Origin of the sequence: Pseudomonas vranovensis DSM 16006 (assembly GCF_000425805.1) — a bacterium.
GTDB classification, from domain to species: domain Bacteria; phylum Pseudomonadota; class Gammaproteobacteria; order Pseudomonadales; family Pseudomonadaceae; genus Aquipseudomonas; species Aquipseudomonas vranovensis.
The window spans coordinates 1-57,671 of the sequence record NZ_KE384459.1; the positions used below are offsets into that span (position 1 = coordinate 1).

At 59.7% G+C, this 57,671-nt stretch carries 45 protein-coding genes and 6 pseudogenes (1 of these 51 running past the window's edge); 19 read left to right on the forward strand and 32 right to left on the reverse strand.

What is annotated here, in order from left to right:
- Positions 1–84 precede the first annotated feature (84 nt).
- From H621_RS0125935 to H621_RS27590, 5 genes and pseudogenes are all read left to right on the forward strand, one after another.
- Positions 85–1,068 (forward strand): IS5 family transposase, encoded by a 984-nt coding sequence (locus tag H621_RS0125935; protein WP_028946176.1) that lies wholly within the window; start codon positions 85–87, stop codon positions 1,066–1,068.
- Between the two features lie 311 nt (positions 1,069–1,379).
- Positions 1,380–1,643, forward strand: a complete 264-nt coding sequence (locus H621_RS29360) for a TetR/AcrR family transcriptional regulator C-terminal domain-containing protein (RefSeq protein ID WP_156905663.1) — start codon at positions 1,380–1,382, stop codon at positions 1,641–1,643.
- 603 nt (positions 1,644–2,246) lie between these two features.
- Positions 2,247–2,606 (forward strand): IS66 family insertion sequence element accessory protein TnpB, encoded by a 360-nt coding sequence (gene tnpB / locus H621_RS0125945; protein WP_028946177.1) that lies wholly within the window; start codon positions 2,247–2,249, stop codon positions 2,604–2,606.
- Between the two features lie 18 nt (positions 2,607–2,624).
- Entirely contained in the window at positions 2,625–4,169 is a 1,545-nt protein-coding gene (tnpC, locus tag H621_RS0125950; RefSeq protein ID WP_036990429.1) for an IS66 family transposase, read from the forward strand.
- Positions 4,170–5,112: 943 nt separating this feature from the next.
- Positions 5,113–5,277, forward strand: a pseudogene (locus tag H621_RS27590) (transposase); the annotation flags it as partial.
- Positions 5,278–7,257: 1,980 nt separating this feature from the next.
- On the opposite strand, the gene H621_RS0125960 reads toward H621_RS27590, so the two are convergent.
- The 3 genes from H621_RS0125960 to H621_RS0125970 all read right to left on the reverse strand — a co-directional run bounded on the left by H621_RS0125960 (position 7,258) and on the right by H621_RS0125970 (position 10,697).
- Positions 7,258–7,644, reverse strand: a complete 387-nt coding sequence (locus tag H621_RS0125960; protein ID WP_028946179.1) for a DUF1850 domain-containing protein — start codon at positions 7,642–7,644, stop codon at positions 7,258–7,260.
- Positions 7,641–9,665: a TRAP transporter permease gene (locus tag H621_RS0125965; protein ID WP_028946180.1), complete on the reverse strand. Its 2,025-nt coding sequence runs from the start codon at positions 9,663–9,665 to the stop codon at positions 7,641–7,643. Before H621_RS0125965 ends, H621_RS0125960 begins: the two co-directional genes overlap by 4 nt.
- Positions 9,666–9,743: 78 nt before the next feature.
- A complete protein-coding gene (locus tag H621_RS0125970; protein ID WP_028946181.1) occupies positions 9,744–10,697 on the reverse strand; it encodes a TAXI family TRAP transporter solute-binding subunit in 954 nt (317 codons plus the stop codon).
- A 147-nt stretch (positions 10,698–10,844) separates the two neighbouring features.
- On the opposite strand from H621_RS0125970, the pseudogene H621_RS28635 reads away from it, so the two are divergent.
- Both H621_RS28635 and H621_RS28340 read left to right on the forward strand, forming a co-directional pair.
- Positions 10,845–10,919, forward strand: a pseudogene (locus tag H621_RS28635) (protease); the annotation flags it as partial.
- Positions 10,919–11,515, forward strand: a pseudogene (locus H621_RS28340) (tetratricopeptide repeat protein); the annotation flags it as partial. The pseudogenes H621_RS28635 and H621_RS28340, both read left to right, overlap by 1 nt.
- Positions 11,516–11,774: 259 nt before the next feature.
- On the opposite strand, the gene H621_RS0125980 reads toward H621_RS28340, so the two are convergent.
- From H621_RS0125980 to H621_RS0126035, 12 genes are all read right to left on the reverse strand, one after another.
- Positions 11,775–13,232, reverse strand: a complete 1,458-nt coding sequence (locus H621_RS0125980; protein WP_028946183.1) for a mannose-1-phosphate guanylyltransferase/mannose-6-phosphate isomerase — start codon at positions 13,230–13,232, stop codon at positions 11,775–11,777.
- Positions 13,233–13,327: 95 nt separating this feature from the next.
- On the reverse strand, positions 13,328–14,434 hold the full coding sequence (locus tag H621_RS0125985) for a mannuronate-specific alginate lyase (protein ID WP_028946184.1): 1,107 nt from the start codon (positions 14,432–14,434) through the stop codon (positions 13,328–13,330).
- Positions 14,435–14,443: 9 nt separating this feature from the next.
- A complete protein-coding gene (locus H621_RS0125990) occupies positions 14,444–15,091 on the reverse strand; it encodes an alginate O-acetyltransferase AlgF (protein ID WP_028946185.1) in 648 nt (215 codons plus the stop codon).
- A 10-nt stretch (positions 15,092–15,101) separates the two neighbouring features.
- Positions 15,102–16,274 carry an alginate O-acetyltransferase gene (locus H621_RS0125995; RefSeq protein WP_028946186.1) on the reverse strand — a complete coding sequence of 391 codons (1,173 nt, stop codon included), beginning with the start codon at positions 16,272–16,274 and terminating at the stop codon, positions 15,102–15,104.
- Positions 16,275–16,286: 12 nt separating this feature from the next.
- Positions 16,287–17,774, reverse strand: coding sequence for an MBOAT family O-acyltransferase (locus H621_RS0126000; RefSeq protein WP_028946187.1), 1,488 nt, complete (start codon positions 17,772–17,774; stop codon positions 16,287–16,289).
- A gap of 82 nt (positions 17,775–17,856) precedes the next feature.
- On the reverse strand, positions 17,857–19,269 hold the full coding sequence (locus H621_RS0126005) for an alginate O-acetyltransferase (protein ID WP_028946188.1): 1,413 nt from the start codon (positions 19,267–19,269) through the stop codon (positions 17,857–17,859).
- A gap of 11 nt (positions 19,270–19,280) precedes the next feature.
- Positions 19,281–20,840, reverse strand: a complete 1,560-nt coding sequence (gene algG, locus H621_RS27600) for a mannuronan 5-epimerase AlgG (RefSeq protein ID WP_036990431.1) — start codon at positions 20,838–20,840, stop codon at positions 19,281–19,283.
- A gap of 36 nt (positions 20,841–20,876) precedes the next feature.
- On the reverse strand, positions 20,877–22,310 hold the full coding sequence (locus H621_RS0126015) for an alginate export family protein (protein ID WP_028946189.1): 1,434 nt from the start codon (positions 22,308–22,310) through the stop codon (positions 20,877–20,879).
- The gene (locus H621_RS27605; protein WP_051270741.1) at positions 22,307–23,692 is read right to left on the reverse strand and encodes a tetratricopeptide repeat protein; all 1,386 of its coding nucleotides are present in this window, start codon (positions 23,690–23,692) and stop codon (positions 22,307–22,309) included. Before H621_RS27605 ends, H621_RS0126015 begins: the two co-directional genes overlap by 4 nt.
- Positions 23,689–24,855, reverse strand: a complete 1,167-nt coding sequence (locus H621_RS0126025) for an alginate biosynthesis protein Alg44 (RefSeq protein WP_280643283.1) — start codon at positions 24,853–24,855, stop codon at positions 23,689–23,691. Before H621_RS0126025 ends, H621_RS27605 begins: the two co-directional genes overlap by 4 nt.
- A 64-nt stretch (positions 24,856–24,919) precedes the next feature.
- Positions 24,920–26,401 (reverse strand): glycosyltransferase family 2 protein, encoded by a 1,482-nt coding sequence (locus H621_RS0126030; protein ID WP_028946191.1) that lies wholly within the window; start codon positions 26,399–26,401, stop codon positions 24,920–24,922.
- An 89-nt stretch (positions 26,402–26,490) separates the two neighbouring features.
- Positions 26,491–27,801, reverse strand: a complete 1,311-nt coding sequence (locus H621_RS0126035; RefSeq protein WP_028946192.1) for a nucleotide sugar dehydrogenase — start codon at positions 27,799–27,801, stop codon at positions 26,491–26,493.
- Between the two features lie 707 nt (positions 27,802–28,508).
- On the opposite strand from H621_RS0126035, the pseudogene H621_RS29365 reads away from it, so the two are divergent.
- Both H621_RS29365 and H621_RS0126040 read left to right on the forward strand, forming a co-directional pair.
- Positions 28,509–28,667: pseudogene (locus tag H621_RS29365) on the forward strand (YdeI/OmpD-associated family protein); the annotation flags it as partial.
- An 83-nt stretch (positions 28,668–28,750) separates the two neighbouring features.
- Positions 28,751–29,287, forward strand: coding sequence for a type 1 glutamine amidotransferase domain-containing protein (locus H621_RS0126040; protein WP_028946193.1), 537 nt, complete (start codon positions 28,751–28,753; stop codon positions 29,285–29,287).
- A gap of 144 nt (positions 29,288–29,431) precedes the next feature.
- Here H621_RS0126040 and H621_RS28830 read toward each other — a convergent pair whose 3' ends face one another.
- Positions 29,432–30,175 (reverse strand): MauE/DoxX family redox-associated membrane protein, encoded by a 744-nt coding sequence (locus H621_RS28830; RefSeq protein WP_036990433.1) that lies wholly within the window; start codon positions 30,173–30,175, stop codon positions 29,432–29,434.
- 230 nt (positions 30,176–30,405) lie between these two features.
- On the opposite strand from H621_RS28830, the gene H621_RS0126050 reads away from it, so the two are divergent.
- Together H621_RS0126050 and H621_RS27610 are read left to right on the forward strand one after the other, a co-directional pair.
- The gene (locus tag H621_RS0126050; protein ID WP_028946195.1) at positions 30,406–31,530 is read left to right on the forward strand and encodes a mechanosensitive ion channel family protein; all 1,125 of its coding nucleotides are present in this window, start codon (positions 30,406–30,408) and stop codon (positions 31,528–31,530) included.
- Positions 31,531–31,630: 100 nt separating this feature from the next.
- A pseudogene (locus H621_RS27610) lies at positions 31,631–32,961 on the forward strand (SDR family oxidoreductase).
- Between the two features lie 380 nt (positions 32,962–33,341).
- Here H621_RS27610 and H621_RS0126060 read toward each other — a convergent pair.
- The 8 genes from H621_RS0126060 to H621_RS0126095 all read right to left on the reverse strand — a co-directional run bounded on the left by H621_RS0126060 (position 33,342) and on the right by H621_RS0126095 (position 40,713).
- Complete coding sequence (locus H621_RS0126060; RefSeq protein ID WP_028946196.1) at positions 33,342–33,716, reverse strand: NUDIX domain-containing protein; 375 nt, start codon at positions 33,714–33,716, stop codon at positions 33,342–33,344.
- Between the two features lie 27 nt (positions 33,717–33,743).
- Positions 33,744–34,025: a DUF1652 domain-containing protein gene (locus H621_RS27615; RefSeq protein WP_051270743.1), complete on the reverse strand. Its 282-nt coding sequence runs from the start codon at positions 34,023–34,025 to the stop codon at positions 33,744–33,746.
- A 189-nt stretch (positions 34,026–34,214) separates the two neighbouring features.
- A complete protein-coding gene (locus H621_RS0126070) occupies positions 34,215–35,033 on the reverse strand; it encodes a response regulator transcription factor (RefSeq protein WP_036990435.1) in 819 nt (272 codons plus the stop codon).
- A gap of 64 nt (positions 35,034–35,097) precedes the next feature.
- Positions 35,098–36,579, reverse strand: coding sequence for an aldehyde dehydrogenase family protein (locus H621_RS0126075; RefSeq protein WP_028946198.1), 1,482 nt, complete (start codon positions 36,577–36,579; stop codon positions 35,098–35,100).
- A gap of 55 nt (positions 36,580–36,634) precedes the next feature.
- The gene (locus tag H621_RS0126080; RefSeq protein ID WP_028946199.1) at positions 36,635–37,678 is read right to left on the reverse strand and encodes a zinc-dependent alcohol dehydrogenase; all 1,044 of its coding nucleotides are present in this window, start codon (positions 37,676–37,678) and stop codon (positions 36,635–36,637) included.
- Between the two features lie 91 nt (positions 37,679–37,769).
- Positions 37,770–38,357 (reverse strand): DUF3156 family protein, encoded by a 588-nt coding sequence (locus H621_RS0126085; RefSeq protein WP_028946200.1) that lies wholly within the window; start codon positions 38,355–38,357, stop codon positions 37,770–37,772.
- 18 nt (positions 38,358–38,375) lie between these two features.
- The gene (locus tag H621_RS0126090; protein ID WP_028946201.1) at positions 38,376–39,812 is read right to left on the reverse strand and encodes an APC family permease; all 1,437 of its coding nucleotides are present in this window, start codon (positions 39,810–39,812) and stop codon (positions 38,376–38,378) included.
- 394 nt (positions 39,813–40,206) lie between these two features.
- Complete coding sequence (locus tag H621_RS0126095; protein WP_028946202.1) at positions 40,207–40,713, reverse strand: DUF3015 domain-containing protein; 507 nt, start codon at positions 40,711–40,713, stop codon at positions 40,207–40,209.
- A gap of 357 nt (positions 40,714–41,070) precedes the next feature.
- On the opposite strand from H621_RS0126095, the gene H621_RS0126100 reads away from it, so the two are divergent.
- Entirely contained in the window at positions 41,071–41,250 is a 180-nt protein-coding gene (locus H621_RS0126100; RefSeq protein ID WP_036990438.1) for a hypothetical protein, read from the forward strand.
- Positions 41,251–41,315: 65 nt separating this feature from the next.
- Here the strand turns inward: H621_RS0126100 and H621_RS0126105 are convergent, their stop codons facing one another.
- Genes H621_RS0126105 through H621_RS0126115 form a run of 3 tightly spaced genes read right to left on the reverse strand, consistent with a single transcriptional unit; the run spans position 41,316 to position 44,788 of the window.
- The gene (locus tag H621_RS0126105) at positions 41,316–42,635 is read right to left on the reverse strand and encodes an aspartate aminotransferase family protein (RefSeq protein ID WP_028946204.1); all 1,320 of its coding nucleotides are present in this window, start codon (positions 42,633–42,635) and stop codon (positions 41,316–41,318) included.
- Positions 42,632–43,699 carry a phosphotransferase gene (locus H621_RS0126110; RefSeq protein WP_028946205.1) on the reverse strand — a complete coding sequence of 356 codons (1,068 nt, stop codon included), beginning with the start codon at positions 43,697–43,699 and terminating at the stop codon, positions 42,632–42,634. The genes H621_RS0126105 and H621_RS0126110 overlap by 4 nt, the downstream gene beginning before the upstream one ends.
- A gap of 57 nt (positions 43,700–43,756) precedes the next feature.
- Entirely contained in the window at positions 43,757–44,788 is a 1,032-nt protein-coding gene (locus H621_RS0126115; protein ID WP_028946206.1) for an ABC transporter substrate-binding protein, read from the reverse strand.
- Positions 44,789–44,972: 184 nt separating this feature from the next.
- Here H621_RS0126115 and H621_RS0126120 point away from each other — a divergent pair, with 184 nt between their 5' ends.
- The gene (locus H621_RS0126120) at positions 44,973–45,707 is read left to right on the forward strand and encodes an SDR family NAD(P)-dependent oxidoreductase (RefSeq protein WP_028946207.1); all 735 of its coding nucleotides are present in this window, start codon (positions 44,973–44,975) and stop codon (positions 45,705–45,707) included.
- A 67-nt stretch (positions 45,708–45,774) separates the two neighbouring features.
- Complete coding sequence (locus tag H621_RS0126125) at positions 45,775–46,449, forward strand: GntR family transcriptional regulator (RefSeq protein WP_028946208.1); 675 nt, start codon at positions 45,775–45,777, stop codon at positions 46,447–46,449.
- Positions 46,450–46,488: 39 nt separating this feature from the next.
- On the opposite strand, the gene H621_RS0126130 is transcribed toward H621_RS0126125, so the two are convergent.
- From H621_RS0126130 to H621_RS0126145, 4 genes are all read right to left on the reverse strand, one after another.
- Positions 46,489–46,683: a heavy-metal-associated domain-containing protein gene (locus tag H621_RS0126130; protein ID WP_028946209.1), complete on the reverse strand. Its 195-nt coding sequence runs from the start codon at positions 46,681–46,683 to the stop codon at positions 46,489–46,491.
- An 84-nt stretch (positions 46,684–46,767) separates the two neighbouring features.
- The gene (locus tag H621_RS0126135) at positions 46,768–47,016 is read right to left on the reverse strand and encodes a hypothetical protein (RefSeq protein ID WP_156905664.1); all 249 of its coding nucleotides are present in this window, start codon (positions 47,014–47,016) and stop codon (positions 46,768–46,770) included.
- Positions 47,017–47,040: 24 nt separating this feature from the next.
- Positions 47,041–48,066 carry a 2Fe-2S iron-sulfur cluster-binding protein gene (locus tag H621_RS0126140; RefSeq protein WP_028946211.1) on the reverse strand — a complete coding sequence of 342 codons (1,026 nt, stop codon included), beginning with the start codon at positions 48,064–48,066 and terminating at the stop codon, positions 47,041–47,043.
- 12 nt (positions 48,067–48,078) lie between these two features.
- The gene (locus H621_RS0126145) at positions 48,079–50,652 is read right to left on the reverse strand and encodes a heavy metal translocating P-type ATPase (RefSeq protein ID WP_028946212.1); all 2,574 of its coding nucleotides are present in this window, start codon (positions 50,650–50,652) and stop codon (positions 48,079–48,081) included.
- Positions 50,653–50,942: 290 nt separating this feature from the next.
- Here H621_RS0126145 and H621_RS0126150 point away from each other — a divergent pair, with 290 nt between their 5' ends.
- Positions 50,943–51,515, forward strand: a complete 573-nt coding sequence (locus H621_RS0126150; RefSeq protein WP_028946213.1) for a GNAT family N-acetyltransferase — start codon at positions 50,943–50,945, stop codon at positions 51,513–51,515.
- Between the two features lie 70 nt (positions 51,516–51,585).
- Here the strand turns inward: H621_RS0126150 and H621_RS27620 are convergent.
- Positions 51,586–52,056 (reverse strand): annotated as a pseudogene (locus tag H621_RS27620) (GNAT family N-acetyltransferase); the annotation flags it as partial.
- Between the two features lie 256 nt (positions 52,057–52,312).
- Between H621_RS27620 and H621_RS0126160 the strand changes: the two are divergent.
- The 4 genes from H621_RS0126160 to H621_RS0126175 all read left to right on the forward strand — a co-directional run.
- Positions 52,313–54,265 carry an alkyl/aryl-sulfatase gene (locus H621_RS0126160; RefSeq protein WP_028946214.1) on the forward strand — a complete coding sequence of 651 codons (1,953 nt, stop codon included), beginning with the start codon at positions 52,313–52,315 and terminating at the stop codon, positions 54,263–54,265.
- Positions 54,266–54,377: 112 nt separating this feature from the next.
- Entirely contained in the window at positions 54,378–55,052 is a 675-nt protein-coding gene (locus H621_RS0126165; protein WP_028946215.1) for a DUF3313 domain-containing protein, read from the forward strand.
- A 68-nt stretch (positions 55,053–55,120) separates the two neighbouring features.
- Positions 55,121–56,422, forward strand: coding sequence for an OmpP1/FadL family transporter (locus tag H621_RS0126170; protein ID WP_028946216.1), 1,302 nt, complete (start codon positions 55,121–55,123; stop codon positions 56,420–56,422).
- Between the two features lie 372 nt (positions 56,423–56,794).
- Positions 56,795–57,671: the 5' portion of an AI-2E family transporter gene (locus H621_RS0126175; RefSeq protein WP_028946217.1), read on the forward strand. 269 nt of this gene lie beyond the right edge of the window; only the first 877 of its 1,146 coding nucleotides appear in the window; its start codon is at positions 56,795–56,797; its stop codon lies off the right edge, out of view.

Genomic DNA, 57,671 nt, shown 5'->3' on the forward strand with positions numbered 1-57,671 from the left:
ATTCTCCGATCAAGTCAGCACAGGCCGTCTGACCTGTGCTGAAATAGCCCTCCGTCCAACTGCCCTCTACAAGCCCTCCATCCCATGAGTCAGATGAGCTTTTCCGATTTCGAGTACGCCGGTAAGCGCAAGCAAACCCGTCGCGAGCGTTTCCTGGCCGAGATGGAGCAGGTGGTACCGTGGAGCGGTTTGGTGGCATTGATCGAGCCGCACTACCCAAAGGCCGGCGGTGGTCGCAAGCCGTATCCACTGGAAACCATGCTGCGTATTCATCTGCTGCAGAACTGGTTCTCGTTGAGCGACCCAGCCATGGAAGAGGCGCTTTATGAGATCACTTCGATGCGCCAGTTTGCTCGCCTGACGCTCAGTGCTCCGATCCCCGAAGACACGACAATCATGAATTTCCGGCACCTGCTGGAGAAGCACGAACTGGCCTCGGGGATTCTGGAAACCATCAACAATTACCTGCGAGACAAGGGTCTGTCGTTGCGCCAGGGCACCATCGTCGATGCCACCATCATCAACGCTCCCTGTTCGACCAAGAATAAGGAAGGTAAACGCGATCCTGAAATGCACCAGACGAAGAAAGGTAATCAGTATTTCTTCGGCATGAAGGCGCATATCGGTGCCGATGCTGAGTCGGGCCTGGTGCACCACGTCCACGGCACAGCGGCGAATGTGGCTGATGTAACAGAGGTCGCCCACCTGTTGCATGGCGATGAAAACGTTGTCTGTGCCGATGCGGGTTATACCGGCGTCGAGAAACGGCCGGAGCATGAGGGGCGGCCGGTGATCTGGCAGATTGCGGCTCGTCGTAGCACCTACAAGCACTTGAGCAAACGCAGCGTGCTCTACAAAGCCAGACGCAAGATCGAGAAGGTCAAAGCGCAGGTGCGAGCAAAGGTCGAACATCCATTTCGTGTGATCAAGCGCCAGTTCGGTTATGTGAAGACCCGCTTCCGTGGCTTGGCCAGGAATACGGCGCAATTGACCACGCTGTTTGCCCTGTCGAATCTGTGGATGGCACGCCGCCAATTATTGTCTGGTGCGGGAGAGGTGCGCCCGTGAGGGCAGATAACCAAGGCGTTGCCTTGGTTATCCAATAATCAGCGTCTGAAAATCGGGCTTTTCGGCGTTCCCAAGCCGTCCATTTCCGGATGATGAGTAACTTGTTCGGAGTTTCCCTACAGGATTTTATGGCACCCTGCCGTAAATGCTTTTGCTTCTTCACATTGGTGCGATAAAACAACCTAGGAACAGATAAGCATGAAACCAGCCAGCAACGACCGGGATGAGCCTCTAATCGATGCTTCGCAAGTAGAGTCAATGGGGGACCTGGCGCTTGCTCGAGTCATTTGGAAAGGCGCAGTGCTATAGCCATGCTCCTGACCAGACCTAATCAACCCTCAGCAATACTCGCATTATTCTTCACCGCCCTCCTCGCTGGCTGCACGACACAACTGCGACAATCAGACCCAGAGGTAGCAGTACTCCATATGCGAGCGTTGCTTGAAGCTGAATGGATCGATCACTTCCTGTTCTCGACCTCGAAGTCGGAAAGTAAGGCAAAGATTCGGGCTACCACGGGGCGGGCTGTGGAGGCTTTTCTTCTCGCCTATGGAGTACCTATATCCAAGCCATGAAGCTTTGAGAGCCAAAGTTCAACGACGCCAAACGCTGGCACCGCTTCCAATGGCTTGTGATCATGTGAGAGATAGCTATTACGCTGAGCAATCGAACCCCGACTCATAACGGGATAACTTGACACGTATATCGATTGCCAGTTTACGCATTACTCCGGTGAGTTCAGCGTCCGTTCACACTGGAAAATACAAAGCCAAAATTCAATGTGAGATCGCCGGACGCTTACCGCAAACCTACCAAAGAACCGATACTGAAGGGGGCTGATGCTGCTTGGACACTAGGCTGCGAAGGGCCTGAGCAAAATAACGATGCCCGAAAGCATCCTTATCTTCACTAGCGATTTGCCGGTCAAGCACCGCCGGCATCGAATCAAGGGGGGCGTGCATGCGTTGTGTTCCTTCATCAACGAAGCGTGGCCGATCGCCAGCGTCCAGTGAGATTACTGGATCGAGGTATGGAACATTACCCAACTGACACCCGCTACTGCTCTCCGATCAGTAGGATTAGCGATTTACATCGTAAGCGCTCCATGAACCCCACATTCAAAGCGCTTAGCTGATGCCGGATGCTGTGCTCCCGATTTCCTCAGGAGCCAGTTCGCCATGATGCGACCCGATCTCAAAGTTGAAAAAGTGTATCTCTACCCCAAGCCCGTGGACTTCAGAAAGTCCATTGATGGCCTCGCTGCGCTGGTCGAGCTGGACATAAAAGTGGCGGTGTTCGATCCCGTGCTCTTCGTTTTTCTCAACAAGCCCCGTAACCGCGTGAAGATTTTGTACTGGGAGCGCAACGGCTTCTGCCTTTGGCTTAAGCGCTTGGAGTCCGAGCGATTCAAAACATCGCCTGACCTCAGTGATGAAGTGATCGTTCTGACCGTCCAGGAACTGAACTGGCTGCTCGACGGTTTTGACCTGTGGCGCAACCGTCCTCACCAGGTTTTGACTCCACGCTACGTAGCCTGACCCGGTATAATCCGGGCCATGATTTCTCTGCCCGACGATCTTCCTGATGACCCCGTTTTGCTCAAGCAGATGCTGCTTGAGGCACTCAGTCGCCAGGAAGAAGTTGCCCAGGCTTATCAGGCTCACATCGTCGATCTGAAAGGACAGATCAAGCTGTTGCGCGACCGCTTGTTCGGGCGTAAGTCCGAGCAGACAGCGCAGCCCAATACGCCGCAACTTGCACTGTTCAATGAGCCTGAAAGCGAGCCAATGCCATTGATCGGCGATGCTGAAGAGGAAGTCGTTTCCCCGGGGCCGCGCCGAGGAAAACGTAAGGCATTGTCGGCTGAGCTGCCGCGTGTCGAGGTCATCCACGAACTACCCGAGCACGAACTGACCTGTGCCTGCGGTTGCCGCAAGCACGTGATCAGCGAAGAAATCAGCGAACAGCTGGATATCGTGCCGATGCAGATTCGTGTCATCAAACATATCCGCAAGGTTTACGGTTGCCGTGGCTGCGAAACGGCACCGGTCACCGCCGACAAACCGGCTCAACTGATCGAAAAGAGCATGGCCAGCCCAAGCGTTCTGGCCATGTTGCTGACCACCAAGTACGTCGATGGCTTGCCGCTGCATCGCTTCGAGACGGTGTTAAGTCGACACGGTATCGATATACCAAGGCAAACACTGGCGCGCTGGGTGATGCAGTGCAGCGAGCACTTTCAGCCACTGCTGAACTTAATGCGCGACCGATTACTGGAAAGCCCGATGATCCACTGCGATGAAACCCGTGTTCAAGTATTGAAAGAGCCAGGTCGAGACCCGACCAGCCAATCCTGGATGTGGGTACAAGCCAGCGGCACGCTAGATCGCAAAGTCGTGTTGTTCGAGTACACGTCCAGCCGTGCGCAGGAGGTTCCGTTGCGTCTGCTGGAAAGTTATCGCGGCTATGTTATGACCGATGATTATGCGGGTTACAACGCCTTGGCATTACAGCCCGGAGTGGAACGTCTGGCGTGCATGGCCCATGCCCGGCGCAAGTTCGTCGACGCACAAAAAGTGCAGCCAAAGGGCAAGACGGGACGTGCCGATATCGCCCTTACAATGATCAACAAGCTGTATGGCATCGAGCGCGAGCTCAAGGACGGCGATGATGAACAGCGTTTAATCGGCCGTCAGCAAAAGAGCGTACCAATCCTGGCTCAGTTGAAAAGCTGGTTGGAGAAAACACAGCCCCAAGTCACACCACAAAGTGTGCTGGGTAAGGCCATTAATTATCTGGCCAGCAACTGGAGCCGGCTGGAGCGTTATGTAGAAGCCGGTTTTTTACCTATCGACAACAATGCAGCCGAAAGGGCGATAAAACCGTTTGTTATCGGTCGTAAGGCGTGGCTGTTCAGCGACACGCCCAAAGGCGCTACCGCCAGTGCTCAGATCTACAGTCTGGTGGAGACCGCCAAGGTCAACGGCCAAGAGCCTTATACGTGGCTACGCCACGTACTGGAACAGTTACCACATGCGCAGTCGGTGGCGGACTATGAAGCACTGCTGCCGTGGAACTGCTCGCCAGAGATACTTCGTTAAACCTGACCCCTCTCATGGGGTAATGGATCGTACCCTAACGGGACCCGACGTCCTTTGCTGTACCGCCAAATCCACCATGCACGTAATAGATTCGGGACATTTTTTGGGCCTCCAAAGCCCTGTAAAACAGAAAATCCTACCCCCGGTACAAAAATTGTCCTACCCCCGGTACAGGTCCCAAATGGCTCACATGAGCACAGATAGGGCGTACTTCTGCATTTTCGTGGCATTTATGTGGCATTGAAATACCACAGAAATAGGGCCCTTCTTTTGTGTCACCTGAAATACCTGGCCTTGGCATTTTTGTGCCACTGAAATAACCAAACTTTGGCATTTTTGCGCCACTAAAATAGCCAAGCATTGGCATTCTTATGCCAGCAAAATAGTAAGTGAGCTATTTATGTGCCACAGGTAGAGAAATATGGGGCACCGCGTCTGAGATAGGTGGCGACTTTGAATGTGGGGTTCATGGAGCGCTTACATTAGGAGTAGACAGGTATCACCAAGGATTGGTCCGACCCATGCTTATTCCTGCTGAAGGTATGGGTCAGTATGGGCAGCCATGCACCCACGTGGAAGCAAGGAGTTCCACCGTGGAACTCGAGCACTTTACGCTTACCCGGGCTGCATCGCCTGCTGTCAGGCCAACAACTCAAGTAATGTCGACCATGTGGCCGCCCTCATCACGGTCCATTGCCTGCCCCTGACTCATAAAGTTCCACGGTGGAACTCGTGCACTCGCCGTGCAGTCCCTTGCTTCGCTAGCATCAGGAGGCGTTTTGTATCTATGTGATTGAGTCCTCAGTGCTTACCATGATGCTTACCCGATGAAGTACTGTCCATATCAAGGTCCGCGAGTAGCTCGCCTGGATCTTGCTCCTTGAATCGCCCCTGGTTTCGTAGACACCTCTTTGCCTTAAACTGAGGCCAATTAGGAGGTGCCATGAGCAACCCACGTTACCCCGAAGAATTCAAAATCCAAGCGGTCAATCAAGTGATCGAAAAGCAGCTGCCTGTCGCTGATGTAGCGGCACGTCTCGGTGTGCCGACGCGTAGCCTCTATGCCTGGATAAAGCGCTACAGCAAACCTCAAGAGGAGCGGCAGCAGCAGGCGAGATACTTCACCCTGCTTCCACTCACCACAGAACTGATGGGCGGACCCGCTCAAGTACCCACTTATGACCCAAATACGCTCTCACCGACATACACATCAAAAACTTTTAGCGACGTTGACGTCGACGCATGGGCGCGAATCTTTCTTTCAGCTTTCGATGAAATCTTAGCGCCGGCCAGTTGCGCCGAATTCGCCGCGTTTGATAGTGACGACTACCAAAGCTTGATGGGCCTCAAGGCCGTTTTCGCGAAGGCACTCGCTAACGGAGTAGGCCCGGTATTCCCCTCAACAACAGGGGGTAACCTGGCAGCAGCTCAAGACCTGTTCGAACAAAGCGTACTGACCTCGCTCTCGACTGCTTATGCGATGAAGCTTCCAATCACTGCCAGCACCACATCGAGCCCTGGGCTTCTCAACTTCCTGGTGACTGCAGCGCGCGCAGGCGGTGAAGCAAACCAGGATCTCGAGCTGCCCTACTCTGCACGCGTCGAGCACCATTTCAACGACTCGGAATCAGCATTCGGCTACACCCCATCGCAATGGCTTGGCTTCGTACTAGAGCATAAAGACGATCCGCTTACCCTATCGCTAGGTGTGATCAATGTACCGGTACCGGTGCGCGCATTCCCCGCCTCCCCCGTCCTTCAGACCCAACACGCCGAGCAAACGGCACCGGCTCCGTCCGACGCTTTGGGCCCGCCCGAGCCGCGATGGAATTACTCGACGCGCCTGGTTCTGCCGGAGCACGAAGCACAAGACGAGTTGTGGGTGAGGCTCACTTACAATCAACCACTCTCCAGCACGTTGCTGGATGCGTTTGAGTTGAAGTCAGACTCGCCTACCCCTCATCAAGTGATCAAGGCTCTTCTCGACCAGATATCGCGGGTCACTTCCGCTTGGGCGGCATGGCCTGGCCATCCAGGCCTAGTGGCCCGTACCGCAGTCCGCGATGACGCACCGGCGGGACAAACAAGCACGGGCTACGTCCTGAACTTCTCGAATGCATTCGATGAACAACCGACCCTTCAGTTGTTTGCCCAAGGTGAGTACGTCAGCGGCCAATGTGACAAGGTGAACATCGTTTGGCCCATCATCAATGGTCAAATCCACGGGCCCCTATCACCTGCAGGCCTGGATGCGCCAACCAGTGGAGCATGCTGGTTCGTTGCCAGTTACGATTATGCGCAGCTGCCTGACGCGGTCGCAGGAAGTCTGGAGTTCGTCTGGCCAAGCCTCGACGTGGCGACTCGCCAAACGGCGATCTCGAGGTGGTGGATCGTTCGCAACGCTAATCTTGGCGGTGCCAGCGGCTTGAAGACTAACCGAGGGCTGATATACCAGACCCCGGACGTTTCATTCGCCTCTCCAGTCGTGCCCTTAATCACTATGCCAAGGTACACATTCGCCTCAAACGATTCGCTCGCAGACACGATTGAGAGAGCACTATCTCCATTTGCGCAGGCCGCCAGCTCCGCAGCCAAGGAACGCTTGCTGCAAATATCAATCGTGTACAGCGTTGAAAGCGCCGCACCCGCAGGAGGCGGTGCCGGACTTTGGATCGATCTGCCCATCCTCTTGGCGAACAATGTGCAACTTGCAAGTGACGATGCCCTGGCGGCTACAGAAAACGCTTTAACACTCCATGATTTGGCATGCCAACTGGCCACCGAGTGCGAGCGATGGTTCAAGGTCGAAATGCCCTCCACTGGCAACGCTTTATTGAGTCTGGATGTCACGCTATTCACTAACGTCGACGGCTCGCAGGCTCCCATTGTGTGCGCGCCACAGTTGCTTATTCGTGTACCGCATGGCGGGTGGCAGCCCAGGTAATAAGTGCCCGAGGGCGTTTCGGGGCCATCCACCAAGCCCTGTGTCAATGAAGGAACATCCTCATCGCTACTGAGTAAAGGAATCACCCCCAAGCCGCGTGAAGGTTGCGTCGACAATGCAATTCCACAACCATTGCCTCGTAGCTCAGCCCTGCTCGCAACTCCACAACTCCACTGCGGGCTGGCGCGTCTGTGGTGGCCCTAGCCAGAGGCTCAGGGCCTTGCACTGGCCATCCACACACAACAGGTAGTCTCCAGCCTCAGGGGTACGGCCCAGGCGCAGGGGTTGCAACGGCGGCAGTCGGCGCTGGTAATGCCAACTACCGTCATGCAGGCGAGCGTCGTCGGGGATTTCCATGCCCGCGCCAGAGCCTTTGACCCGCGCTTGACCCAACACCAGGCCCGAGGGGGTGACGCGGTAGTCCTCCTCCCAGCGGATTTTTTCAATGCTGTGGTTCCAGGCCAGGGTGAAGTGGGTAAGCGGCAACTCACTCCACACCACGCCAGCCAGTCCCAGGCACAATCCAATCATGCAAGCGCCCTGCCCCTGCGGGTACGCCACCAGTGCGGGCCGATCACCAGCAGGCCCAAGGCAAAGCCCACTTCGTCGGTAATTGGCAGCGCCAGGATCAAAAAGCTGCCGGCGGCGAATGCCAGCAGCCGCTCCCACCAGGCCAGCGGCCCGTTCAGGTAACCGATCGACGCCGCGCCCCACAACCCGATGGCAAGCGCTGCCTTGCACACCATGTAGACACTTGCCAACACACTATCGCCTTGCAGCATCAGCGCCGAGTTATACACCGCCATGTACGGCACAACGAACCCGGCCACTGCGATACGTACCGCCCACAGGCTGATCTTCAGGCCTGACTCCCGGGCGATCGGGGCCGCCGCAAAACAGGCCAGCGCCACCGGCGGGGTAAGGTCGGCAAGGATGCCAAAGTAGAAGACGAACATATGCGACACAATCAGCGGCACACCCAGTTCCAGCAGCGCAGGCGCGGCAATGGAGCTGGTAATGATGTAGTTGGGAATGGTCGGAATACCCATGCCCAATATCAGGCAAGTGAGCATGGTGAGCACCAGCGACAGCAGCAGGTTGTCCTGGCCAACGGCGAGGATATAACCGGCAAACGTGGTTGCCACACCGGTCAGGCTGACGATCCCGATGATCACCCCGACCAGGGCACAGGCAATGCCGACCGGTACCGCATGCCGGGCCCCTTCAACCAAGGCGTGCAAGCAGATCAACAAGGTACCGCGCCCGCCCTTGACGAACCAGCAGACCACGACTAGGGCTGCGATCACCGCAAAGATCACACTGATGCCCAATTGGAAGAAGCCGGCACACAGCACGCCCAGCGCCACCCAGAAGGCCACCCGCAGGGCGTTGTTCGATACCTTGAGTATCAGGGCTGAACCAAGAATGACAATCGCCGTCAGGGCCAGGCCCACGGTGCCCGAGAATAACGGCGTGCGTCCGGAGAACAGCAAATACACCAGTACGAACAACGGAATCAGCAAATACCAACGGTCACGCACCGCGGTCCAGGCGTTGGGGCATTGGTCCTTGGGCAAGCCTTTGAGGTCGGCCTGCCGGGCCGCCAGGTGAACCATCCAGAACACCGAGCCGAAGTACAACAACGCCGGAATCAATGCTGCCTTGGCCACTTCGACGTAAGGCACGTTGATGGTTTCTGCCATGATGAACGCCACAGCGCCCATTACCGGCGGCATGATCTGGCTACCCATGCTGGCCGTAGCCTCTACCCCGCCGGCAAAGGCCGCTTTGTAGCCAAAGCGCTTCATCAACGGAATGGTGAACTGCCCGGTGGTGACCACGTTGGCCACCCCGGAACCCGTGATGGTGCCCATCAGCGCCGAGGACACTACCGAGACCTTGGCCGGGCCGCCCACCTTGTGGCCGAACAGGCCCATGGAGAAGTCAGTGAACAGCTTGATCATCCCCGCCTGTTCGAGGAAGGCACCGAACAGAATGAACAGGAAGATATAGGTGGCCGATACATAGGTTGGTGTGCCGTACAGGCCCTCAGTGCCGAATGACAACTGGTTGACGATCTGGTCCAGGCCATAGCCGCGATGGGCCAGGTCGCCCGGCAGGTGCTCGCCGAGTAGGCCATAGGCCAGAAACAGCCCACAGATGAGCGGCAAGGCAATGCCCATGACCCTGCGCGCGGCTTCAAAGACCATGACGATCAGGATCAGTCCGATAACCATGTCGGCCTGGGTCAGCTCGCCCGAGCGCTGTATCAGGTCGCCCTCGAACCACCACTGGTACAACGCCGTGCCCATGCCCAGCAGCGCCAGCAACCAGCCAACTGGCTGGAAGGGCCGGGCCTTGCCCAACGCCGGGTAACTGAGGAACACCAGCATCAGCAAGAAGCCGACGTGGCCGGCGCGTTGTACCTGGGTCGAGAATGGGTGGAAGGCTGCGGTGACGATCTGGAATATCGTGAAGGCCAGGGCGACAAAAAACAGCCCCTTTGGCCAGTTGCCAACGGCGGCCGCCAGGCCCTGTGGTTGTTGACTCATGGGAGGACCTCTGTGATCACAAACCTGCGACAGGTCGGGCCAGGTGCTGTCTGGCCCGACCGGCGAATACGCTGTGGCTTACAGTGCGTTCACTTCTTTGTAGTACTTCTCGGCACCCGGATGCAGCGGGATAGGCAGATTCTTGGTCGCTGACTCCAGCGTGATGTCCTTGGCTGCCGAGTGGGAGGTAGACAGGCGTTTGAGGTTTTCGAACATCAGCTTGGTCATCTGGTAGGCCACGTCATTGGAGACCTTCTCCTGGCTGACCAGAATATTGGCCACGGCTACCGTCGGGACATCGGCATCCTGCCCGTCGTAGGTACCCGCCGGGATCATGCCGGCCTGATAGGCCGGGTTGCCGATTTTAGCCACCACCTCTGAGGGGATGGCCACGAAGCTGATCTTCATGGTCGAGGCCAGATCACGGATGGCTGCCATGCCCAGGCCCGAGGACTGCAAGGTGGCATCCAGCTGGCGGTTCTTGATCAGCTCGACCGACTCGGCATATGGCAGGTACTCGACCTTGCCCATGTCTTCATACTTGAGGCCCGCAGCCGCGAAGATCGCCCGTGCATTGAGCTCGGTGCCAGACTTCGCCGCCCCTACCGAAATACGTTTGCCCTTGAGGTCGGCCAAGGTCTTGATGCCTGACTCGTCGCTCGCCACGATCTGGATGTAGTTTGGGTAAGTACTGGCGATTGCCCGCAATTTTTTCAGCGGCTTTTTGAAGCCCGCCTCTTCGTCACCATTCCAGGCGTCGGCAACAGAGTCGGCCAGGGCAAATGCCAGCTCACCTCGTCCTTGCTCAAGCAGGTTGAGGTTTTCAACCGAGGCCTTGGTGGCCTGCACCGACGTTTTTGAACCCTCGATTCCGTTGCTGTAAATCTGCGAAAGACCGACGCCAATGGGGTAATACACCCCGCTGGTGCCGCCGGTGAGGATGTTGATAAAGGCGGGGGCAGCCAGTACAGCAGTACTGGCGGTGAAGGCCGCTGCGGCGGCAAAAAGTCCCAAGCGCATGCTCGATCGCATAAGAAGAACTCCATGATTGTTATGATTATTCGACGTCCGGATTGTAGTCGAATGGACAAAAGACGACTGGGATTACCGCCAGATTGAACGTTGCTTCCTTGCAGTAGGCCTCTTACTTCAGGTCTATCGATAAAAGAAGATCACATCATGAGTGCACAACTTAATGGCAAACGCGTGGCCTTTCTGGTCACTGATGGCTTTGAGCAGGTGGAACTGACTGGTTGTTCGCAGATACCGAAGGCGTCGCCGCGTCGCAGGATTCGCGACTTGGCAAACCTTTGCCGTTGCTTGTCGCCGTGTTGGTGCCGGTAGGTGAACCTTGTCGGTCGTCAGCCCGAGCTGTTGGGGCAATGGGCCCAGGCCCAGTACTTCGCCAATGGCAAAAAGTGGTTGGACAAGGTCCAGACCCTGACTGACGAAGCGCTCAAGGCCAATCCGAAGGAAGTCAGCAGCCTCGGTATGCTCGGTATCGCCGCATTTGAAGGTGAGCGGTATCAGGAAGCAATCGATTACTGGGGCCGGTTGCTCGAACAACCACCGCCGGAAGACAAATCCCGTGACGCACTGCAAGGCGGGATCGAGCGCGCCACCGAGCGTCTGCGGGCCAGCGGCAGCAAAGTCACCGAAACGTCAGTAGCCAAAATCGACGCACCGCTCAAAGTACGCGTTGACCTCGCCGCGGGTCTCTAGAACAAGGCACCGCCCGGCGACAGCGTGTTCGTCTTCGCCCGCCCCACGTCCGTCCACCGGAACCGCTGGCGGTTAGTAGCATGACCGTGTCTGATCTGCCGGTGACAGTCAAATTGGCCGATGTCGACAGACGATCATCCGATGGACATTTCCTCGGGCTGTTGGAGGTTTCCACCAGCTTAGACTTCCCCTCCCTCGGGAATTTCTGTAAGGAACATTCAATCCGCTGGATGGCCAGGCCAACGACAGAACGCAAAAGCCGGCGTCAGGTTACATCTGCAACGCTGCGCGCGCTCAAGCGCTGCATTGAGCAGCACCTGACGCGCAGCGGTACTCAGCCAAGGGTTCGGTGTGCATGAACCTGCTGGCTCGTTCCGGTGCTTTGGCTCAAGCGCCGGCGACCAGTTTGGCTGCCACCAGCGCCTCGCCGGTCCGTCCATAGACATCCTCCAGGCGCTCGATGTCGTCCTCACCCAGGTAGCTACCGGACTGCACCTCGATGATCTCCAGCGGGATCTTGCCGGGGTTGGCCAGGCGGTGCACTGAGGCGATCGGGATGTAGGTGGACTGGTTCTCGGTCAGCAGGAACACCCTGTCGTCACATGTCACCCGGGCGGTGCCGGATACCACGATCCAGTGCTCGGCGCGGTGGTGGTGCATCTGCAGCGACAACTGCGCGCCGGGTTTCACGGTGATGCGTTTGACCTGGTGGCGAATGCCGTTGTCCACCGAGTCGTAGCAGCCCCAAGGACGATTTACCGCACAATGGCTCTGGGTTTCCGTGCGCCCCTCCAGATCCAGGCTGTTGACCAGTGCCTTGACGTCCTGAACCGAATTCTTGTGGGCGATCATCACGGCATCCTTGGTTTCTACTACCACCAGATCGTCCACACCGACCAAGGCCACCAGCTTGCCGCTGCTGTGTACGAAGCTGTTGCGGCTGTCGTGGCTCATCACATCGCCCTTGAGCACGTTGCCGGCCTGGTCCTTCTCATGCACTTCCCAAAGGGAGGACCAATTGCCCACGTCGTTCCAGCCGGCGGCAAGCGGCACCACGCAGGCGTGGGAGGTCTTCTCCATCACCGCGTAGTCGATGGAGTTGTCCGGGCAGCACTCGAAGGCGTCGGCATCGATACTCATGGTATTGCCGAAGCGATGGCTGCGCTCCATGGCCAGCGCACAGGTGTCATAGATGTCCGGCGCATGCTTGAGCAACTCGTCCAGATACCGGCTGGCACGGAACAGGAACATGCCGCTGTTCCAGTAATAGCCACCCGCGCGGACGAGTTCGCGGGCCAGTTCTGCATTGGGCTTTTCAACGAAGTGGCTGACCCGGTAGGTGCCTGGATAGACGCCGCCGGCGTCACCTGCGCGGGTCGCCTTGATGTAGCCGAAGCCGGTCTCGGGGCGCGCGACCGGGACGCCGAACAGCACCATCTCCCCTTCCTCGGCCGCCCCGCGCGCCACTTCCAGCGCCTGGTGCAGCGCCGGCGTGTCTTCGATCACATGGTCGGCCGGCAGCACCAGCATCAGTTCGTCGCGGCCTTCGGCCAGCAGTTGCAAGGCGGCCATCGCCACGGCCGGCGCGGTATTGCGGCCGAAAGGTTCGAGCAGTGTCGAGTGCCCCTCGACGCCGATCGCCTTTAGTTGCTCGTTGACGATAAAGCGGTGCTCATGGTTGCACACGATCAGCGGGCTCTGCATACCTTCAAAGGCCAGGCGCTGCAGGGTCTGCTGGAACAGCGAGAGCTCGCCGGTCAGGGCGAGGAACTGCTTGGGATACTGCTTGCGCGACAGGGGCCACAGGCGGGAACCACTGCCACCAGAAAGGATTACCGGAATCATGGGAGACGCCTCCATTAAAGTTCCATTTCAAATTCATACGTGTCCCCGCGGAGGCCTTGCCTCGGACAACCGGGAAATTGGATGCATCGATGCAATCAGGGGTTGAACAGCTGGGTGACATTCCCTCCTAGCCGATAGGTCTCCAGGGGTTCCAGGGATCGCCGCCAGGCGTCGGTCTCGGCCGAGCAGCGATAAAGTGTGCAATAGGGCTCCAGCCAGGCGAACTTGCCGTCCTCCTGCAAATCTTCCAGCTCCTGCGGGTAGCCGGTCCGGGCCTGGAAAAGGCGCGGGTTGTGCACGCCCGTTTCGACCCGCCGGGCGAGTCGCTGCAAGGCACCGCCGTTGTCGCCACGCAGGTCTACTCCATTGGCCTGGGCGAATGCCGAGATCATCATCAGCGGCCCCAGGCTGTAGTTGTGGTAGGCCAGTGCCCGGGTGTGCCGGGACAGTTCCAGCGGCAGGTAGCCCTCGACGTCGACCTGCTCCACACCATGGCGGTACTGCTCGATCGCCCAGTCGAACAGGTCCTGGCGGTCGAGCACCACGGCACTTGCCATCACCGCCCAGGCGGCCCAGTACTGGTGGTTGTTACGTCGCTCGCGCGGTTGCTCGTTCCAATCCTGCACCACTTGGTCGGCGAGCCGGGCGAACCACTGCTCGATGGCGCGCGTTTCGGCCTCATGCCCACGCAAGGGTGCGGACCGGGAGAACTGCAGCCGCAGATAGGCGGAGGACAGACTTCCCAGCGCCCATTTGCGCACCGACTTGCCGGTGTGGTTGTAGTTTCGGCTGAGCAGCGCGTCGGTTTCGGCCCATGTGTTCAACCAGGCCAGGGCGCAGTCGGCGTACTCCTGACGACCGTCCTCCAGATACTTGCCGACCAGTTTGTTCACGCCGCTTTCCAGCGCACGCACCTCGCCGGTCAGCCGCTTGTAGCGCGCCGCGGCCTGCGGGTTCAGCTTGTCCCTGGCCGAGTCCGAGCCTTCGTACTTGCTCGGAAACTGCAAGTCTCCCGTGTAGGGCCCGGGTGCCCCGGCGCAGGCCGGCTTCTTTCCCGTAGGGGGCGGCGCGGCCAGGTAGAAGCCGCTGGGCGGCACCAGGCGGGCACCCGCGTTGTCTTCCAGGGGCTTGCTGCAGCCGGCGACCAACAGCAGGCCCAGGCCGGTCAGCGCCATCCGCGTACAGATCAGGCTGGGTTTCATAGCCATTCCTCAGTTGGTCGCGACCGGACGCTTGACCCAGGCCGGTGACAGCTTGTCGGCGGAACCGGTGACGAACAGGCTGACCACTTCGCCGCGCTCCAGCACCAGCGGGTCGAGGTCACGAATCTTGCGGTCGCCGGCGTACAGCGTCAGGCGCACCTTGACCGGGTTGATCTCGCGCTCGCCTCGGGCGTTGGCCGATACCGGGTGGATGACCTCGGTACGACCGTCGGCGGTTTTGATCGACAGGGCGGTGTCGGAAAGATTCTGCAGGCGCAGCAGCGACTTCTGGTGATTCTTGAACGGCGGCTCCTCCACCAGCTCCAGCTTCCCACTCGGCATCTGCACCAGTGTGTAGTAGCGCTCGGCGTCGAGCTTCACCGCCAGGCTCTTGCCGTCCGCGTTGGCGGTGTAGCTGCCGGCCGGCAAAAAGGCGAAATCGCTGCTGCTCTTGGCGCCCAGGTCGTTGATGCGGACAGGGCCGAGGTTGGCGTCAAAACTGCTGCTTGCGGCGTTGAAGCCGCGCACGAAGGCCGAGCCGTTCGGTGCCGCCGGACCGTAGAGCGCCGCTTCGTCAGCCATTGCCCACGGGGCGGACAGGCCAAGCAGCAGGCTGCCCAGGCGCAGGGTGTAGGGCATCGAGGAAAAAAGGGACATACAGATTCTCCTAAGGTTGCAGGATGGGCTCAGGGCCGGTGGCGGTTTGCAGCGCTGCGCGGTCGGCCGCTTTCTCGTCGTTGCGCAGCCGGGCGAGCCAGGCCGCGTCGAGCTTGGACAGGTCGCTGGGTAGCATCAGATAGCGCTCGGGAAACTCCCAGATCACCAGGCGCAGCCCGGCGAGCTCTTTATCCCCCTGCTGCAGCAGGTTCAGCATGGGCACCAGCGGGCCCCTGCCCTCCTCGGCGTAATTGAGCAGATCGCTGCCCAGGGCCTGTTTCAGGGCACCGGCGAAGTTCCAGTTCGCGTTGGCGCTGTAGCTGGTCCCGACCAGGGCGATCGCCGGTTGGGCATCGACGAACAGCGCATCCTCGGCGCTCTCCTCCTGCCCCTCGGCGGCCCGGGTCAGGCGCAAGCGCAGCTGCTCGGCCGGTAGCTGCAGGTCGGCGAAGTACGGCTCCAAGGGCAGGAAACTCAGCAGGTCACCTTTGTGCTCCCGGCTGTCGACAGCCTCGGTGACGAAGGTCTGGTCGCCATGCTGCCAGATACCCTGCAGCGCCAGATGCTCCGCCAGGCTCCTGGCCGCGACTTCGGCGCCGAAGGGAGTCCAGTGGGTATCGGTGCGCAGGAACACCGGTTCCTGCGCCTTCGCCTGCCGCAGGGCAGGCAACAGATCCGGCCCATTCACCCCGGTTTGGCGCATCATCTCGTGGGCCTTTGGGTATAGGTGCTGCTGGGCCAGCGCGGGGCGATCGTCGTTCAGATGCTCCGGATAGAGACGGGCCTTGGCTGGCAAGAGCGCCAGCACCAACGTCACCCCGCGACGCTCGAGTTCCACCCGTACCGCGTTCACCAACCGCCAGTTGTCCTGCAACTGATCGGGTTGGGTCGCAGGCTTGAACTCCTCGTCCGAGAAGAGCCAGCCGTCCTGGCCGATGACCACGCCCTGGCGGCCTTCACCGAACAGCGTGTAGCTCGCCAGCGCCCAGAGGTTGGTGCCCAGTTGCTTGACCGGGAATTCGGCGTCGTAGTGCTTCTCGAAGGCCTGCGTCAGTTTGCCGTCCAGCACGCTGGTTTCGCTGGCTGCGGAAAAGCCGAATACCGCGCGCAGCGACCACAGGCACAACGCCAGCAACAAACTGCAGAAAAGCAGGCTGTAAAGCAGGTTCAAGGTTCTGTTCATCGTCGGTTCCCCTCAGAACTGGAAATACAGGAAGGGCGAGAAGCTTTGCGCCGAGAGCTTCAACACCGAAACGGTGAACAGCAGCAGCACGGCAGTGTGGAAGGCCACCGCACCGATCCGCAGACGCGCCACGGCGGCGCTGCCGTTGGCGTTGATGGCGATGCCGTCGTGGTCTTCACGGACGCTGGCTTTGGGTGCGCCGGCCAGCGGCTGGGCGTGGAACTGGCGGATGCCGAAGATGGCCAGCACGACATAGGCCAGCACCAGGGTGGCGATCTGCAAGCTGGTGAGCTGGGCGCGGAAGAGTTCGGAGAGCTGCCAGTCGGCGAAGCTGAACATGGCCGCGTACATGCGCCAGGCCACGTCGAGGTTCTCGGCGCGGAAGATCACCCAGCCGATCACCACCAGCAGGAAGGTGAAGGCCCACTTCAGCGGGTAGAGCACCCGTGGCGCGGCGTCCACGCCCAGGGCGCGCTCAATGGCCAGCCAGGCGCCGTGCCAGGCGCCCCAGAGGATGTAGGTGAAGTTGGCGCCGTGCCACAGGCCGCCCAACAGCATGGTCAGGAACAGGTTGCGGTAGGTCTGGAAGGTGGTGCCGCGGTTGCCGCCCAGGCTGATGTACAGGTAGTCGCGCAGCCAGGTGGAGAGGCTGATGTGCCAGCGTCGCCAGAACTCGGTAATCGACTGGCTGATGTACGGCTGGTTGAAGTTCTCGATGAAGCGGAAGCCCATCATCAGGCCGAGGCCGATGGCCATGTCGCTGTAGCCGGAGAAGTCAAAGTACAGCTGCGCAGTGTAGGCCAGGGCGCCAAGCCAGGCGTCGCCCATGCTGGGGTCGGAAAGCGCAAAGCAGTGGTCGGCGATGGGCGCGATGCTGTCAGCAATGAAGACCTTCTTGATGAAGCCTTGCATGAAGCGCGTACAGCCTTCGGCGAACTTGTCCACCGTGTGGGTACGGTGGTTGAACTGGTCCACCAGGTCGCGAAAACGCAGTACCGGGCCGGCAATCAGGTGCGGGAAGATCGCCACAAAGGCTGCGAAGTCCACCAGGTTACGGGTGGCCGGGGTGTCGCCGCGGTAGACGTCGATGATGTAGCTGATGGACTCGAAGATGTAGAACGAGATCCCGATCGGCAGCAGGATGTGCGTGAGCACGAAGGGCTCCATGCCGAATGAGGTAATGATGGCATTGAGGCTGTCGACGCCGAAATTGGCGTACTTGAAATAGCCGAGGACGCAGAGGTCCACCGCCACGCCGACGAGCAGCCATTTCTGCGCTGTTTTCGTGCGCACCCCGGCCGCGCCGATGCGCAGGCCGATCCAGTAGTTGAACACGGTGACCACCGCGAACAGCGCCAGAAAGTCGATGCGCCACCAGGCATAGAAGATGTAGCTAGCGACCAGCAATAGCAGGTTTCGATAGCGCGTCCCGACCAGGTAGTACAAGCCGAGGAAAATCGGCAGGAACAGGAACAGGAACACGTTGGAAGAAAAGACCACGCCCTCAATCTCCGTTTGAATGATCATCGTTGCCCTGAGGAGCCCATGCGCCGGACACAACCCGGCGCAAGGCGCCCTCGGGTCAATTGGCCTTGGCTTGCATCACGGTTTCAGGTTTATCCGCCCTGCGGCAGATCTTCGCTTCGACCTGCAGCCCCTGGGGCATGTCTGCCGGCATGTCGATTTCAAGGGAGAGCAGCGTCTGCCCCGCCCACTCGGCGTCCTCACGCAAGCGGAAAACAAAGCGACCGTTCGGCTCCACTTCCCGTGTCCGACTGATCAACAGGTTTTCCCTGGAGCCGGTCATGTACCAGATGGTGCTGCGCAACTCATTGATCACGGGTTTGCTGAACTGGATCTCGACGACGGAGTCCTCACTGCGGATCGGCTTGACCCCAGTGTTGACCAACACCTCGTTCTTGCCTGGCCGCAGGGCCATCTTCTGGCCTAGGGTCGCCGCTACGTCCCGGCAACCGTTATCCAACAGGGGCATGACCTGGCGGTAGAACGTCGCCATGGCCAGGTCGTAATAGCTGTTGACCTCCCAGATCAGCACCTTCGGCGGTTTGTCCTGGAAGTCCTGGCTGCCGAGGTACTGCAGCATGGCACTGTGGAAGCCACCGCCTGTCACCGAGCGGTTGTCGACGTCGATGCGGGCGTACTGCTTGAGGAAACCGTCGAAGTTGTACTGCGCGGAACTGAAACTGGTGCCAACCAGCACCACATCGGGCGCTTCGGTATCGCCAAACAGCTCGGCGCTCTCTTCCTTGGGCTCGGTCACTGCGCGGGTGAAATACTCGTTGGCGTAACCATTGCCACAGATTTTGCCGAATGCCTGGTTAAGGGAGCCGACCTTGTACAGGTTACCTTCCGTGCGCGTGGCAAACTCCTTGCGCGCAATCCCCTTGAAGACGTCCGATTTACTCAATTCAGCGGCCAGCAATTGCGCGGCCAGCTCAGCACCTTGCGGTGTCCAGTGGTTGTCGCGCTTGAAGAAGAATTTGCTGCGCACCTCGGCCGGATGGGCCAGCAGCGAGGAGAGGTCCGGCACACGTATGCCCAGGCCGCGAAGATGTTCGATGGTCGCCAGGTAATTCTTGCGCGACAGTTCGGCATTGAAGTTGCTGCGGTCCTGGGGGCGAAGCATTTCGGTGACGAGCAGGCCACGGGGTGGCAGGTAGACCATCACCAGCTCCACGCCCCTGGCTTTGAGCGCATCACGCAGATCCTGTAGCAGCTTGAATCCCTCGGGCGTGGTCCCGATGTTGGTCATGAAGTCGATCTTGCTGCGGAACAGCCAGTCCTCCTGCCCCTGCACCAGTTGGCGGAAATCGCCCAGATCACCGGGGTAGCTGCTGTCCTGCAGCGCCTGCGGGCAGATCTGACAGCAGCGCTCGATCGCGTATTCCGGCGCCTCGGCGGCCAGGCTCAGGGAGCTGGCGAAAAGCGTCGCAATCGCTGCAGACATCCGCCAGGCTTGGGCGAAGCGGCTCATTGAACACCCTTTCATTGTTTGTCACTCACTTGAAGTTGAGCCAACTTGTCGAGCGGCAGCACTTGCACGGCCCGCTTCTGTCGTACCAGCAGGTCGATGATTCGGCTCTGCTCCTTGGCCAGTGCACCGAATATGCCGATGCCGCTGGGCTGGCTCGGCATCAGCATTTCCACCCCGTAGAGCTTCACGCTCTGCGGTGACACCACGGAGATGGCGCCCGACTCGTTACCGATCAGGCGACCGCCAACCACGGTCAGGGAGAGGTTCATGTCGAAGGGGTCGAGCGTCAGGTCGCGGGGCGTGTCGGTGAGGTCCTTGATGTGCCCGTAGATGCCGAGCAGGCCGTTGGCCACCGCGAGGTTTTCATAGAGCCCGACATTGGCGCTGTTGCGCACGCGTATGCCGTGCCGCGAGTTGTTGAACGCCCGGTTGCCCCACAGCAGGTTATCGCCACTCTCATAGATGGTGATGCCATCGGAGCCGTTGCGATAAACCTCGTTGTTGGCCACCACGTTGTTGACGCTGCTACGGTCGACCACGATCCCGGAGAGGGTGTTCTCATAGGAGCGGTTGTTGAAGATCCAGCTGTCGTTCACCTCGCGGGACACAATGATGCCGTGCTTCTCCCGGGTGCCATAGGCGGTATTCTCGGCAATGATCAAGCGCCGCGAGCGGTCGTGCGGGTCGATACCGTAGACCAGGTTGTTGCGATAGGTATTGCCCTTGAGTACCACGTCATAGGCTTCGTAGCAGTAGAAGCCGTACCACATGTCGTCGAACATCGAGTCAATCAGCCAGCCGCTGGGATGTTCGCGCTGCATGATCGGGTGCATCGCCGGGCTGTACTGGGAGATGGATACGCCATAGGACTTGCTCGCGGTGTAGCCAAGACTCGATACCACCGAGTTGACGATGTAGGTCTCGGTACCGCCCCAGGCGTTGAGGAAGGGGCGGAACTTACCCTTCTTCTTGAACCAGTCCTGCTGGTTCCCCTCCTCGCTCCAGGCGGTAAGGCGGGTATCCATGATGAACAGCTTGCCGTCGTTGATCAGGAACGCGCCGCGCTCGCTGGAGAGGCGCAAGTCACGGGTTTCCACGCCGATGTGCAGGGTCGCGCCCCGGCTGACGACGATCGGCAGGCGAGCGATATAGATACCCGGCTCGGTCTCTTCAAAATATTTCTTCGGCAGGCTACGCGCCAGATCCGTCAACGTGACATAGCCACCCTCGATGAAAATCGCCTGGGGCATTTCACCCTGGCGTTTCACCCACTCACGCAGGCGCTCGTCACCACCGGTGAACTCCACCAATTGGTCCACGCCGATCATGCGCTTGAGCACCACGCTGCCGGTGGGCTTGCTCACGATCCGGGCCTTGGCCGCCTCGGCCGTATAGGGCGACAGATCGGGCAGCTTCGGCGGCGCGATCAGCAGCGGCTCGGCTGGAATGCTCGACACCTGGTAAGCGGGTGCAGCGGCGTCCCCGGCCAGCGCCACGGTCGCCCACGCGAGGCTACCCGCGAGGAGCAGGCCGGCGGTCCAGCGCTGCCTGTTTCTTGTGTGTGAATACATAGCGTCCAACTCCATGGTCAGCTCGGCAGGCGGCACTCAGTAACGCCAGACAAAATCAACGACTGCGCGGTGCATGCTCGAATCCGTGCCTTTGCCGAAGGCATCGCCCGGAAAGAAAAGCCCGCCACGAAAGCGCACCAACGCGGAGGATGCCCTCAGCCACTCCAACCCGGCCGGAATCTGCCCGCGGTTCAGGTAGCGCGTCACCACCAGGTCGACTTCCTGGCCGATATCCTTCTCGCCGGGCACCAACTGGGCCTTCAGGCCGCTGCTGCTGTCGGCCTGGTCATCCACCCGCCAGAAGCGGTGGTAGACCAGGCTGGCGTCGTAGTCCTCGCCCAACTGCCAGCCGGTGAACACGCTGGCCGCCTGCAGGTTGTTCAGCTCGCCGCGATAGGCTTCGCCGAAACGGTTGATGCCACTCCCGGTGCCGGTGAATTTGGCGCGGTTGCTCTCCAGCCCGGTCTGCCTGAACTGCTCGGAGTCGTCGCCGTCGGAGCCGCCGCTGGTACGCGCATAGGTGGCGCCGACGCGCCAGTTCTGGTCGATGTTCCAGCGCAGCCCAAGGTCGACCGCCCAGGCGTCGAGGTCCTGGCTCAGCTGGCCGTCGGCCTGGCGCTGGCCGGCTACGGTGCTGGTGCGCAGGGTGTCGATATTGCCGGTCAGCCACGTGGCGGCGACCCAGTAGCTGAGCGGCAGGTTGCTGCGCTCGTTGTAGAAATCCCCATTGAGTTCAGCCCCTAGCCAGGTGAGTTCGCCGGTTGTGGTCTTGCTCAACTGATCCACTGCAGCACCCTGCCCGGGCAGGTTGCCGCGATCATCGCTGTGATGGAGCTTCAGCCCGGCCCAGTGACCCGGCTGCCACTGCCAGGACAGGTCGGCGAGCAGGTGCAAGCGATCCTCGTCCTCGGGCGCCAGCTCATCCAGGTCAGTGCGGTAGTCACTGAAACGTTCGGCAATGCCGATGTGGGCACTGAGCAGGGTTGTCTCGAAGTTCCAGCGCAAGGCTTCGATATTGCTGTCCCACCACAGGCCGTCAGCACTGCGGATCTTCTGCCGACCGAGGCGCAGGGACTCCCCCGGGTAAGCGGTCAGGCCACCATAGTCGACCCAGAACTCGTGCAGGGCGAGGAACTTGTCCTCCCGATCGCGGGCGTCGTTGGGGTCGAAGGTGTCGGATTCGCTGGTATCCGACTCGATGGTGTCGCTGGCAAGGAACGCCTCGCCGAGCGCGAAGGCGCTCCAGTCGCCCTGCCGCGTGAAGATCCAGGGCCGCACGCTGAGGCCGGCGCCATTGAAGTCGCCACCGTCGCGGGTACCCAGATCGAGGTCCTCGATCGACTGCGCGGTGAACTTGAGATTGGCGCCATAAGACAAGCCGGGCTGAGGTTGCGCCCCAAGGGTGACGGAGCTGGCCAGCAATCCGGCCATGCAGGCCAGCGTGGTGGCGGGACGGTATTTCAAAGTCATAGCACTTCCTGCGCTTGATCAGCTTGATTCCTGGCGGTGACCTGCTGGCCACCGCGCGCCTCGATTTCACGGGCCAGCAGGCTCTCGATCTGCTGGTAGTCCTGCGCCTGCAGCCTCGGCGCCAGGCGCTCCATCAGGACCTGCCCCTGGGCCATGCCCTGGCGCGAGGCGAGCTTGGCGAAGGTGTAGCTGTAGACGGGGTTGATCCGCACGCCCTTGCCCTCGCCAAATAGCTGGGCCAGCGCAATGTTGGCGCTCGGGTCGCCGGCACGGGCGGCAATCAGCAGATGCTCCAGTGCCTTTTCCGGCTCGATGTCGCCCAGCGCGCCATCCCGGTACAGCCGGCCCAATAGCAGGTGCGCCTTGGTGTGGCTGGACGCGGCCTGCAGCAGGTACTGCTCTGCCGCCCGCGGATCGGCCGGTACGGCCTGGCCCTTGAGGTACAGCTGCCCGAGCATCAGCGCGGCGCGGCTGGAACCGGCGTCCATGCCCTTGTTCAGGTATCCGGTGAGTACGTTCGCATCCCCCTGGTCGGGGAAGCGCAAGACCAGCTCGGCCAAACCGCACCAGGCATCCGGGTAGGCCGGCGCAATACGCGTGTAGAGCGCCTGGGCAGCCTGCGGATCGGCTTCGCCAAGGCTGCTGTCGGCCAGTACCTTGGCAACGCCCTGCACACGTTCAGGCGACACCAGGCCGGCCTGATAGGCGGAATCCAGCCGCGCCAGCAACTGCCGTTGGCTGTTTTTGTCGCCTCGTCGCTGGTAGACCTCGGCCAGTTCGACATAGCACTCACTGGCCTGGTCCAGCCAGCCGGCACAAATGGCTTCGATCTCGTCCAGCTTCTGCTCGTAGTTGCCACGCACACGGTACAGGAGCACCTTGCCGAGCCGGGCTTCACCGATGCCTTGCGCCTGCCATTGCTCCAGCTCGCGCTCCAGCTCGCCGCTGGCAAGCTTTTGCGGATCCTGCAGCTGTACCTGCACCAGCGGCAGCAGTGCGCTGTTGTCGCCGGCCGCCAGGCTCTGGCGCAACAGCTGCTCGGCCTCGAGACGCTCGGCAGGAGTCGTCTGTGGCTTGCTCGCCAGCCATTTACCCAGCCGCGCCGGCGCCGCCGCAGAGCGATCGAGGGCCTGGCGATACAGCGTCTCGCCCTGCATCCGCTGCTCCATCGAAGGGCTGCGTACCAGCAGGTCGGCGAGGCCGATCCGGGCGTCTACATAACCCTGGCTGGCGAGCATGCGGTAGTTCTGTTCCGCGGTCGCGAGGTCACCACTGCCCTTGGCCTGCTTGGCCAGCTGCAGATCGGGCAACGCCACGCAACCGGCCAGCAGGCCGAGGCTGAGCGAGCTCAGCAGCCCGCATGCTAGTCCGGTCCTGTTCATTTTTCAGACGCCAGGCTGTTGTTGACGAAGACGCCGTTCAGCGGGCGAATGCGCACTTCCACCGGGCGCTTGGCCAGATTGCTGGCAAGCGGCTCGTTCGGCTGGATCTGCACACGGATGTCCGAGGCCAGGCCGCCGTCCTGCAGGGCCATGCTGACGATCCGGCCGCCGCGCTCGGTGGCTTCGCCGCCCACCAGGAAGGTCACCGGGGTGCCCGGTTGCAACTGGCTGAACGCACGGTAAGGGAAGCGGGCTTCGACGGTGGCGACGCTGTCCACCGGCGCCAGCAGGAACACCGGGGTGCCCTTGGGCGCCACTTGGCCATCCCCCACCAGCTGGCTGACCACTTTGCAGTCGCAGGGGCTGGTCAGGGTGCCCTGGAAGGTCTTGTTGAACAGGCGCTCCAGGTTGTCCGGGGTCATCTCCGATTCCGGCAGCGCGCCCTTCAGGGCATCCAGCATGTTCGCCGTGAAGGTGGCCACCGGCGCGCCTTTGCTGACAGTGCTGCCGACGGTGACCAGGCTTTGCACGGTGCCTTCACGCGGCATCGCTACCTGCGTGCCGGGCACACTGACCTGGGCCGAGTCGGCATGGGTGACGAAGTAGATGTCGTAGAACTGGTACAGCACATAGGCGAAGGCGCTCAGACCGGCGACGAGGATCACCAGGGTCAAACCCATGGCACGCAGGCGGCCGACCAGGCTGAGTTTTTCACTTCCTTTGCCGCCACGGGCCTTGGTGAAGTTCTCGCGCTGCAGAATGCTGATCAAACCTCCTACGTTGACCAGTTCGCCGCTGACGAAGGAGCTGATCAGGTAGCGCAGCGCCGACACCTCACGCGGACGCAGGTTGTGGAATTCGCAGCCGACGCGCTTGCCGCCGATGATCGAGCGCACCTGGAATTCGACATCCATGGCGAAACCGATGCCCTCCACTTCAAACATCAGCTTGCCGCGATAGAGCTTGCCCTCGATCACCGACTGGCCGCCCTGCTCGAAGCTGAAACCGCCCGCGGAGAGGTCTAACAGCTGGACTTCCTGGACGCCCCCCGGCTGGCCCTGGAACCGGACCTTCGCCGGCAGCTTCAGGCGCGCATACTGACGCTGCGCCTCGGACTCATGCACCACATTGGCATTGCCCACCGGGCTGATCACTGCACTCATAACGTTTCCTTTCTGAATTAGTAAGTTGAACCTGGTTTCAAGGCTTCTTGGGCAATTTCGCCGCTCACACCACAAACATCAGCAAGGCCAGAAAGACGCTGCCCGCCGAGAAGGTCATGGCGCGTGAAGACCAGGTGTTGAACCAGCGCGAGAAGCTGGCCAGGTCGCGATTAAGCTTGGTGTTCTGGCGAGTCCAGGACTGCCGGTCGAGGCGGAAGAACACGTACACCTTCACCAGCGCGCCCATGATCTGGTTGTAATAGAGGATCAGCGGATAGGCCGGCCCCACCTTGTGCCCGGATGCCAGCAGCAACAGCGTCAGCGCCAGGCGGGTAATGCCGATCCACAGCAGGTACAGCATCAGGAAGCCGAAGCCGTACTTGAGGCTGGCGATGATCGCCACGGTGGGCCCCAGCAGGCTGGTCCACATTGATACGCGCTGGTCGGCCAGCACCAGGCAGGTGAACCAGCCCAGGCAATTGGGGCCCAGGGCCAGGGCGCGGGAGTTCTGCCGCAGGTTGTTGCCATACCAACGGAACATCAGCTTGCGGCTGGCCTTGATGAAGCTCTTTTCCGGCGGGTGCTCAACGGTGTTGATGGCCGCGTCCGGCACGTAGAACGTGTCGTAGCCCAGGCGCATCAGGCTGTACCAACTGGACTTGTCGTCGCCCGTGAGGAAGCGGAAGCGTCCGAGGCGCCAGTGCTCCAGGTGGTCGCTCTCGACATCGGCGATGAAGCCGGGGTTGGTCACCACGCTGGCGCGGAACACCGACATCCGCCCGGTCATGGTCAGCACTCGTTTGGAGAGCGCCATGGAGCACATGTTGAGATGGCGCTGGGCGAAACGCAGCTTGTGCCACTCGCTCATGATGTAGCTGCCCCGCACCTCGCAGAACTCGTTGGTGGTCAGGCCACCAACAGAGGGGAAGAGCTTGAACCAGGGCACGGTCTTCTTCACCACGCCTTGCTCCAGTACGGTATCGCCATCGATCACCGCCACCACCGCATCGTCGTCGGGCAAGTGCCGGGAAATGGCGCGGAAGCCATGGGCCAGACCATCGCGCTTGCCGGTACCGGCGATGCGCACGAAATCCAGCCTGACCCGCTCCGGTGGGTTCATCTGTCGCCACAGGCTCTCGATCAGCAGCTCGTCCGATCGCTCTACGATGGAACACACCACGGTGGTCGGGTAGCCGCAGGCAATGGCCTCGCGGAGCACCGATTGGTAGACCTGAGCGGTAGTCAGCGCTTCGATGCGGAAGCTGGTGACCAGCAGGAACACGTGGGACGGGGCCGCTGCCGCACCGAGCTGCCGCACTTTGCGCCGATACCAGGGGAACACCAGATAGAGGAAGATCATCCCCCGCACGAAATGCACGGCGCCCATGGAATAGCGCCAGATGCCAATGACACCCAGCAATAGAATGAAATCGGTGGACGCCGGGTCGAATGTGCTGCGCGGCAGCAGCAATGCCATCCCCATGAGCGTGATTACCAGCAGTAACCACCCTGCGGCGGTGCGCAGGCGACTCTGAAAAACATCCATGTCTTGGACCTGTATGACTTATCAACAACACGGCAACAGGGGCGCCGCGCCTGTTGCCAGGGCGCCCCGCGAGCATCACTCCAGCGGATCTACCAGCAGATGCCCTCGAGTCCGGCACTGCTGGACTGGCGCATGAATCCCACCAGGTCGAAGACCTGCTTGTCGGCGGAAACCCGGTCTACCAGGGGCGTGAAGGCTTCATCGCTGTTGCCCAGGACGATCACGTCGGCATTGGCGACCACTGCGTCGAAATCGGAGCGCAGCAACGACGACACATGGGGAATCTTCGACTCGATGTAGTCGCGGTTGGCACCGTGGACACGGGCGTACTCGACGTTGCGGTCGTAGATGCTGAGGTCGAAGCCTTTGCCGATGAGCATCTCGGCGAGTTCCACCAGCGGGCTTTCACGCAGGTCGTCGGTGCCGGCCTTGAAGGACAGCCCCATCAGCGCGACCTTGCGCTTGTCGTAACTGGCGATGATGTCGAAGGCCTTGCGCACCTGCGCGGCGTTGCTGCGCATCAGCGAGTCGATCATTGGCGACTCGACGTCCAGCTGGCCGGCGCGGTAGCTCAGCGCGCGCACATCCTTGGGCAGGCAGGAGCCGCCGAAGGCGAAGCCCGGGCGCATGTAGTACTTGGACAGGTTGAGCTTGTGATCCTGGCAGATCACCTCCATCACCTCGCGGCCATCGACACCGACCGCCTTGGCGATGTTGCCGATCTCGTTGGCGAAGGTGACCTTGGCCGCGTGCCAGACGTTGCAGGTGTACTTGATCATCTCCGCGACTTCGATGGTCTTGCGGATGATCGGCGCATCCAACTCGCGGTAGATCTCTTCCAGCAAGTCGCCGGAGGTGCTGTCCAGCTCGCCGATCACCGTCATAGCCGGATAGTCGTAGTCATTGATCGCGGTGCTCTCGCGCAGGAACTCGGGGTTCACCGCCACGCCGAAGTCCACACCGGCCTTGAGCCCGGAATACTGCTCCAGGGTCGGAATCACCACCTTGCGCAGGGTGCCCGGCAGCACCGTGCTGCGTACCACTACCGTGTGACGGGTGGTCTTGAGCGGTAGTACCTCGCCGATCTGCCGGCACACCTCTTCGATGTAGGTCACATCGAGGTCGCCGTTGCGCTTGCTCGGCGTCGGCGGTGCGAGGAAGGAAATATCGGTTTCGAGGATGGCCTCACGGGCATCCAGAGTGCCGCGCAGCCTGCCGCTGGCGACCCCTTGCTGCAGCAGCTCGCCCAGACCCGGCTCGACAATAGGCGATTTGCCACTGTTGATCAGATCAATCTTCAGCGCCTGAACATCGACCCCGATGATCTGATGCCCTCTTGCCGACAAACATCCGGCACATACCGCACCGACGTAACCCAGACCAAATATGCTGATTCGCATGCTACGAACGCTCCTTGCAACTTAAGGCCATGGAATGTCTCTATAACATTCCCGTATCCATTGACAGGTCACTTCAACCCAGCACCTGTAATACAGCAGGGTTGCGCTAATTGCGCCGCCCTTGTAATTCAACTTTAACAACTTCAACTTTTCTTCTGAGCACCCACGCAGGCGCCAACTACCGCAATAAATAATAACGGTGTCAGCAGGCACAAGACATACGACAGAAAGAGTGAGTGCAGCACTACCAACGCTACAGCACCCGCCTTCAGGGCCTATGGCTCAAGGGATGAGGCGGACGATTAAACAGCAGCGATGCTCAGCAAGGCAATAGGAAATTCAAAAATTAATAATAAATAAATACCCCGCCCCTATGGCGCCAAAATAACAGCAAGCGTGAAGTTTGATTTAATTCCCACGCGGCATGCCGACTTAATGGCGACAATATAATTACGCCAACAACGATACTGTTGCGCGCCACGTTCTTCGCCACATTACTGGCGCTTAAAGCATGACGGGCAATGCAGTTTCTATGGCGCCGGAAATATGACTTGCGCTGCTGCGTTTATGACGCCGCGCTTTCGTCAACGTTTTATTGCCAAGGCGTTGAAGCGCGCGGCGCGCCGGACGAGACAATCACGCTGCAGGCTGTTTAACGTTGGGCTGCACGAGGGGAGCAGCCAGGCGCATTAGCCGGAGGCGGTGTAATGACAGCAGTCGATGTGAAATCCCGATTCCAGGCAACGCTTCTTCGTCCGGCAAAGCCTGACAGTGAAACGTCGTGGGCGTTCGTCCTCTTGACAAGAGACGCGAGTGAGCAGTTGCCGAGGCGAGGAAGGACGACCATTGAAGAATGGACAACAGGCGGCTGGGATTACCGTCTGATTGAACGTTGCTTCCTTGCAGTAGGCCTCTTACTTCAGGTCTATCGATAAAAGGAGATCACATCATGAGTGCACAACTTAATGGCAAACGCGTGGCCTTTCTGGTCACTGATGGCTTTGAGCAGGTGGAACTGACTGGCCCTCGCGAGGCGTTGGAAAAGCACGGGGCTGTGGTCGATATTCTGGCTGATGAAGAAGGGATGGTACGTGGCTGGAATCATGACAAGGCAGCCGACGAAACTGCTGTGGATGCCACCTTTGAAAGTGCCCACCTCGACCTCTACGATGCGCTTGTGTTGCCCGGAGGAGTGCAAAACTCCGACACGATTCGGCTGATCCCAGGCGCGCAGATACTGGTGCAAAGCCATAATTCGGCTGGTAAGCCATTGGCGGTGATCTGCCACGGCGGTTGGCTGTTAGTTTCGAGTGGCTTGGCCAAAGGCAAGCGGATGACCCGCTACAAGACATTGCAGGATGATAGTCGCAATGCCGGCGGCACCTGGGTAGATGAAGAGGTGGTGGATGGCAACCTGATCAGTAGCCGCCAGCCAGATGATATACCCGCCTTCAGTGAGCAGTGGATCAAGGCCCTGACAGGTTGAGGGTTCAGGTCCGTGCTCCGGCCCCTGGGTTCCTGCGCCGGTGGGGCCGGAGCACGGACCTCAATCCAGCACCCCGTACACAGCCATTAAGAGCACCCTCTCAACACTCGGTGATTGGATAGCATTTTTACCGTCCGTTTCAGCTCAGGGCTTGAGCAACATCCACCCCCCCATTCCAATCATCACCAGGTTTTCCGTCAGTGAAACGAAGCCCAGTGGTACGTTGCTGTCGCCGCCCACGCAGGCGCATTTGAGTTCGCGTTTGTCGATATACACTGCCTTGAATACCGATAGCGCACCCACCGTGCCAAGCACCAGCGCTAACGACGATGCCAACCAGGTCGCAGCGCCGGCGATCATCAGCAGCCCGGCCAATGTTTCTCCGTAGGGGTAGGCGTAGGCATAGGGCACCCATCGCTGCGCCAACAGGTCGTAGCCCAGAAACATATTTGAAAAGCCTTCCACGTCGCGTAGTTTGAGCATGCCCAACAGGGTCATACTCATGGCCAGGAACCACTCGATCACGCGCTGATTGAATAGCGTATCGAAGACTGCATACGTACCGGCCAGTGCCATCAGCAGGGCCACAGCGAACACTGCCAATACCGGGCGGTACTGTGGGGTATCGGGGTCGGCGACTGGCTTGCCGAAGAAGCGCCGAATGTCGTCGTAGCCACCGATGCGCTGACCCTCGATGTACGCCTGTGGGGTGGTATCCACGTCTTCTCGACGTTTGAACTCATCGGTTTGCGCGCGGGTGCGCAGCGGGTGGTCGTCGACCCGATAACCCTCGCGTTTGAGCAGTTCACGGGACTTTAATCCAAACGGGCATACGTGTTGCGGCAGGACCATGCGGTATAGCGCGGCACGTTTTTGGGGGGCGGTCATTTTCAGCGTCTCCTTGCAGTCTCCTAAGGCTGATGACTGCTTGGGCGAGGAGAAATTCAAACCGCTCGGTTTCGATTCACCTCCCTACCCTAACCACAACCGTTCCTGTCCCGCGCGTAAACGGCACTCATGCAGAAATCGAGAAATCCAATCGACCTATGGCGTTGCGCAGGCGTCCCATAAAAGACGTTTGCGAATTTACTCGAGGGCAACCAGGAGGCCAGTCGCTCATGAACGATCGCATTATCGAACTCTTCACCGACACGACCGTGTTCGGTATTTCCATCCTTAATCTGCTATTGGCGCTGTGCGTTGCCGCGTTGACGTTCCTGGCATGCCGCGCAGCCATCAGCTTCGTGCTCCGGCGGGTGCAACGTTGGTCCGAGCAGGACGGCGCGCTGACCCAGGTTATGGCCAAGGTAGTGGGCGGCACCAGCAACTCCCTGTTGTTCCTCGCCTCGTTGCTGGTGGGCCTGAGCATGCTGGATCTGCCCGAGCGCTGGTTGGACCGGGTAGGAAGCCTGTGGTTTGTGGTGGCCGCGCTGCAGATTGGCTTGTGGGTCAACCGCGCCATTGCACTAGGCCTGAGTCGCTACTTCGCTCGTCACGGCAATGGTGGCCTGAACCAGGGCAGCGCGTTGGCCACGCTATCGGCGTGGGGTGCGCGCGTTCTGTTGTGGTCCGTTGTGCTGTTGGCCATGTTGTCCAATGTGGGCGTGAACATCACGGCGTTCGTCGCCAGCCTGGGCGTAGGCGGTATTGCCGTAGCACTTGCGGTACAGAACATCCTCGGCGACCTGTTCGCCTCGCTGTCGATTGCCGTCGACAAGCCGTTCGAGGTAGGTGACTTCATCGTCATTGGCCCCCTGGCCGGTACAGTCGAGCATGTAGGCCTGAAGACCACGCGCATCCGCAGCCTGGGCGGCGAGCAGATTGTCATGGCCAATGCCAGCATGATCAGCAGCACCATCCAGAACTACAAGCGCCTGCAGGAACGACGCATCGTCTTTGAGTTCGGCCTGTCCTACGACACCCCCACCGAGGCGGTGAAGAAAGCGCCTGGCATCGTCGAAGAGGCGATCAAAGCTCAGGACCAGGCGCGTTTCGACCGCGCCCACCTGCGTGGCTTCGGCAAGGAGGCGCTGGAGTTCGAATGCGTCTATATCGTCAAGGACCCAGGCTACAACCTGTACATGGATATCCAGCAAGCCATCAATTTCCGCTTGCTCGAGCGGTTTTCCAGGATAGGCGCCACGTTCGCCGTGCCCGTGCGTGCAATCAAGGTCACTGCCCTGCCGCACGGCGCCGATATACAGGGGCAAGGCAGCGGTGGGCAGGGTTACAAGAAGGCCTGAGTTCGCTGATGACGCTTTGGCTTTCCCTTTCATCTACTTCGGTTGAACCCCGCACGCTGTAGCCGCTCTATCGCAAAACAACTGCAGGGAGGAAACGGCCGTGATCGATCCAGCCACCGGTATGAAACCGGCCAGCGCTACACCATCGAGATCCGCGAGCGCACACGTCAGTTCCCCGGGTTCTTTCTCGATGGAAAGTACTACCTGGGCCCTGAACTACTGACCGCCATCGGATGGATGGAGGGCAAAAGGTTTATCTACGACGACATCGACCCCGAAGGCGAACCGGTGTTTCCCGATCGAGTTGCCGGCACCCTCGAAAATTTGAGGCTGACCCTGGCGGATGGCGCGAAGTTGCAGTTGGCCGAAATGCAATACGAATCGCAGCTCGATGCCCAGGGTGTGGACGCTCCCACCACGCATGAGCGCTCTCAGCGCCTCCCCATCGGCAGCCCTCTAGAGGGCAAGCTGGTTGTCATCACGGGCGCATCAAGCGGCATCGGGCGGGCTGCCGCCCATGCATTTGCCTGCAAGGGCGCGCGCCTGGTTCTGGCGGCCCGAGATGAGGCGGCGCTTTTCGAGGTCGTCGATGAATGCACCGATTGCGGCACCGAGGTGCTCGCCGTGCAGACCGATGTGACCAGCAACGACCAGATGCGGGCACTGGCGTCCCAAGCGGCGGCGTTCGGCGGCGGGCGTATCGATATCTGGATCAACAACGCCGGAGTGGGTGCGGTAGGACGTTTCGCAGAAACCCCGCTTGAAGCCCACGAACAAGTGCTGCAGACCGACCTGCTTGGCTATCTGCGTGGCGCCTATGTGGTGTGGCCCTACTTCAAAGCGCAAAAAAACGGTGTTCTGATCAACACCTTGTCGTTGGGTAGCTGGGTGGCGCAGCCGTATGCAGTTGCCTATTCGGCGGCCAAGTATGGCTTGCGCGGCTTAAGTGAAGCGCTACGCGGCGAGCTCAATGGCTTTCCCGGCATCCATGTCTGCGACATCTATCCCGCAGTGATGGACACGCCAGGCTTTCGCGATGGAGGCAACTTTACCGGCCATGCACTCAAGCCCCCTCCTCCTGTCTATGATCCACGCCGTGTGGCTCGGGCAATGGTCCAGCGTGCGATCAGCCCCCGCCCGCATACGACCGTCGGCAACGCTGCCACACTAGCGCGCCTGGCGCATTTGATCGTACCTGGATTCAATCGACTTTCAGGCCTGCTGACTCGCTGGGGCCTGACCCACAGCGACGAAACTGCCACTTCATCCGGCAACCTCTTCGAGCCTGCCCGGGGCGCGCGTCGCGTAGAAGGTGGCTGGCGCACCGCCCATCGAACGGCTCCCAAAACGCATCTGCTGGGCGGTGTCCTGCTGATTGCCGGCGTTTTGTATGCTGTTGATCGGGCGTCCCGACGCAAACGCGACCACTAGCCAGCAGAGCAACACTGGAAAACGGTGAGCAGGCCTGGGTCTCAAGCGTGCTCACCGTTCTGATTCAGGTCCGTCAAGTGTTGAAACGTGTGACATCTATTTCCGTCGGGACAAACTCAGGTCCAGTACCCGACAGTCTCCCTCTCACCTGCGAGAAGCAATGAAAATCAGCGTTGGGAAGATCCGCATCGCAGGCCGTGCATCGACGCTATCCGTTAAGAAGCAGCGGCCTACTACCCTGGCGAACTGTTCCTGGCGGCCGATCTACAGCGCTATCGGCTGGACCGAAACGGCAAGTTGAACCGGCTGCGGCTGGAAGTCGTGGGGGCTCGGCTGTGATACCGCCGCAGCACGCGGCAACCACCCCTGCCTGTCGGTTTTCAGTCTGCTTGACTGTTCCACTTGAGCAATTCGAGATTGGTCGGCTTGACCAATACCTGCTTGAGCTCCGATGGCGTGAACCAGCGACATTCAACGATTTCGCCGCCCGGCCTGGGCTGATCGGCGGGATCGACCCTCATGCGGTACAGATGGTGCTCTTCATCGCCTATCTCCACATGCGCCAGAAATCGGGCATGCTCCAGTACCAATCCGGTTTCCTCGCAGAGTTCGCGCCGCGCCGCCTGCTCCGCAGACTCATGCGCCTCGATCTTGCCGCCGGGCAAAGACCATTCGGGTGTTGCCTTGCGCACGAACAGCAGTTTGTCCGCATGGAGACAAATGACAGTTGCATGACGCTCTTTAGATGGGTTCATCACCTGGTCCTCAAGCTGACGATGAGCTCACTGATGCTTGGTTGCACGGCTTTGGCCGACCTCCACAACCTCGACAGACAACCCGGACAAGCGAATTCGCGCTTCCCCAATCAGTTCGGCAATTCCTCGACTGGATTTGAGCGAACGGGTACTGATCGCATTCATGACCACTTTTTTCAACGGGTCTTTGCAACTGGTGAGGTTCAATGTCATGCACGTGCCATCGACGCTGCACTCACACAGATCAGGCAGCAAGGCACGTTCGATCAGCTGCTTGATCTCAAGGTCGGACAAACCGTACAGGTCCATGGCGATCTCCTCAGTGTTCCCATTTTGAGGCGGGAGTCGCGAGGCTCGTTCAAAATAAATTCATACTATCGAGCGTAATCTATCGGCCCAACCCTATAGTCAAGCGGTAGTTTTCCTGAGAATCGGCGAACTCGAGAGCTGCAGCGGTGCCAGTCGACATACGCTGCGTTACTGCGAACAGATCGAGCGTCAGAAGCTGAACAGCTCTCCGCGTTGAGACGACTCCCCCTTGATCGCCTGTACAAACAACGCCAGCAACTCCGACTGACTACCAATCCCCAGCTTTTCATACAGGTTCTTGCGGTGGACCTTCACCGTTGCCGGACTGATCCGCAGCTTCTGCGCGATGGACTGGCTGGAGTGCCCTTGCAGCAGTAGCCTGACCACTTCGCGCTCACGCTCGGTCAATGAACCTCGACCAAAGTTGGCAAATGCTTCTCGCACCAGATGGTCATGATCATCTGCCGGTCTGGCTGCGGCCTGGCTGTTCGCTTCCCAGGCTGCGCGCACCGCGGCACTAACAACCGGGACGGCGCTTTCCAGCTGTCTGATTTCGTCATCGAAGAACCGCGTGCGACCTCTTCGTCGCATCAGCGACAGCACCCCATGGGTGTCGGGGCGCAGGGTGATGAAAAAGCCGACCTCTTCGCACAAGCCGAGGTGGTGGTAATAGGTCAGAAAGTATTCGCTGTTGTAGAACTGGTCGGGCGCCAATTGACGCATGCTGTACACACCCTCGGACTGTTCCGGGTGGCAGGCCAGGTAGAACGGGTCGAGCAGATAGGGACCGGTCTGGTACTCGTCAATGAAAATGCACCGCTGTTCTGCCGTGAAGGTGTCGAACAACGCCAGCGGGCGATAGCTGCCCTCATAAATGAACAGCACGAAGTGATCCGCGATGCTCAAGCGCCGCAGCCAGGCCGCCAACGCGTGCAGTTGCTGGCCCCCCGGGGGATGCGTCAGCACGTCGACAACACTTCGAGTCCAATCAGTCAGGTGCAGTTGCATGATCACGTGCCTCAAGGGGTCAGGGAGCCGGTGGCACACGCCACCGCTCAAGCCGGCTGCGGTACTACTTCAGGTACCAGCCCCAGTTCTGGTCACTGTCGTAGCGGGTGATCTGCTTGATTTCCAGGTAGTTGTTCAACCCCCACTCGCCAAGCTCGCGGCCGATACCACTTTGTTTGTAGCCACCCCAGGGCGCCTCGGTAAAGGTTGGCTGCGAGCAGTTGATCCAGACGATGCCGGCGCGCAGCTTGCGGGCCACCCGTTCGGCGCGGACCAGGTCTTTGGACATCACTGCCGCTGCCAGGCCAAAACGTGAGTCGTTGGCTGAGCGCAGGGCCTCGGCCTCATCGTCAAACGGCCGTACACACACCACCGGCCCGAAGATTTCTTCACGCCAGATCGCGCTGTGTAGCGGTACATCGGCAAAGAGGGTTGGCTGCAGGTAGAAGCCTTGATCAAAACCGGTGGGGCGTTCGCCGCCATAAACAAGTCGGGCACCCTCCTCCAGCCCGCCGGCGATGGCAGTCAACACCTTGTCGTATTGGCCCTTGCTCACCAGTGGCCCCAGCAGCACACCCTCCTCCATGCCGTTGCCGATGCGAACCTTCTCGGCCTCTTGGCGCAGCCGGTCGAGCAGCGGCGCATAGAGCTCACGCTGAACCAGTACCCGAGAGGTGGCTGAACACACCTGCCCCTGGTTCCAGAAGATCCCGAACATGATCCACTCGACCGCTGACTCGATATCGCTATCGGCGAAGACGATGAAAGGCGATTTGCCGCCCAGCTCCAGGCTGATGTTCTTGATGTCATTGGCGGCCGCTTGCATGATCCTGCTGCCGGTCGGCACACTCCCGGTGAAGGCCAGCTTGTCGATGCCCGGGTGCTCGGCCAGTGCGGCGCCAGCACTCTGGCCCAGGCCTGGCAGCACGTTCAATACGCCCGCTGGCAGCCCGGCAGCGTCCGCAATACGCGCCAGTTCAAGCGCCGTCATGGGTGTCAGCTCGGACGGTTTGAGCACCATGCAGCAGCCGGCCGCCAAGGCCGGTGCCACTTTCCAGGCGGCCATCAGCAGCGGAAAGTTCCAGGGGATGATCGCCCCGGCCACACCCACCGGCTCCTTGCGTACTACCGAGCTGAAGCGCTCATCGGCCAAGGCCACGGGTTGATCTTGCCGATCGTCCAGGCCTTCGGCGAGGTCGGCATAGTAATCAAAGCAACCCGCGCTGTCCCCGACATCCCACAGGGCTTCCGGCAGCGGCTTGCCGTTGTCGCGCACCTCAAGCTCGGCCAACGCCTGCTGGCGGTCGCGGATGCCCTGGGCGATACGCCGCAGCACGGCGGCACGCGCCGAACCGCTCAGGTGTGGCCAAGGCCCCTCGTCGAAAGCCTGGCGTGCGGCCTGCACCGCAAGGTCGACGTCGGCGGCGGTGGCAGCGGCCACTCTGGCGATCAGTGCCTCGCTGCTCGGGTCGATGGTAGCGAAGGTCCTGCCCTCGACCGGATCCACCCATTGGCCATTGATATACAGCTGAGTATCGGCATTCATGTTTGAACTCCAAGCAAGCAACACGGCTGGCGCTTGCGCGCCAACCGAACCGGTGTCAGGAAATTTTCAGCACCTTGCGGCCCACTACCGTGCCTTGGCGGATCTGCTCGAAAATCTCGCCGATCTCGCCCAGGGTGGTCAAGCTCGCTTGCACCGCGACCAGGCCGTTGGCCGCGAACTCCACGGCCTCATGCAGGTCTTGCCGGGTGCCCACGTTAGAGCCACGGATCGACAATTCCCAGTTGACGATGCGGTCGATGGAGCTGCGCACTTCATCGGCAGCGCCACCCGGCTGGCCAATGTAGATCGCCGTGCCGCCGGGACGCAGCAGTTTCACCGCCAGTTCAAATGCCTTGTTCGACGTGGCCGTCACCAGCACGCCATGCACACCACCCAACTCTTCGTGGATCGCGCTTTCAGGGTCTTTCAAGACGTTGTACACGCGCTCGGCGCCCAGGCGATGGGCCAGTTCCAGTTTTTTATCGCTGACATCAACGGCCACCACCCTCAGGCCCATGGCCTTGGCGTACTGCACCGCCACATGCCCCAGGCCGCCGATGCCGATCACAGCCATCCACTGTCCTGGCCGGGCGCCCGAACGCTTCAACCCGCGATACGTCGTGACGCCGGCACAAAGAATCGGCGCCAGGGCATACAAGTCAGCACCCTGCGGTACTTTTGCCACGAACGCCGCCGGCGCAACCATGTACTCGGCATAGCCGCCCGGTTTGCTGTAGCCGGTGGCCTCGCCCTGCTTGCAGATGGTCTCCATGCCGGCGCGGCAGTACTCACATGCGCCGCAAGCGCTGTACATCCAAGGCACGCCAACGGTATCGCCGACCTTGTAGCCAGTCACTCCCTCACCGAGCTGGGCAATGTGCCCGGTGACTTCATGGCCAGGAATCAGCGGCAGGTTCGGGGGTGTCGGCCAGTCGCCATCGCAGGCATGCACATCGCTGTGGCAAACGCCGCAGGCCACGACCTTGATGAGAATTTCGCCAATGCCCGGCTGCGGTACCGGCACCTGCTCAAGGTTCAGCGGCCCGCCCAGTTCACGAAGCACAGCGGCGGTCATGGTTTTCTTGTTTGTGTCCAACATAACGACATCCTCATGAAATAACGTTTTTCTGGCAACACTGCGCCCCTGGCGCAGAGGAACCTGCGCGCCAAAGGTTGTTCGATGATTGCGCTCAGCTTGCCAGGGCTTCGCAGCGGCTGGCGTGAAGCAACAAAGAGATCTGTTGAATGAGCAGCACCGTGCTGTCCACTTCGGCAGGTGTGGGTTGGCGCCCGTATTTCACCGGTGGTATGAGCATCCAGACAAAGTCCCCATAGTTGGGGCTGAGCACCACCTCGCAGGTTTTGTCTGCCGGGTGGTAATGGATGCTCAAGCCCCCCAGTTCCATCGCCATGCACAGGGGCAGCACCACGGCACTGGCGTTGAGTCGATCGCACACGGCTTGACGGCCGCGGTCCACTACAAAACTCGCCGTCCGGGTCGAAGGCTTCCAGCCGCGATAACGCAGGCGAATCATCATGGCTGTTGCGCCCAGGTCCACCGCAACCTTCCAGCGCCAGCGGCAGGTGTAGATGCGCCCAATCACTTTGCTGGACAAGCGATGCTCAAGCACCAGGTCATCTGCGCCCAGGCGGTGGTCCAGGACCGACACTGCACGTTCACTGTCGGCAACGTCATGGGCCATGTACGGGGCAAAGCGCGAAACCGTATCCCGAAGCATCTGCTGCGCGCGCCGGTCGATGATCGAATAAAGATCCATGCGGGCTTCCTCGTCGGGTTACTGGCGTTTCAACTGGGCAAGCATGTCGCGCTCGAGCCCGTCACCGGGTTCATCCAGCGACTCGGAGCGATGCACGATCCGGCGCAGCACCTCGTCGAGCGGCACCGGCTGGAACAACGCCTGGCCGGTCTTCTTCAGGTAGATCACGCCAAACGCCAGGATCAAGGCCGAGCACACCACGGCAATGCCCAGTACCTGGGTATCGGCAACCAGCGAGCCGATCATGTACAGGCAAGCGGCAATCCCCACCAACTGTGGCAGCGGGTAGAGCGGTGTGCGGAAAGGACGGTGGGCATTGGGGTACTTGACCCGCAGTACCAGGACGTTGACCTGGGCGATCAGGTACGACATCAGCCAGGTGGTGCAGGCCACACTGATCATCATGGTGATCAAGGCGATGTCGGCCTGGTTGGCCATGGCGTAGACCAGCACGATCAGGATCAGCGCCACCACGAAGAAGATACTGAACCAGGGCGTTCTTGCGGTGGGGTGCAGCCAGGAAAAAATCTTCGGCAGCATGCCTTCGCGTGACAGGCCATACAACATGCGTGGCACGGCGATCAGATAGGTGTCGCAGGTGGTGACTGCCGCCAGGATCGAGATACTGCCCATGAGGATCAGCCCGGGCTGCCCCAACATGGCTGCTGCCCCGTCGACATGGGGAATGGTCGAGGCGGCCAGCTCTTCCAGCGACAGGTAGCGGGTGATGCTCAAGCCAAACAGCAGGTCGACCAACCAGATACTCGCGCAGCCAAAAATCATCGCCAGGGGGATGGTGCGCCCTGGGTTCTTGACCTCTTCGGCCAGGGGCGCGACGAATTCCATGCCGATGAACAGCCAGATCGCCAGGCTCAGGTGGCCAAGCTGATCCTGCCAGGGGCCGACAGAGAATGCCGGCTGTTCGGCCAGGGGGGCCGCCGTCTGGAAGCCGGTCAAGCCCCAGACACCCACCAGGCCGAGCATCAGCATCATGGCGATGGCCAGGGTCGTTTGCACGCGGCCGAACACGTCCACGCCTTTGAGGTTGATGGCTACCAGTACCGCCAGGATGCCCAGCGAAAACAGATACCACGGCACCCCGGTCAACCGTTCCAGCGACTGGCCGCCGATAATCATGTTGGTGCCGCCGTCGGTACCCACCAGCACGATGTAGCCGGCCAGCACCGCAAACAGAGCCGGGAGCTTGCCCAGTGCCGGCAGGGTGTATTCCCCCACCATGCCGGCCCCCGGCAACATGGCAGCGAGTTCGGAATACGACATGGCAACGCACAGGATCACCACCAGCGCCACCAATGCCACGAGGCTGAATGCGGGCCCCGAAACACCGTAGCCATTGCCCAGCGCCACCATGGCCGTGCCCGACACCACCAGGCCCACCGATGTGGAGTAGGCAGCCCAGAACCCCAGGCTTCGGCTCAACTTCAAACTACTCATAACGCACCTCTCCACTATTGTTTTTTTAATGACAAGCGGTGTGACGTAAACAGGAAGTGGGGGTAACGCTATCAATGCGGTGTCGAGGCTGTACATACACCGACGGGGGTAGACGCGTGACTCAGGTAAAACAACAGGCGCCGAACCAGTCCCAAAGCACAATCCAGGAGCAGCAAGGCAACAACGGCAGGCTCGGTGCAGCGGCGGGGGGAGTCGCCGACGAAACGCGGCGTCAGACGGGTACCAGCGGTCGATCGAGATGACGAATTTATTAACGAGTGCCTCTAAAAGGACGCCACCTGGCCAGGCGCTGCCAGGAACGGCAGCAACACAAGCCAGGGTTGGCCTCCAGTCGTTGCAGGCGTGAAGCGGGTCGCCAATCTAAACCTGGCCCCTAGCTCGGCAGTTTTACATAACGGGCCAGTTGCTGGTCACGACTCATGACATCAAGGGTTGCGGTGAGAACCTGATCAGCGGTGACGTCCGGGGTAGAGAAGATACTGGAGAAGTTCTGGTGGGTGACCTGAGCAAAGTGCGTACGGTCTGCCTGGTCTATGCCCAACAGCGTGGCATACGCACTCAAGGCTTCGCCCTGCCCTTGCGCCATGTCCTCGGCAATGCTGTCCATCATGCCGTTCATGGCCAGCATCGAGCGCCCGCCATAGCCCAGCCGGGCCTTGGAGTCACAACCGTTGGTGCCGGAGGTCAAGCCGAAAGTTGCGTTACCCGAGGTACCGTTGGTAGTCGTCGCCAGCAAGTGCGACCCCAGGCCGTTCTTGCCCTCGAACAGCATGTTGCCCCAGCCGCAACCGTTGCCACCCGCCTGGTCCGCATGCGCCACCAGCGCGGCAGTGCTTAAAACACCGAAAACAAACACATTTTTGAGAAGTTTCTTAGACATGAGCGTTTTCCTTGTCGAGGTCGTTTTCTATACGGTCCAGATCGAGGGAGGGTATTCACCTGAAATACCCATGACTAAGTGTGTAGATGACCTGAACCCAATTCGCCAGCCAGGCGCTGAACATAAAAGACAAGACTCGACATGGTGAATTGCCCCGAATGCCCTAGCCACCGTGCAAGCTCACTGCGAAACGCTGTTCAAACACTATCGGTGACAACTGTTTGTTGAAATCACGGCGGTGCTTGCGGTGTAGAATGCCTCGATGTAATCGAACACATTGCATGGAGGGACACCCTCCCCTCAACCTGGACTGTAGAACCCACTCACGCCTTTTGTCGTTTACCGCTGGAAGACCTCATGAACAAACTGATCCTGCCTGTCGCCATCTTCGTCAGCGTGATGCTGACTGGAAAAATATCCGAGCATTTCGGGGTGGAGGGCAGTTGGAAAATCGGCTTGCTTTGCCTCGTGGCCGCCGCCGTCCAGATCGCAGTTACCCGTTACCAGCGCACGCAGCGGCAAAAATCTCAATCCTGACGAGGGTGCTTGGCTGTCGGAAACCGCAGGGATCAGTCACGGTTGTGTGGGCATGATTCGTTGAGCTATCTCAGGGATGTAATTGCGACATCGACCGCTTCGACAAGAATGTCCGCATGCTCTTTCGTAAACGCCAATAGCGGTCGTATCTTGAGCACGTTTTCGAGCGGGCCTGCGGCACTGATCAGCACACCCTGTTCACGCATCGAGTTGACGACCTTGCGAGCCTGCTCGGCTGCTGGTCTCTTGGTCGCGCGGTCGGTGACGAGCTCGACACCGAGGAACATGCCTGCCCCCCTGACCTCACCGATCATGTCATGGCGCTGCGCAAGCGTTGTCAGGCCCCCCAGCAGATATCCGCCAATGTCATGGGATCTCTGCTGCAGATGTTCTTCCTGGATCACGTCCAGAACAGCCTGGCCTGCTGCACACGAGACCGGGTTGCCTCCAAATGTGTTGAAGTAGCGCATGTTCTTTCCGAAGTCATCGACGACTTCAGGGCGTCCAACGATACCGGCAATGGGCTGACCATTACCCATCGGCTTGCCGAGCGTGACAATATCGGGACGCACGCCATGCCTCGAGAAACCCCACATGTTCAGGCCGGTACGAGCAAAACCTGACTGCACCTCGTCCGCGATGTACAGCATTCCTTCTGCCTGAGCCAACGCAACACCTTCAGCGAGGAAGCCCGTCGGCCCGGGCAGGACGCCGTCGCTGGAGAAGATGCCATCGAGCAAAATAGCCGCGGGGCGAATACCGTGCGCCTTGAGGTCATCGATCGCGGCACGTACGTCTGCGGCGAACGTCGCCCCCACGTTTGCAGCCCCCAGACGGTAAGCATCGGGGGCGCGGACGGTACGGACATGCGCCGGGAGCACCATGCCGCGACCGAGCGACGGCGAAAGCTCGGCGATGTCTCCAGTCACACCGTGGTAGGCGAATTGGGTGATGATGACGCCGGTACCGCCTGTGTACTGCTTGGCGATCCGCAGCGCGAGGTCATTCGCTTCACTTCCGGTACAGGTGAACATCACCCGCTCCAGGTCACCAGGGAATGTGCCCAACAACTGCTCGGCATAGTCGAGCACTCCCTCTTGCAGGTAGCGGGTGTGCGTGTTGAGCTGAAGTGACTGCCGGTACATTGCCTCAACCACTCGAGGATGGCAGTGACCGATGGAGGCGACGTTGTTGTAGGCATCCAGATAACGACGGCCCTGCTCATCGAAGAGCCAAACGCCCTCCCCTCGAACGGTATGAAGCGGTCGCTCGTAGAAAAGACGATACGCCGGGCCCAACAGACGCTCGCGGCGTTCAATCAGGCATCGTTCGGTTTCCGAAAGCCGAGTTGCGTCCTCTGGGGTGAAGCCGTTGATCATGCTCATGCTTTGGCCTCTCGCAGGCATGCGGAAGAAATTCGATCTTCAATTTCAGATCGAGACAAAGACGACACTGCATTCAAATTTGCCCACGCGCGCTGGGTGTTTCGAAGGATGTACTCACGATTCTCGGGATGGAGTTCGGCGCGCCACGAGTTGATGCAAAGGGCTAATGCCAACCGTGTGGCCAGCAGCTCCGGCAGCAGCGCCAGCTCTTCATGTGTAAGCGGATTGTGTTGATGGTAAGCGCCAATGACATCCAATGCCGGCGCCAGGACGTCGCCGGCCTGCCCAAGGTGGTAGGAAGCGGCCACCGCTACCTCGTTGACCAAAGGTGCGTACACCATGTCCCCGAAATCAAGAATGCTGCGCAGAACATCAGGATGCTTGGCATCCACGATAATGTTGTGCGGGTTCGTGTCATTGTGAATCACTTGTTTTCGCAGCCGAGGGACCCGGGGCAAGACAACGGACTCGTACAGATCAAGACGTTGCTCGACCAATTTACGCCCCTGACCGGGTTCGATGTGAATCAGAAGCGGTCGAAGGTGCGCGGCATGCTGCATGTCCCAGAGCAGCGCATGCCCGGCGGCAGGATGAGTGAAGCCTTCCAGCGCTACGTCAAGCCGGGCAATGGACTGCCCGATCACTCGGCGAAACGCCGTTGTAGTGCTACTCACGCAGTGAAGGGGCATTCCGTCTTCAAAAGACAGGAGCCGGACCAGCATGTGCTGCCCATCAATCTCGACAAAGGTGGCGTACTCGCCTGCAAGCGACGGATGCACGCGTTGAACCGGAAGACCGGGATCTTGACGCTCGATTCTGCGCATCGCCTGGTTGTGAAAGTCGACCACATCCGGATTCTCGAGCGGATGGGAGAGCTTGAGCAAGCGCGATGACCCGTCATCAAGCATCACGCGGAAATTGAGGTCTCGTTCGCCGCCCAACTTGTGAAGCGTGCCGCTCAATCCAAACTGCTGCTGGAGCACAGCGCACGCTTGCGCATCAGTGACCAGCGCTGGAGCGGCTTCCAGTAAGCTGTCATCAACAGCTAAATTTTCAAGGGGCATGAATCCCGTCCTCATCCGGCTTTCGAATGGCGCCCCTGTTTCCAAGGGCGCCATGCATCACTTATTGGCCCAAGCGTTGAAGCGCTCCTCCAGATCCTCACCGTGATCGATCCAGAACTCGGCGTCGGTAGCCCGGGCGTTTTTCAGATTTTCAGGTGCCGTCGGGAGTTTTTCGCCAACACGCTTATCTACCAGGCTCATCGCGTTGGTGTTGCTGGGCCCATAAGGGATGGCTTCGACGTAGTTCTTCTGTTGAACAGGCTCGCTGGCGAAAGCGATGAAATTCTCTGCCAATTCCTTTTTCGCAGACCCTTTCACGATTGCCCAGTGGTCAAGGTCGTAAAGGCTCCCATTCCATTGCATTGCAAATGACTGGCCCTCCTCCTGGGCAGAGGTGACGCGACCGTTGTAGGCGGAGGTCATGACCACGTCACCGGCTACCAGCCACTGCAGCGGCTGCGCCCCGGAATCCCACCATTGGATGTTGGGTTTGATTTCGTCGAGCTTTTTGAATGCGCGTTGAATACCCGCTTCAGTGCCGAGAACCTTGTAGAGGTCCTGGTTGCTGACACCGTCCGCAAGCAGCGCGAACTCCAGCGTGAATTTCGCTCCACGGCGAAGGCCGCGCTTACCGGGATACTTCTTCATGTCCCAGAAATCGGCCCAACCTTGCGGGCTTGCGGCGAGCTTATTGGGATCGTAGGTCAGCACAGTCGACCAGATGAAAATGCCGACACCACAATCGCTGACGGCGGCAGGAATGAAATCCTCCTTCTTCCCTATCCGGCTCCAGTCCAAGGGTTCGAACAACCCCTCGCTGCAACCACGGATGAGCTCGGGAGATTCGACCTCCACCACATCCCAACTGGTTTTACCGGTGTCGGCCATCACCTTGATCTTGGCCATTTCACCGTTGTAGTCGTCCGCCGTGATGGTCGTGGCACTCTTGGCCGTGAAGGGTTTGTAGAACGCCTTTTCTTGAGCCTGGCGATTGTTCCCGCCAAAGGAAACCACGGTTAGCGTTTCAGCGGCATTCAACGGGCCTGCAATCGTTCCAAGCAAAAGTACCGCTGCGATTTTCTTATTCATGCGTCTCTCCAGGTCAGCTACGGGTCGTGGGCAGCTTTAAAGGGATGGCAGTTTTCTTGTAGTGGCAGCATCGATCGAATGTGGTGCTTGCCCTGATGGGGACAACATCCATTAAAACACATAATAAATATGATGCATCATGTTTTGAACTACACTCTTCCTCACCAATGACAGGGATCCCGCCATGACCGAACAACGTACTTTGCTTCTCACCGGTGCGAGCCGGGGCATCGGCCACGCAACCGTGAAACACTTCAGTGCTGCGGGTTGGCGAGTCTTTACCGCTTCGAGGCAGGATCTGGGCGAAGGCTGCCCGTGGGCCGAAGGGCTGGCCAACCACATTCACCTCGACCTCGGGAACGTGGAGGATGTGCAGAACAGCCTTGCAGAAATCCGGGAGAAACTCGGTGGCCGACTGGATGCTCTAGTCAACAACGCCGGCATGTCGCCCAAAGGCTCAGATGGGGAGCGGCTAGGCGTATTGGAATCCGACTATTCGACCTGGCTGAAGGTTTTCAATGTGAATATCTTCTCGACAGCACTACTGGCTCGGGGGCTTTTCGAGGAGCTCAAGACGGCGAGAGGCTCAGTTATCAACGTCACTTCCATTGCGGGTTCGCGCGTCCACCCATTCGCAGGTGTCGCTTACGCCTGCTCAAAAGCGGCACTATCGGCCCTGACCCGCGAAATGGCACATGACTTCGGGCCTCATGGTGTTCGCGTAAATGCAATCGCTCCCGGGGAAATCGATACCGCCATTCTATCCGCCGGTACCGAGCTGATCGTTGAGCGGTCGATTCCAATGAAACGCATGGGTAAGCCCGAGGAAGTCGCCGCACTCGTGCATTTTCTCTGCACGCACGGCGCTTCGTATATCAATGGCGCAGAAATTCACGTTAACGGTGGGCAACATGTTTGAGTTACTCGATAATCGCTGCCGGTAGCCTCCCCTATTCAGCCGGGCATGTGCCGCACACGAGTACGCGATGAATTACCCTATTGAGAACCTGAAACACTCCTACCTTGGCAGCGGTATTTATGGCTTGCTCCGGGAAGCGTTGATCACTGGCCGCTTCCAGCCTAACGACCGGCTGCGCATACGCGACCTCGCTGAACAATTGGGTACGAGTGTCACGCCTGTACGGGACGCCATTCTTCAATTGGCGAAGGAGCAGGCTCTGGTTCTCAAGACACCACGGGACATTCGCGTCCCTGTACTGACCTCCAAGCAGTACCTGGAGATCAGAAGCATTCGGCTCTCGCTCGAAGGATTGGCAGCCGAGACCGCCGCGTCGTTAGCGACCCCGCAGCAATTGATGCGGCTGGAAACCTGCATTCAGAACAACCTCGCAGCGATCAAAGACAATGACTTGACGTCAGCATTGACCTTCAATCACGAGTTTCACTTCCGGTTGACGGAAATCGCTGACATGCCGGTACTGACCAGCCTGCTGGACGGCTTGTGGATGCGTACCGGGCCGCTCATTGCACGTGCCTATGGAAGCTTCAACGAACGCATGGCCATTGACCATCACTGGGATGTACTTGACGCGCTCAAAAAGTGCGATGGCGCGGGAGCTCGCGCGGCAATCTGCAACGACATACTTGATGGAAGTCAGAAGATGCTGGAGTACGTTCAACTTGAGCATGATGAACAGTGATGGCAGCAGTTCTTGGCAGACCGCCGCCATCGTTTGCGATTACTGCTTATCGGGATAGCCGGCCTCGATCAGCACTGCAAGAAAAGCGTCCTCGTCCAGCGCACTCTGGACTCTGACTTCCCGTGCTGGCGGATCGGTTTCAATGAGTGCGTGCGGATCGACACTCAGCAGCGCCTGGGTGACCGTCCTGGCACAGCCGCCGCAGGTCATGTTAGGTATATGGAAACGAAGCATATTGATCTCCTGATTGCTGACTACATTACAGAAAGTAAAACGTGACCTTAACGACATCACGCCAAGTGTGAACACTGGCAACCTTCACTCGTACAGCGTTGACTCATCGTTGGCACGGGGTACTTGCGAGGTACGTTCCTGTGCTCGGCGGCGTTCTTCGGCGTATTTCGGGTTTCTCACCAATCTGCCGTCATCCCACACATAGCGCGGTGCAAGCGCCTCATTATCCATATCGTAATTGCCATTGTTCTTCGGGTTCCCCCCTGTGGCCTGTACGGCACCAGACGCCAGTGCAACCCCTACGAAAAACACCCTGGACATCATTCTTTTCACAACCGACTCCTGTGTAGATTGAACTTATGTCTTCCCTAATGGTGATACCGGCGTAAAGAACACGTCGGCATGCACGTCCTCGGCCCTCCCCGCCTGTAACAGGGTTAATTGCATGGCCGCGTCTACCATCGCTGGGGGGCCGGCGACGTACACTTTCCAGCCGTCGAAATCCTTCAGGTCTGCAGCGATGGCATCTGTGACGAGGCCGGTACGCCAACCTGTTGCCGCAGTGGCATCCGATAGAACGGGCATGAACACCAGGTTGGAGTAACGTTGCGCCAATCGCTCGAAGTGTTCGACCAGGTAGAGATCGCGCTCACTGCGTGTGCCGAAATAGCAATGGATCGGTTGCTTCATTCCGTACGCAAGGGCTGTCTCGATAATTGACTTGATCGGTGCAAGGCCCGAGCCACCGGCAATGCATAGCATCGGTCCACTGTGTTGTTCACGAAGGTAGGAAGCGCCGAATGGCCCTTCCACCACAACCGGATCCCCAACCTTCAACAGCGTGTGGATACGTTCGCTCGCCGCACCGCCTGGCACGCGGCGAATATGGAACTCCAGTGCTCGCTCGCCAGGCCTGCTCGCCATCGAATAGTCGCGTGTGGCTGCACCCGGGAACGTGAGACGAGCGTATTGGCCTGCACTAAAGGCCATCGAATCAGCGCCATCGGCGACAACAAGGCGGACCTGCATGATGTCGTGGGTCACATGCTCGACGGTTTCCACCCGGCAGCTCAGCCGGCGATGGGGGTGCGCTGGAACCCATTCGTCACCACCAAGCCAGGCGATAACTGCATCCGTTCTTGGGATGGCACGGCAAGCGAGGATCAGGCCCTGGGCCTTCTCCTCGTCAGAGAGCGCAAAGCGACTGTGATCCAGCAGGTCTACCTCACCGCTGATCAGGCGTGACTTGCACGATCCACAGCGGCCGGAGCGGCAGCCATGCGGAAAGGAAATCTCGTCAGCGAGTGCCGCTTCCAGCACGGTCATGCCCGCCGACACCGTGAGCGTGCGACCGGCTTGGCGTATTTCGATACGTTTGCTCATGGTGCGCACCTCTCAACGCTCATTCATCAGCCCTGACACGGACGGCGGCGCCGCATTCGGCATTGCCTCGACCTGCGGCTCAACCGCCATCGGGACCTGCAAACGCTTGAGCCGAAGCGCGTTACCGAGCACGAAGACACTCGAAAGCGCCATCGCGGCGGCGGCGAAGATCGGCGAAAGCAAGGTGCCGTCAAGGGGATACAGCAGCCCCGCCGCAACCGGAATCAGCACCGCGTTATAGGCGAAGGCCCAGAACAGGTTCTGCTTGATGTTGCGAATTGTCGCCTGACTGAGGGCAATGGCATTCGGCACGCCACGCAGGTCGCCCGACATCAGCACCACGTCGGCCGCTTCAATGGCCACATCGGTACCCGTGCCAATGGCAAGCCCGACGTCCGCTTCAGCGAGCGCGGGTGCGTCGTTGATACCGTCACCCACAAAGGCCACCCGTGCACCGTCGCTGCGAAACTTCTTCAGGGCCGCAACCTTGCCGTCAGGCAGGACCTCGGCCGCCACTTCATCGATACCCAACTGTTTGGCGATTGCCGCGGCCGTGGCGGCGTTGTCTCCGGTAATCATCGCAACCTTGAGCCCGAGCGCGTGAAGCGCCTTGATTGCATCGGGGGTTGTCTCCTTGATCGGGTCGGCCACTGCGATGACCGCCGCCAGGCGACCATCAATCGCGGCATACAGCGGGCTCTTGCCTTGCTCGCCAAGACGGCGTGCGGTCGGCAGAAGGCTCGTCACATCCAGGCCGAGATGGGTCATGAACCGATCCGCGCCGACAGCGACGGTATGGCCTGTGACGTTGGCCGACACACCATAGCCCGGGGTGGCCTCGAAACCCTCGGCGGCGGCCACCGTAAGGTCACGCTGCTGCGCAGCGACGACGATCGCTTCAGCGATGGGGTGCTCGGAGCGGGCCTCGACGGCCGCAACCAGCGCCAGCACTTCGTCATAGGCAAATCCGTCAGCGGTAATGAGGTCGGTCAGCTCGGGCCGGCCTTTGGTCAGCGTGCCGGTCTTGTCGAGTGCGATGACACTCACATCACGCAGCGCCTGCAAGGCTTCGCCCTTGCGAAAGAGCACGCCAAGCTCAGCCGCCCTGCCCGTACCGACCATGATCGAGGTCGGTGTGGCCAGCCCCATGGCGCATGGGCAGGCGATAATGAGCACTGCTACTGCGTTGACCAGCGCAAACGTGAGCGCCGGGGCCGGACCGAAGAACAGCCAGACAAGGAATGTCAGCGTGGCAGCAGCCATGACCGCTGGGACAAACCACATGGTCACCTTGTCGACCAGCGCCTGGATTGGCAGTTTGGACCCCTGCGCTTGCTCGACCAGGCGAATGATCTGCGCCAGCACGGTATTGGCACCGACATTGGTCACGCGAAAACTGAAAGCGCCGGTCTTGTTGATCGTACCGCCAACGACCTCGGCGCCGACACCTTTTGCCACCGGCACGGGCTCACCGCTGATCATGCTCTCGTCAACATAGGAGGCGCCCTCGACAACCTCACCGTCGAGCGGAATTTTTTCGCCCGGACGCACGAACACGATGTCATTCGCGGCGACCTGATCGAGCGCGACCTCAATGGTTTTGCCGTCGCGCTCCACACGTGCAGTCTTGGCCTGCAGCCCGACCAGCCGCTTGATTGCTTGCGAGGTTTTACCTTTGGCGCGCGCCTCCAGCGTGCGTCCAAGCAGGATCAGCGTCACGATCACCGCCGCCGCTTCGAAATAGACGTTGGCGGTGCCCTGTGGCAGCACCTCGGGGGCAAACGTTGCGACCAGCGAGTAACCATAGGCCGCTGCGGTGCCGACCGACACCAGCGAGTTCATGTCCGGCGCACCGCGTAACAAGGCGGGTATGCCTTTTTGGAAGAACCGCAGCCCCGGCCCGAACAGCACCAGCGTGGCGAGCACGAACTGCACATGCCAGTTCATCTGCTGACCGAGCACCCCCATCACCCAGTGATGCATGGCCGGAATCAGGTGCGAGCCCATTTCGAGAATGAACACTGGCAAGGTGAGCACGGCCGCAATCAGCAACGAGCGACGCAGGGATCGGGCTTCGTTTTCTCGGCGCTCGCTGTCCTGATCGCCGGCATCCGCCGTGTCCGAAGACAAGGGACGAGAGGTATAACCCGCCTGTTTGACCGCTGCCTGAAGGTCGGTCGCCGCAAGGGCACCGGCAAGGTAACGCACCTGCGCGCGCTCCGTGGCCAGGTTGACAGTGGCCTCGAGCACACCGGGAACGTGTTTCAGCGCCTTTTCTACCCGCCCGACGCACGAGGCGCAGGTCATGCCCTCGATTGACAGTTCAAGGCGCTGCTCCGGGACGCTGTAGCCCGCACGCTCGATGGCACGCACCGCCGCCTGCGGATCGGCCACGCCGGTAAAGGTCAAGTCGGCACGTTCGGTGGCGAGGTTGACCGTGGCCGAATGCACACCCGGGACTGCTGCGAGGGCACGTTCGACCCGGCCAACGCAGGAGGCGCAGGTCATGCCTTCGACCGGCAGGCTCAAGCGACGATTTGCGGACTTGGATGAACTGGAATCTGGTTGCACGGCAACGGAAGTCATTGAACTGCCCCTTGAGTGGTACTGTTGGCGCCAAGCCTGAAACCTCCCAAGAGGGAAAGGTCAAGGCCCCAGGGTGATTTATTTTGCATTTGCCATTCAGGCGAGGCTGACGGCCCTCGCGCTGCGCCCGCGTGCAAAGCTTCCAGCCACCGCCCAGCGTCCAGTGCCGGAACGCAGGACCTCCCCAGCCCCTCGATGCTTTGGGATTGACCTGCATCAAACAGGCGGGACAGGACAGGTGTAGATAAGTAAGGGGTTATATGAACCTCTTTTCCTTCGGAGTAACTCCCATGGCAACCGTTCACTCCACCGCACACACCCCGTCCACCCCCGCCTTTGCGGCTGAAGCAGGCGAACACTGGATCGAGCCGCTGAAGGATGGCGGGCACGTTCTGATCAGGCCATTGCGGGCTGACGACCGTGAGCGCGAGAAAGCCTTCATCATGCGTCTTTCACCCGAGTCGCGACACTTTCGCTTCCTGTGTCAGATCGCGGAACCTGGAGAAGCCCTGCTTGATCAATTGATGACCATCGACCACCGCCAGCATATGGCGTACGTCGCATTGGCTCATGTCGATGGCGAACTGCAAGAGGTGGGGATCAGCCGCTATGCCGCGTGCCCCGACGCTGGCGAATGTGAGTGCGCAGTAACCGTCGATGATCAATGGCAACATCGCGGCCTGGGGTCGCTGCTGCTCGGCCACCTGATCGACAAAGCGCGAGCCAATGGTTACACCGCGTTGTATTCAATTGACTCTGCCGCCAACACGGCGATGTACGAACTGGCGCGCGAGCTGGGTTTCACGACATCCCGAGATCCGGACGACAACTGCCAGGTCATTCATCGCCTTTCGTTGGTTTGACGAGGCTTGCGGGCTGCTTGCGACCCCTAAAGCACTCGCAAGCAGCGGGCGTCATGAACCAACCGCCAGGAGTCCAGACCATCGTCTGAAGGATGATGTGCGGGTGGCTTTCCAACGGCTCCCATTCATCCATGAAGGAAAACCCCTGTTTCAGGTAGAGGCTTGAGGCGCTTTTGTTTTCAGGGGAGACATCCAGGACGACCTGCTCGTAGCCTCTTTCCAATGCGCGAGACTTGACCGCTTCAATCAACTGCGTTGCCGCGCCGGAGCCGCGTGCAGCGGGTTCGACCCACATGCCGGTCAGGTTAAATCGATTCGTACCACTGACTGCAGCCCCAATCATCCCCACGGGTTTGTTCCCCTCGAAGGCCAGCCAGAATTCCGTTCCTCCCGGCGAAGCCCGCTCTTGCCACTGCTCGTCACTGTTGCTGGCGGCAGTTTGATAACGCACACCGAACGCTGTTGGTGCGTCCAACAGCGCGGCAAGACGAACTTGCTTCAGCAGCAACCAGTCTTTTGTTTGCGTCGATCTAATATCCATGATCATCCTGAACGTTAGAGAACGCTCAACGTCTGATAACAGGCCTTGTGCGCTAGCCTACTGTTGCGGCGCAGCGTCAAGGTCATATGACTTTTCGTACTGGCCAATAGGAAAAAAGCTACTACGTTTATCTATGCTCGCGTTTACCGGTTTGGTAGTGCGATTTCCGACTAGCAGGAGCATAGAGATGAGTTTGGAGATGACGTCTGGGCAGTTCTTCCCTCGTAATGGTTCAAAAGCACGCAAAGTGGCGGGCATGACATGCTCACTGGTCGTAGCCATCGCGCTGGCGACCCAAGCGATGGCCGCAGAGCAACCGAAACCCGCAACGGAGGCCACCAAGGCAGCCAACAATGCCTTGCTCAAGGAACTACCGTTCAATGACAAGACGTCGTTCGAGCTGGCCCATAAAGGCTTCATTGCCCCACTGCCTACCGAAGTAATCAAGGGCAAGTCAGGCAATGTGATCTGGGATCCGAGCAAATATGCCTTCATCAAGGAAGGCGAGACAGCGCCGGACACGACCAACCCCAGCCTGTGGCGTCAATCACAACTGATCAACATCTCTGGCCTGTTCGAAGTTACCGATGGCATTTACCAGGTACGCAACTACGACCTGTCGAACATGACCATCGTCGAAGGCAAGGAAGGCATCACCATCTTCGACCCGCTGATTTCCGCCGAAACCTCTAAAGCTGCGCTTGATCTGTATTTCAAGCACCGTCCGAAAAAGCCAGTGGTCGCGGTGATCTACACCCACAGTCACGTTGACCACTATGGTGGTGTGCGCGGCGTGATCAATGAAGAAGACGTCAAGGCTGGCAAAGTAAAGGTTTACGCACCTAAGGGCTTCTTGGAGCACGCAGTGGCGGAGAACGTCATGGCCGGCACCGCCATGAGCCGTCGCGCCAGCTATATGTACGGTAACCTGCTGCCGCCCGATGCCACCGGTCAGTTGGGCGCCGGCCTGGGTACTACCACCTCTGCCGGTACCGTGACCCTCATTCCGCCGACAGACATCATCGAGAAGACCGGCGAGAAGCACGTTATCGACGGTCTCACCTATGAGTTCCTCTACGCGCCGGGCAGCGAGGCGCCGGCCGAGATGCTCTATTACATCAAGGAGAAAAAGGCCCTGAACGCGGCCGAAGACTCCACCCACACCTTGCACAATACCTACTCGCTACGTGGCGCGAAGATTCGCGAGCCGCTGCCGTGGTCGAAGTATCTCAACGAAGCGCTGAAGATGTGGGGCGACGACGTCCAAGTGATGTACGCCATGCACCATTGGCCGGTGTGGGGCAACAAGGAAGTGAAGGACCAGCTGTCCTCGCAACGTGACATGTACCGCTACATCAACGACGAAACCCTGCGTCTGGCCAACAAGGGGTACACCATGACCGAAATCGCCGAGCAGGTGAAACTGCCCAAATCAATTGCCAGCAAGTTCTCCAACCGCGGCTATTACGGTTCACTGAACCACAACGTCAAGGCCACCTACGTCCTGCACTTGGGCTGGTTCATCGGCAACCCCGCGACTCTGTGGGAGCTGCCACCGGAGGAAGAGGCCAAGCGTTTCGTCGACATGATGGGTGGCGCCGATGTCGTGCTGAAAAAAGCCAAGGAGTACTACGACAAGGGTGACTTCCGCTGGGTGGCTAAGGCTGTCAACAACGTGGTCTTTGCCGACCCTAATAACCAGGCGGCGAAAAACATGCAGGCCGATGCTTTGGAGCAACTGGGCTACCAGGCTGAAAGTGGACCGTGGCGCAACTTCTACCTGACCGGTGCCCAGGAACTTCGCAATGGTGTGCAGAAGCTGCCGACACCGGACACTGCGAGTCCTGACACTGTGAAGGCGATGGACCTGGACCTGTTCTTCGACTACCTGGCCATGCGCTTGAAGGCGCCTGAGGTGGAAGGAAAGCACATCACCCTCAACCTCGACTTCACTGATCTGAAACAGAAATACACGCTGGAGATGGTCAACGGTGTACTCAATCACACCGAGGGCATGCAATCGAAAGATGCCGACGCGACAATTACTCTGACCCGAGAAACTCTGAATAATGTGATGCTGAAACAGACCACACTGAAAGATGCGAAGAGCTCGGGTGATATCAAAGTTGAGGGTAATGAAGGCAAGCTTGAGGAGTTGATGAGCTACATGGACAACTTCGATCTCTGGTTCAACATCGTGACGCCGTAACTCGTCAATTATGGGGAGATGGCGGCGGCAATTGGACTGCTGCCGCCATCATGCAAAGTCGATGACTTTCGCTGTTTCAGACTTAAGCCTGTTGGCTAAATCGGAGTTCGATATGCAGTTCAAATCACTTGCCACATCGCTGTGCGTGCTATCCCTGGCACTCTCGGGTTGCGCCAGCAAATACGTTGAACCCGATCAGTATTCCGGATTTCTCAAGGACTACAGTGCCCTGAAGGAGGAGAAATCACCTTCAGGTGCAGCCGTCATGCGCTGGATTGACCCGAAGGTGGACGCAAACACGTTCAGCAGCGTCTACGTTGAGCCAAGCCAGTTGTACCCCAAGCCACAAGCGACAGAGAAAATCCCGGATTCCACCCTGCAAGGCATCACCCGGTACTACAACCAGGCCCTGCAGACCCAGTTCTCCAAAGTATTGCCTCTGGCCCAGGGCCCGGGCCCGGGGGTATTGGTCGTGCGGCCGGCCATCACTGCGGTGAGTGCCAAAACCAAGGGCCTGCGTCCGTATGAGGTAATCCCGATCGCACTGGTCGCTGCGGGTGTGAGTGCCGCCACCGGTATCCGCGACCAGGACACCAGCCTTTCGACTGAAGCGCAGTTCCTCGATGCCAGCAACAACAAGGTGGTTGCCCAGGTGGTACGCAAGGGGGCTGGCGCCGACCTCGATAACTCCGACCAGGTGATGACGGCCAAAGATGCCCGGGCGGTGCTCGACGGCTGGGCCATTGATATTGTCAAGTCGTTCGAGCAACTCAAGACCAAGCACTAAGGAGTGGGCTTCGACCTGCCGGCATTGCCGGTGGGTCGACATCAATGGATTGATCTTGAGGAGGCTTAATGAAGTCAGCTACGCGTTATCGCAGCCATGGCCTGTGCCTGACAAGCCTGGCGTTCTGCCTGTGTGTTCTGAGCAGTAAAGCCTTGGCCGGTGGGATTTTGATATACGAGGCCGGACAAGAGAGCAATGGTCTGGCCAACGCTGGCGCGGCCGCGCTGGCCACCGACCCTAGTGTATTGATGAGTAATCCGGCGGGCATTGCCGAGTTAGCGGGCACCCAGATCAGCGCCAATGCGCAGGTGATTCTCGGTGACATGCGTTTCTCCCGCGACAATCACAACCAGTTCGACGGCAACGAAGGTGGTAATGCCCTTCAGTACCTGCCCAGCGCTAGCCTGTTCATCAGCCATCAGATCGATGAACGTTCGGCGATCGGTTTTGGCATGTATGGAAATTTCGGCCTGGCCCTGAACTACGACGATGAGTGGACGGGCCGCTACTTCAACCAGGAAGCGGCGATTATTGGCGTGTCGTTCCAGCCAACGCTGGCCCACAAGTTCACCGATGACCTGTCCATCGGCATCGGTCCCCGCATCATGGTTGGCTACTACCGTAACGAGATGGCCATCAACAACAACCTTCTCGGGCTGTTGGATCGCCCCGATGGCCAGCTCGAATACAAAGACACGGACGTCGGCACCGGGGTCAACGTGGGGCTGTTGTACACGCTGAACGAGCGCACGCAAATCGGTTTGGCGTACACCAGCAAGATCGATCTGGAGTTCAAGGACAAACCGAGCGTACACAAGGTGGACAGCCTGATCCTCAATGGTGCACTTAATCGCTTGGGCGCAGACTCGCTGGAGTTGGATATGGCGGTGCCGCAGACCGCACTGATCAGTATCGCCCATCACCTCAATGAGCAGTGGAGGCTACTGGGCAGCCTGGGTTGGCAGGACTGGAGCGAGTTCGGCAACATCGGCGTCGAAGTCGATGCAGACGCCTTGGGCGTCAGTAGCACCGTCGACCGCCAGTACAAGGACACCTGGCATGCCTCTGTGGGTGCTCAGTACCAGGTCAATCCGCGCCTGCGCTGGAACATGGGGCTAGGCTACGACAGTTCTGCGGTGGACGACAAAGACCGTACGGTCGATAACCCCATGGGAGAAGCCTGGCGACTGGCCACCGGCCTCAGCTACCACGTCGACAAGGGGCTTGACCTGCATGCGGCGTACACCTTGATCTGGCTTGGCGATATGGACGTCAGCCAGACCAAGGCTCGATCGGGGGACACGCTGTCGGGCACCTACCGCAACGCAGCGCTGCATGTACTCGGTGGCGGTGCAACCTGGCGTTTCTGATTCCGTGCCCTGCTCGGCCATACGACGCTTGAAAACACCGTTCGACACCTGTGCAGTCGTTCGGCAGGCAGGCTTCCTCAGCCACTCGAAATCGAAAGACGCGAAGCCAGGCGTCGCACTATTCCAGGGGCCAACACGCTCGAGGGGGGCTGGCATAAGGTTTACCGAACACTACGAACGGCAAGAATGATCGTCATCGGTACATCGGGGCCGCCGATACGACGGGCTGGAGCGGGCCTCGACCAGTGCAGTGGTCGGATTAGACCCCTTTTTCATGTCTTCGTTGCGTCAGTTTGTAAACCCCGTGCAAATCAACGTCTATGCTGCCTAAGCGTTTCCCGATCCTTGTGACGAACAACGAGGAGCTAGACAATGTTGCGCACAAACATTTCTGCAAGGGCGCTTTCCGGTGGTTTGCTCGATGTTCTGATTCGCGCCGGGCTCATCACGGTGCTGGTACTGTTCTGCTTCCAGATCTTTCACCCCTTCCTCAACCTGATGCTCTGGGCCGTGATCCTGGCCATTACCCTGTACCCACTGCACTGCATGCTCAAGGGCAAGCTGGGTAACAAGGACGGTCGCACCGCCACCCTGATCGTAGTGGTCGCCCTGGCCTTGCTGATGGTACCGATCTACCTGCTGGGCACTTCGATCAGTGATTCGATCGAGGGCGCCCTGGCCATACTCAAGTCCGACAGCCTGGAAATTCCGCTGCCCAGCGAAAAAATCGCCACCCTGCCGCTCATTGGTAAGCCGCTCTACAGTTTCTGGATGCAGTCGGCGACCGACATGAGCAGCGTCCTGATGAAGCTGATGCCTTACATCAAGACCGTCGGCTTGACCCTGCTGGGCAAAATGGCCGGTGTTGGCGTGGGCTTCCTGTTGTTCATCGGTGCCCTGATCATCGCCGGTGTCCTGATGGCCTACGGCGAGAAGGGCGAACGCAGCGCCATCGCCATCGCCACTCGCCTCTCCGGCCCCGAGCGCGGCCCGCGCATTACCGAACTGTGCACCGCCACCATCCGCGCGGTGGCCCAGGGCGTGGTGGGCATCGCCTTTATCCAGATGCTGCTGGTGGGGGTCGGCTTCGTGCTCATGGGGGTGCCGGGTGCCGGGCTGCTGGCCATGGTCGCGTTGTTGATGGGGATCATGCAGTTGCCGGTGATTCTCGTGAGTTTGCCGGTCATCGCCTATGTCTTTGCCACGGAAGGCACCACGCTTGCCACCATTGTGTTCGCCATCTACAGCG

Bases quoted from the DNA above. Each gene is read 5' to 3' on its own strand.
- H621_RS0125935 (WP_028946176.1), top strand. From the start codon at position 85: ATGAGTCAGATGAGCTTTTCCGATTTCGAGTACGCCGGTAAGCGCAAG.
- H621_RS29360 (WP_156905663.1), top strand. From the start codon at position 1,380: ATGCTCCTGACCAGACCTAATCAACCCTCAGCAATACTCGCATTATTC.
- tnpB (WP_028946177.1), top strand. From the start codon at position 2,247: ATGATGCGACCCGATCTCAAAGTTGAAAAAGTGTATCTCTACCCCAAG.
- tnpC (WP_036990429.1), top strand. From the start codon at position 2,625: ATGATTTCTCTGCCCGACGATCTTCCTGATGACCCCGTTTTGCTCAAG.
- H621_RS0125960 (WP_028946179.1), bottom strand. From the start codon at position 7,644: ATGATTGGATTGTGCCTGGGACTGGCTGGCGTGGTGTGGAGTGAGTTG.
- H621_RS0125965 (WP_028946180.1), bottom strand. From the start codon at position 9,665: ATGAGTCAACAACCACAGGGCCTGGCGGCCGCCGTTGGCAACTGGCCA.
- H621_RS0125970 (WP_028946181.1), bottom strand. From the start codon at position 10,697: ATGCGATCGAGCATGCGCTTGGGACTTTTTGCCGCCGCAGCGGCCTTC.
- H621_RS0125980 (WP_028946183.1), bottom strand. From the start codon at position 13,232: ATGATTCCGGTAATCCTTTCTGGTGGCAGTGGTTCCCGCCTGTGGCCC.
- H621_RS0125985 (WP_028946184.1), bottom strand. From the start codon at position 14,434: ATGAAACCCAGCCTGATCTGTACGCGGATGGCGCTGACCGGCCTGGGC.
- H621_RS0125990 (WP_028946185.1), bottom strand. From the start codon at position 15,091: ATGTCCCTTTTTTCCTCGATGCCCTACACCCTGCGCCTGGGCAGCCTG.
- H621_RS0125995 (WP_028946186.1), bottom strand. From the start codon at position 16,274: ATGAACAGAACCTTGAACCTGCTTTACAGCCTGCTTTTCTGCAGTTTG.
- H621_RS0126005 (WP_028946188.1), bottom strand. From the start codon at position 19,269: ATGAGCCGCTTCGCCCAAGCCTGGCGGATGTCTGCAGCGATTGCGACG.
- algG (WP_036990431.1), bottom strand. From the start codon at position 20,840: ATGTATTCACACACAAGAAACAGGCAGCGCTGGACCGCCGGCCTGCTC.
- H621_RS0126015 (WP_028946189.1), bottom strand. From the start codon at position 22,310: ATGACTTTGAAATACCGTCCCGCCACCACGCTGGCCTGCATGGCCGGA.
- H621_RS27605 (WP_051270741.1), bottom strand. From the start codon at position 23,692: ATGAACAGGACCGGACTAGCATGCGGGCTGCTGAGCTCGCTCAGCCTC.
- H621_RS0126025 (WP_280643283.1), bottom strand. From the start codon at position 24,855: ATGAGTGCAGTGATCAGCCCGGTGGGCAATGCCAATGTGGTGCATGAG.
- H621_RS0126030 (WP_028946191.1), bottom strand. From the start codon at position 26,401: ATGGATGTTTTTCAGAGTCGCCTGCGCACCGCCGCAGGGTGGTTACTG.
- H621_RS0126035 (WP_028946192.1), bottom strand. From the start codon at position 27,801: ATGCGAATCAGCATATTTGGTCTGGGTTACGTCGGTGCGGTATGTGCC.
- H621_RS0126040 (WP_028946193.1), top strand. From the start codon at position 28,751: ATGAGTGCACAACTTAATGGCAAACGCGTGGCCTTTCTGGTCACTGAT.
- H621_RS28830 (WP_036990433.1), bottom strand. From the start codon at position 30,175: ATGACCGCCCCCCAAAAACGTGCCGCGCTATACCGCATGGTCCTGCCG.
- H621_RS0126050 (WP_028946195.1), top strand. From the start codon at position 30,406: ATGAACGATCGCATTATCGAACTCTTCACCGACACGACCGTGTTCGGT.
- H621_RS0126060 (WP_028946196.1), bottom strand. From the start codon at position 33,716: ATGAACCCATCTAAAGAGCGTCATGCAACTGTCATTTGTCTCCATGCG.
- H621_RS27615 (WP_051270743.1), bottom strand. From the start codon at position 34,025: ATGGACCTGTACGGTTTGTCCGACCTTGAGATCAAGCAGCTGATCGAA.
- H621_RS0126070 (WP_036990435.1), bottom strand. From the start codon at position 35,033: ATGCAACTGCACCTGACTGATTGGACTCGAAGTGTTGTCGACGTGCTG.
- H621_RS0126075 (WP_028946198.1), bottom strand. From the start codon at position 36,579: ATGAATGCCGATACTCAGCTGTATATCAATGGCCAATGGGTGGATCCG.
- H621_RS0126080 (WP_028946199.1), bottom strand. From the start codon at position 37,678: ATGTTGGACACAAACAAGAAAACCATGACCGCCGCTGTGCTTCGTGAA.
- H621_RS0126085 (WP_028946200.1), bottom strand. From the start codon at position 38,357: ATGGATCTTTATTCGATCATCGACCGGCGCGCGCAGCAGATGCTTCGG.
- H621_RS0126090 (WP_028946201.1), bottom strand. From the start codon at position 39,812: ATGAGTAGTTTGAAGTTGAGCCGAAGCCTGGGGTTCTGGGCTGCCTAC.
- H621_RS0126095 (WP_028946202.1), bottom strand. From the start codon at position 40,713: ATGTCTAAGAAACTTCTCAAAAATGTGTTTGTTTTCGGTGTTTTAAGC.
- H621_RS0126100 (WP_036990438.1), top strand. From the start codon at position 41,071: ATGAACAAACTGATCCTGCCTGTCGCCATCTTCGTCAGCGTGATGCTG.
- H621_RS0126105 (WP_028946204.1), bottom strand. From the start codon at position 42,635: ATGAGCATGATCAACGGCTTCACCCCAGAGGACGCAACTCGGCTTTCG.
- H621_RS0126110 (WP_028946205.1), bottom strand. From the start codon at position 43,699: ATGCCCCTTGAAAATTTAGCTGTTGATGACAGCTTACTGGAAGCCGCT.
- H621_RS0126115 (WP_028946206.1), bottom strand. From the start codon at position 44,788: ATGAATAAGAAAATCGCAGCGGTACTTTTGCTTGGAACGATTGCAGGC.
- H621_RS0126120 (WP_028946207.1), top strand. From the start codon at position 44,973: ATGACCGAACAACGTACTTTGCTTCTCACCGGTGCGAGCCGGGGCATC.
- H621_RS0126125 (WP_028946208.1), top strand. From the start codon at position 45,775: ATGAATTACCCTATTGAGAACCTGAAACACTCCTACCTTGGCAGCGGT.
- H621_RS0126130 (WP_028946209.1), bottom strand. From the start codon at position 46,683: ATGCTTCGTTTCCATATACCTAACATGACCTGCGGCGGCTGTGCCAGG.
- H621_RS0126140 (WP_028946211.1), bottom strand. From the start codon at position 48,066: ATGAGCAAACGTATCGAAATACGCCAAGCCGGTCGCACGCTCACGGTG.
- H621_RS0126145 (WP_028946212.1), bottom strand. From the start codon at position 50,652: ATGACTTCCGTTGCCGTGCAACCAGATTCCAGTTCATCCAAGTCCGCA.
- H621_RS0126150 (WP_028946213.1), top strand. From the start codon at position 50,943: ATGGCAACCGTTCACTCCACCGCACACACCCCGTCCACCCCCGCCTTT.
- H621_RS0126160 (WP_028946214.1), top strand. From the start codon at position 52,313: ATGACATGCTCACTGGTCGTAGCCATCGCGCTGGCGACCCAAGCGATG.
- H621_RS0126165 (WP_028946215.1), top strand. From the start codon at position 54,378: ATGCAGTTCAAATCACTTGCCACATCGCTGTGCGTGCTATCCCTGGCA.
- H621_RS0126170 (WP_028946216.1), top strand. From the start codon at position 55,121: ATGAAGTCAGCTACGCGTTATCGCAGCCATGGCCTGTGCCTGACAAGC.